Source organism: Amycolatopsis sp. NPDC114478 (genome assembly GCF_055633805.1).
On sequence record NZ_JBVKDO010000002.1, the window covers coordinates 727,047 to 784,717 of the forward strand.

Here is a 57,671-nt window from a genome sequence, read left to right on the forward strand (position 1 = left end):
TTTTGAAAACAGGACACCGGACCCCGGGGTGGCGCAGCGGCCGCGGGGTGCCGTCACGTGGTCGCTGGGGGTGGCCACGCGCCCCACCCTGTTCCCGTCGCGCCACCCCGCCTCAGCCGGCGCCCATGGCCGTGGCCAGCTTCGCGAGGTCGTCGCGCAGTCCCGGCACGGCGTCGTCGGCGACGCAGCCGGTGGAGAACTCGATGTAGAGGTCGTCGTCCTCGGGGATGTCGACCTCGAAGTCGACGTCGTCCGGGCCGAGCCGTTGGAGGTACTGGTCCGGGTCCATTCCCGCCGCCTGCCGCAGCCGCGCTTCCACGGCGCCCGCCTGCGCGAACCGGCCTTGCAGCTTGAGGTGCAGGTCGGCGGCGCCGGGGTCCGGGCCGAGGATGAGGTCGTTGGCGCGGTCGCAGGGCCATTCGCTGAAGTCGCGGGCGACGCCGGGGAGCGGCGCGAAGCCGGACAGGCCGGCGGTGAGTTGCTTGATCGCCGCCGACGTCGGCCCGGGTGGGTAGGGGCCGCGGTCGAGGGACTGGTCGAGCAGCTGAAGGCCGAACCAGGTGCCGAAGAACAGCCAGATCCCGAGCCCGAAGGCGAGGAATCCGCCGCCGGCGCCGAGGCGGGGCGAGTGGTCGCGCGCGTAGGCGGCGGGATCGACGCCGTGCCGGACTTCGAGGTCGGGTCGCCTGTCGCGCAGGGCGGCGAGGAAGGTTTCGGCGGTTCGGTAGTCGCGCCAGCGGGCGCGCACCCGGTCTTGGCCGGCGCGGAATTCGACGACCTCGCGATCGAAGTCGCCGGACGGCCGCAGCGCGACGATCAGCCCACCGATCAGCGAGGTCGGCAGCCAGAAGGCGAGCCAGAACGGCTTGGCCGACACAGCCCCGCGCCGGACGTCGGTGATCGCGGCGTACGGGACCGGGGTCCGGTCGAAGGCGAGGCCATCGGGGCCGAAGGTCGCCTCGGATGGCCAGGTGCGCCCGAGCAGCCAGGCGACGACGGCGACGAGGAGGTCGAGCGCCACCCCGATCCAGAAGAAGGGCCGTTGGGGTGCGACGGTGATGCCGTAACCGTGCCAGGCGGCGAAGCCGAGCGCGAGTGCGACGAGGACCCAGGTCCAACGGCGGGCGCGGGAGAGCGGGACCACTCGGGTCGTCGTGTCCGCCATGGCCGGGAGCGTAGGGGGCCGCGAAGGTGGGGTGGACCGGTAAAAGTACCGCCGTGGCAAGGAACTTCGGCCGACGGCGGCTGGACGCGGGAGAGGGAATCGGGCCGAGCCCCTCGCGCGGCTGGAGAGCCATTGCGCGCGAGCTGCCGGGCGACCTGCGCGACTCGCGTGCCCTCGCACCTGCGGCGCGGGCACCTCGCGTGAGCAGGCGGGCCATCAGGCCGGCTGGGCATCTCCTTTCCGCTCCCACGCCAGCAACCGCCACAGGGCGGCTGGTGTCGCTCCTGTGTGCTCGCGGACCGTCCTTGTCAAATGGGCCTCGTCCGCGAAACCCAGCTCCGCCGCCAACCTGGCCAGCTCCCCCTCCCCCGTCCCCTGCCTCCAAGCGATCGAGCGCCCGGCCGACGCGGACCCGATTCCGGTAGCGCGTCAGCGAAACCCCGATCTCACGCGGGAAAGCTCGGCTCAACCGATACGGCGAAACTCCCAGCAATTCGGCCAGCGGAAACAATCCCACCGCGGAAGGATCATCGGAAGCGATCGCTTCTCGGGCGCGCGATACCAACGCGCCGTCGTCACCCCGGCCGCCGGAGGCGGGGGTCGGCGCCGACGCCTTCTGGGTGATCGCGCGGCCCACCAGTTCCAGCAGGCCCTCCGCCAGCGCGTAGTCCGGGTCCGCCGTCGACGTCACCACCCGGCGGTGGGCCAGGTCGAGCCGCGCGTCGACGCCGAGACCGCGGCCCGGCGCACCCGGAAGGGTGACCACCGAACGAAAGGAGTCGGGAAACGCCCGCGGAACTCACCACCGCCGTCCTCCCGGCCGCCCTCGCCGCCTTCTACGCCAAAGCCCTCGGCCTGGAGGTGACCTACGAGGACGACGACACCGTCCAGCCCGGCGCCACCAAGCCCGGCTTGGTGGCGCCGGCTGGGTGGTGCTCGCCGACCCCGAAGGTCACCTCTTCTGTCTGATCCCCGCGTGACTCACCGGCGGTAGACGCCGAACTCGTACAGCGAATAGCCGTACGCGCTGCCGCGCTGGGTTGCGGACATCCGGACGTACCGGGCGGTGTCGGCGATCGCGAGGTCGTCGGCGCCGCCGTCGCCGGACGTCGTCGCGTAGACCGTCCGCCAGTTCGCCGCGTCGTCGCTGACCTGGATCTCGTAGGCCTTCCCGAAGGCGGCTTCCCAGATCAGCTGGACGTGGTCGAACGCCTGCCGGCTGCCCAGGTCCACCTGCAGCCACTGCGGATCGGCCCACGCGCTCGCCCAGCGCGTCGCGGTGTCGCCGTCCGTGGCGGCCTGCGGCGGATAGGGCGCGCCGGGGCCGTCGGCCTGGTAGGTCGACGCCGTGGTCGCCTTGCCGCGGGCCAGGTTCGTGCCCGGCACCGGCGGGGCGACCACGCGCAGCGACCGCGTCTCGATGCCGACGTTGCCGTGGCCGTCCCGGGCGTAGAGGTAGATCTTCCAGACGCCCAGCTGCTGCGGCGCGGTGACGGTGAACGGGCCGCTCCCGGTGAACTGCGCCGGGATCAGGCCGGCGGCGCCGTTGATGTACTTGCTGTTGTAGCCCATGGTGTAGGTGATCGGGTCACCGTCCGGATCGGACACGTTCGCCGTAACGGTGAACGTCGAGCCGGCCGGGACGTCGGTGACGCGGCTGAGGTTCATCGACGAGATCACCGGCGGCGTGTTCCCGCCCGTCTGTCCACTGTAGAGCTTCCGGACGGCGTACCACGAGAGCCGCTTCTCGTTGCCCGTGGTGATGTTGAACCAGACGCCGCCGAAGTCGCCCTCGGTGCCGTAGTGGAACAGCGTCGCGCCGAGCGCCACGCCCGGGTGCGCCAGCACGCAGTTCCAGGCGTTGACGTAGCCGTCGCGCTTCTGCTGGTCGGTCGGTTCCGTGGGCACGCCGTTGACGTCGTTCGGGACTTCCCACTCGCCGGCCGGGCCGGTTTCGGTGATGATGTACGGCTTGGTGTAGCCGCCCGCGAGCCAGTCCTGCTTAACCTGGCAGACCTGGGCGTAGGAGTTCACGGAGTAGAGGTCGAGGTTCGGCGCGTACGCCTTGTAGTACGGCCACGCGCCGGTCCAGGCGTCGGTCGAGGTGACCGGGTGGTTCGCGTCGATCGCGTGGATCGCCTGCGCGGCCTGGTCGACGAAGCGCGTGTAGGCGATCCGGTTCTGCTCCAGCAGCGTGCCGGAGTAGCAGTTCTGCATCCCGAGGATCGACTCGTTGCCGACGTTCCACATCAGCACGCCGGGGTTCGCTTTGTACGCGGTGACCCACTTCTGGATCTCGGCGAGCATCGTGTTCTTGTAGTTCGTGTCGGTGGTGTAGTCGATGCAGCCGCCGCTGCCCGGGCCGCCGCCGGGTTGCAGCCAGAAGCCGGCGACCACCTTGATCCCGTTGGCTGCGGCGGCGTCGAACAGCGGCTGGCTGCTGCCGTCGGTGCCCCAGGTGCGGACGGTGTTGACGCCGATCGAGTGCAGCTCCGGCATCCGCGCCGACGCTTCGCTCACCGGCGGACCCCAAGTGAGGCCCTTCACGATCCACGGCTGGCCGTCGACGCTCAGCTGCCAGTTGCCCTGGCTGCCGGTTACCTTCGTGACGCCGGGGCCGCCCGGGGACGACGTGCCCGGGGTGCCGCTGACCTGGAATTCCCACAGCGAGTAGCCGTAGCCGCCGACGCGGTGGGTGCCGTAGAAGCGGACGTAACGGCCGTGGCCGGTGACGGCGAGGTTCTCGACGCCGCCGGTCGCGGTCGTCGTACTGTATACAGTCTGCCAAGTCGCGGCGTTGTCCGAAACCTGGATTTCGTATGCGGTCGCGTAGGCGGCTTCCCAGTTCAGGGTCACCTGGCTGATGTCGGCGGGCGCGCCGAGGTCGACCTCCAGCCACTGCGGGTCGCTCCAGGCGCTGGCCCAGCGGGTGCCGGCGTCGCCGTCGACGGCCGCCGACGCGGGGGTTCCCGCGCCTTCGCTGCTCGACGCCGTCGCGGGTCTGCCCTGGGAAAGGAGCGTGGCGGCGTGCGCCGGGGCGGGGCCGGCGAGCAGCCCCAGCAAGAGCAGGGCCACCAGCGCCGGGACGGCACGGAGGAACGACGGTCGGTCCACGATGACTCCCGTACGACAGGGGAACAGAGATTGGAGAGCGCTCTCCGCCGCGCTCGATGGTTCGGCACGCGCCCCCGCGTTGTCAAGATTCGCCCGCGAACCCGACCATGACTGTCCGACGGCCGATCCGGGTGCTCCTTGACAGGGCCGCGGCCGGGTGCGCATGCTGTGGGAGAGCGCTCTCCCATCCTTGGCACCTCACCGTGGAGGACCCTTGGCACCGAAAATCGCGCTCCTCGCCTGCACCGCCGCCACCGTGCTGGCAGGCGCCTTCCTGACCACGGCCACCTGGTCGCCCGCCGGAGCGGACGACCTGGTGACCCACCACGAGTTCCAGGTCAACTGCTCCCCCAGCCACCACCAGCCGGACGACCCGATCGTCTTCCCCGGGCTGCCCGGCGCGTCGCACGACCACACGTTCCTCGGCAACAAGACCACCAACGCGGCGACCACCCTGCAGTCGCTGCAGGGCGCGGGCGTCGGCAACACGACATGCCTGGCGCCGGACGACCTTTCGGCGTACTGGTTCCCGACGGTCTACAACGGGAACCAGGTGGTGCTGCCGAACTTCGCGCAGGTCGTCTACTACAAGTCCGGCATCCTCGACTACACGAAGGTCGTGCCGTTCCCGCCCGGCCTGCGGTACGTCGCCGGGAGCGTCACGGCGACGCAGGACGACTTCCAGCACGCGCCCGGCGCGATCGAGGGCTGGGAGTGCGGGGACAGCTTCCACAACTGGGACATCCCCGTGCAGTGCGTGGCCGGCAGCCAGCTCAACATCCGCTACCAGGCGCCGAGCTGCTGGGACGGCGTCCACCTGGACTCGGCCGACCACAAGAGCCACATGGCGTACCCGGACCGGACGACGCTGACGTGCCCGGCCGACCACCCGGTGCCGGTGCCGATGCTCGAGTTCAAGATGGCGTTCCCGGTCAGCGGGGACATGTCCGGCGTGCACCTGGCCAGCGGGCGCGGGTACTCGTGGCACTACGACTTCTTCAACGCGTGGGACCCCGAGACGCTGGCGGCGCTGGTGACGCACTGCATCAACGGCGGCCTGCAGTGCGACCCGCGCGGGTTCGACCTCTACAAGCCGGACCGCGGCTCGGTGCTCGGGCCGAACTACCGGCTGCCCGGCCGTCCGTGAGACGGCCGTTCCTGGGGGCGGCGGTGGTGGCGCTGATCATGGGCGGTTGCGCCACCACCGGCCCCGCCCCCACCCCCGCCGCCTCGCCCTTCAACCCGACCGATGTGGCGTGGCTGCAGCTGGTGGTGCCGATGACCGAGAACGCGCTGGCGGCCGCCCGGCTGGCGCCGTCGCACGCGGCCAGCCCGGCGGTGCGCGCGGCCGCGGACGCGGTCGCGGCACCGTCGGAACGGCTGTTGACGCGGCTGAGGTCGGCCCGCGACCGGGCCAGGCTGCCCGCCGCTGACGTCCATAGTGGACACAAGATGCCGGGCATGGTCACCGAGGCGGACCTGGTGGCGTTGCGCACCGGAAGCGGTGCGGACTTCGACCAGCGGCTCGTCGCGTTGCTGCGGGCTCACGCGGCGCAACTGGTGGTGCTGGCCAAGGGCGAACAGACCTCCGGCGCGGACGCCGAAACGAGGCGGCTCGCGGGCGAGGTCGGCGCCGACGGCGCGCGACAGGAGCAAGTACTGGCGACGACAGCCTGACCGATGCTGAACGCGAATGGCCCGCCGAGGACTTCGGCGGGCCATTCGGTCGGGAGAAAGCGACGACCTGGCCCGGCGGACCGGGTCGTGGAGGCCACCCCCACAGGTGGCCGAGCCGGCGCCGTCGGGGTCACCACCCCACGTGGTGACCCCGACGGCATTCACCGGCTCCGCCCGCCGGCAGCTCTCAGTACGTGACCGTCACCGGGCCCTTCCCGCCGTGGGCCGTGACCGTCAAGGTGTGCGTCGCCGCGTCCCACTTCCAGCTCTGCGAAGGCGCCCAGCCCTCGCCGACCCGGACCCGCGACGGCGCCGACGTCACGCCGAGGAACTTCACCGTCCACTCACGCGAAGCGAACTGGGACCGGCCCCGGGACGGCTCGACCGTCACCGTGTGGGCGCCGCGCCGCTCCGTGTACGTGATGCAGGTCGTCGAGCTGTGCTTCGACGAACTCCCGTCGTCCTCGTACAGCGAGAACGAACCCGACGCCCCGGGCGCCACCGTGACCGTCGCGCGGTCCAGCGGGTTCTGGACGTCGTTGGTCACGTCCGCCGTGCGGGTCACCGTGATGCCGCCCGCGCGGACGAACACCGGCATCGTCCCGAGGTCGGAGGTCACCTGCTGGGTGCTCCCGCCCTGGTAGACCTGGCCACTGAAGTAGTCCGTCCACTGCCCCGGCGGGAACCAGACCGACGTCGTCGCCGACGTGCCCGGGGACGTCACCGGCGCCACCAGCATGTCCGGCCCGTAGAAGTACTCGCTCGACGCCGCCGCGTACGCCGCCGGGTCGTCCGGGTACTCCACGTACGTCGGCCGCACGACCGGGACGCCCGTCGTCGCCGCCTGCTGGGCCAGCGTGTAGGTGTAGGGCACCAGGTTCTCGCGCAGGTTCAGGAACTTCGTCGCCGACGCCTTCGCCGCGTCGCCGTACTGCCACGGCAGCCGGTCGCTGTGGTTGCTGTGCAGCCGGTCGATCGGCTGGAACGTGCCGAGCTGGACCCAGCGCGCGTACAGGTCGTCGGGCAGCTTGTGCGTCTGGTACTGCTGTCCGCCCGAGGTGTAGGTCTCGCTGCCGGGCAACCCGGTCGTGTCGTTGTGGCCGCCGATGTCGTGGCTGATCGGCGACAGGCCCGTCGCCGCCGACTCGGCCGGGGTGATCCCGACCTCCATCCGCAGCGTGCCCCACGTCGAGGAGGTGTCCCCGGTGAAGTGGACGGTGCTGCGCTTGTCGGCCCACGGGCCCGTCGACAGCCCGACCGGGCCGCCGTAGCCGCCGGCCTGGAGCGAGCCGTACGCCCGCGAAGTCGCGAAGCCCCGCCCGATCGCCGGCGCGGACAGGTCGGCGTACTTCTGGTTGATGAACGAGTCCGGCGTGACGCCCTGCAGGCTGGACTTCGAGCCGTCGCAGCACCAGTCGAGCCACCAGAAGTCGTTGCCCTGGCTCGTCATCTGGCCGTGCAGGTCCAGGTACGCCTTCAGCTGGTCGGGGTCGCCCCAGTCGAAGGTGTAGCAGTCCGTGCCGCAGTTGGACTTCGCCAGCTTGCCCTTCGCCGTCGCCTGCGCGCGGGCGAACTGCGGGTCCGAACCCATGATGCTCGGGTGGATGTTCAGCGTGTTGTGCAGGCCCTGCGAGTGCGACCAGGCGAAGAACGCCGTCGGGTCCGGGAACTTGTTCGTGTCGAACTGCCAGCCGTTCCACGTGTCCGGCGCCTTGAAGTCGGTGTCGGTCACCAGGACGTCCAGCGGGACGCCCTCGCTGCGGAAGCGCGGCAGGATCTTGTCGCGGTAGTCGGCCGCGGTGCGGTCGATGTACTCGGAGTACCAGATGCCGTATGCCCAGCGCGGCAGCAGCTCCGACGGCCCGGTCAGGGTCGCCAGGTCCCGCAGCCCGGCCTTGTAGTCGTGGCCGAAGGTGAAGGCGTAGCCGTCCTGGTAGGGGTTCCCGCCGTGCGACGGCCGCGGCGTCACCTTCTCGGTGGCGGTGTCGTACAGCGCGGACGGGCTGTCGTCGAGCAGGTACCAGCCGTCGGTGTGCAGGAGGCCTTCGGTGAGCGACGGCGTGCCGTTGTCGCCGTTGACGCCGTCGAGGCCGCGCCGGTAGCCGCCGAGGGTGAGGTGCGGCTGCGGGATGGCGGCTCCGGTGCGCGTCACCGCGACGGTGTCGAGGTTGACGTGGCAGCTCGTGTCGTCCGGGCAGCCGAGGACGACGTCGTTCGTGCCCGCGCGCAGGTCGACCGGGACCGACGCGGTCCCCCAGGTGTCCCAGTTCGCGGTGGCCGGCATCGACAGCGTGCGCGTCACGCCGGCCGAGCCGACGGTCGCGGTCCGCGTCTGGTGCAGGCCGTCGCCGCCGGTGCCGTTGGCGTACCGGACGTCCAGCTGGTAAGTGCCGGCGGCGGGGACCTCGACGACGCGGTGGGTCAGCGACGAGCCGCGGTTCAGCTCGGCGACGAACCCGCGTCCGGCGTACCCGGCGTGGTCGGTCGCGACGACGGCCGAGCCGGTGCGGAGGCCGGATTCGGCTTCACAGCTGACGTCCAGGGCGCAGCCGGTGAAGGCGCGGGCCGACGACGGCGGGAAGGGCGCCCCGGCGGACAGCACCGCGAGGGCGTCGAGGTTGACGTTGCCGGAGTCGGTCGCGGTGCGCTCGAGGCGGACGCTGTGGCGTCCGGCGCTGAGGGTCAGCGGCACCGAAGCGGTGGCCCAGCTGTCCCAGTCGGCCGTGGTGGGAAGGGTGAGCTTCTGCGCCGCCCCGCCGTCGACGGATACGCTCAGCGTGCGCGTGACGTGCTGGCCGTCCCCGCCGGTGCCGTTGGCGTAGCGGGCGGTGAGGTTGTACGTCCCGGCCGCGGCGGCCGAGACGTCGGCGGTGGCCGAGGTCCCGGTGCTTTCGAAGCCCGCCAGGAAGCCCTCGCCGGTGTAGCCGGTGTGGTCGGTGGCGACGCCCAGGCCGTCGGCCGTCAGGTCTTCGGCCTCGCAGAGCGCGCCGGTCGCGCAGGTCAGGTGGTGCCAGGGCGCCGCGGTCACCGCCGCGCCGGCCGTGGTGCGGATCTGGAGGTTGCCGGAGTCGAACGGGCCGGAGTCCAGCTTGTAGGTCAGGGTCGTCGCGCTCGTGCGGATGGTCAGCACGCCGTTCGACGTCGTGGAGGTGAACGGCGGCGGCGTGAACGAGCCGCGGCCGACCGCGTTGAAGGTGGCGGCGTCGGTGAACCGGCCGTCGCCCGCGTACTCCGTGCGGATCAGGGTCGGGGACAGCACCTGGAAGCGCGCGTTCCCGGCGGTGACGGTCTGGCGCGCGGCCGGCCCGGCATCGGCGGGTGCCGCGACGGTGACGACCGCCGCCGCCACCGCCAGCGCGCTCGCTAGGTGGAGGATTTGCACTGCTCTCGTCCGCACGGCGGAACTCCGTTCCGGTCAGAGGGACCCAGCCAGTTTTACAACGTTGGAAAAGGCGGTTCGATCTGAGCACAACGAGTGGTCGCGTGTCCAGACCGGTGAGCGGAACTGTCCGGACAGGCCGGAGTCGGTGCCCGGCAGGCCACGCGGGCGGAGCATCGGAGCGAACCGGTAGTGAGGGTGGTACGGGGTGGATCACGTTGGCTCAAGCCGAGTCGCGGATCACCAGCTCCGGGTCGAAGATCACCGACTCCGCGCGCCGCGCCGGGTCGGCCATGCGCTCCAGGACCATCCGGGCCATCGCCGCGCCCATCTCCTCGACCGGCTGGCGGACCGTCGTCAGCCTCGGCCGGCAGCTCAGCGCCACCCGGCTGTCGTCGAAGCCGATCACCGCCACGTCGTCCGGTACTCGCCGGCCCGCTTCGCGCAGCACCGTCAACGCGCCGTACGCCATCAGGTCGTTGGCCACGAACAGCCCGTCCAGCCCCGGTTCCTCGGCCAGCAGCCGCTCCATGGCGCGCTCGCCGCCGTGCTCGGTGAAGTCGCCCTCGGCGACCGCCACGTACGCGTGGCCGTGGCGGGCCATCGCGTCGCGGAACCCGGCCAGCCGGTCCTGGCCGGCCGGTGTCCCCGCCGGGCCCGCGATCGTGGCGACGCGGTGGCACCCGCGGGACACCAGCCGGTCCGCGGCCAAGCGGGCGCCGTCCTGGTGGGCGACGTCGACGTAGCTCACCGGCGCCGGCCGGCCCGGGCGCGCGAACAACGCCGTCGGGACCCCCGCGTCGGTCAGCATCCGCGGCAGCGGGTCCTCCGCCGGGTGCAGCGAGATGAGCAGCACCCCGCTCACCTGCTCCTGCCGCAGCTTCGGGACGAGCTTCTCCCGCTCTTCGTCGCTGTCGACGAGCATCAGCAGCGGGTGCAGCCCCTGCGGGCGCAGGTGCGCGACCACCCCTTCGACCACCCGGCCGAAGAACGGGTCGCCGAACACCCCGCCGAAGGCTTCGATGTGCCGTTCCGGCTCGGACACCACCAGCGCGACCCCGCCCGTGCGGCGCGTGACCAGCGACCTGGCCGCGCGGTTGGGCACGTACCCGGTGGCGGCGATCGCGCGCTCGACGGTCTCCCGCAGCTTCGGATCGACGTTGCGCACGCTGTTGACCACGCGGGACACCGTGGCCCGCGAGACGCCGGCGACCCGCGCGACGTCCTCCAGGGTCGGCGGCGCCGAGGGCGGGTGCGTCGTCACCCCTTCTTTGTAGCACGCTGTGAGAGCGCTCTCCCAGTCCCGCGCCGATGACAAATGTCATGGACGGCCGGTGTGGGACGGCACTGCCCCCGAATACCCCCGCGAGACGAGCATTTCCGGCATGACCACCACCTCTCGAACCGAGACCGGCTTCCGGCCCGTCCTCCTGCTCACCGGCGGCTACGCCGCGCTCAGCGTCCTCACGCTCGTCGTGATCGTGCTCTTCCGGAACGACCACGCGATGGTGACCGACGCGGTCTGGGTGCGCGCCACCCTCGTCGTCGCCAGTTCGCTGCTGACGTTCGCCTTCGCCCGCAGCGCGGCCCGCGGGTCGCGGAAGGGACTGCTGAGACTGCGGATCGTCGCCGCGGTGATGCTCGTGGCGATCGTCGTGATCGTCGCCCTGCCGGGGTTGTTCCCGGTCTGGCTGCGGATCGAGCAGGCCGTCTGCGGGCTGCTGCTGCTCGGTGTCACGGTGCTCGTCAACGGCCGGCGCGCGCGGGCGCGGTAGCGTGCCGGTCGTGGACAGGACGGAACCGGCCGACGTGCAGCGCTGGGTGCGCGGCTGGCGGGTGATGGTGCTCGACGCGGGCATGCTCGTCTACCCGGCCGTGACCGTGCCCGGCGTGCTGGAGCACTCGAGGGGCCGCGCCGCGGTCGCCGGCTGCGCGGTCGTCCTGGTCTTCGCCGGCTGCTACGTCCTCGCGGCGCGTGCCGCGGCGCAGCGGGCGGCGCGCCGGTTCTGGCCACTGCTGGGGGTATTGGCCGTCCTGTTCGCCGCCGCGCTCCCCTTCGCCCACGCCGAAGCCTTCTTCCTCGCGACCGTCGTCGTGTCGCTGGCCGTGCCGCGGCTGCCGCGCTACTCCGGCGCGCTCGTCGTCGTCGCCGCGGTCGCGGCGCTGGTGGTCCCGTGGGTGCTGTGGGACGGCCCGGGGTGGACGCAGGCCGTCGCGCTCGTCTTCACCGTGCTGGTCGTCTACGCCTTCGCCGAGGCAGTGCGCGCCAACGCCGCCCTCGTCGAGGCACGCGCCGAGGTCGCGCGGCTGGCGTCGGAAGCCGAACGCACCCGCATCGCCCGCGACCTGCACGACCTGCTGGGCCACTCGCTGACCGCGATCACCGTCAAGAGCACCCTGGCCCGCCGGCTCGTGGACGCCGACACCGCCCGCGCGGGCGAGGAGATGACCGCCGTCGAAACCCTTGCCCGCCAGGCGCTGACCGACGTCCGCGCGGCGGTGTCCGGCTACCGCGAGGTCACCCTTGCCGGCGAGCTCGCCCGCGGCCGCGAGCTGCTGCGCGCGTGCGGCGTCGCCGCCGACCTGCCGACCGCGACCGACGTCGTGGGCCCGGCGCACCAGGAGTTGTTCGGCTGGGTCGTGCGGGAGGGCCTGACCAACGTCGCCCGGCACGCGCGCGCGACCCGCTGCACGGTCACCCTCTCGGAGTCCACTGTGGAGGTCGTGGACGACGGCGTGGGCGGCTCCCCCGACGAAGGCTCGGGGCTGGCCGGGCTCCGCGAACGCGTCCGCGCCGCCGGCGGGCAGTTCCGGGCCGGGCCGGTGCGGCCGCGCGGCTGGCGGCTGCGGGTGACGGTGTGACCATCCGCCTGCTGCTCGCCGACGACCAGGAGCTGGTCCGCCAGGCACTGTGCGCCCTGCTCGCGCTCGAGGACGACTTCGAGGTGGTCGCCTCCGTGGGCCGCGGCGACGAAGTCGTCGACGCGGCGCGCGAGCACCGGCCCGACGTCGCCCTGCTGGACATCGAAATGCCGGGCCTGGACGGGCTCGCCGCCGCGGCGGTGCTCGCCGCGCAGGTGCCGGACTGCCGCGTCGTCATGCTCACGACGTTCGGCCGCGCGGGGTACCTGCGCCGGGCGATGGACGCGGGCGCGGCCGGGTTCGTGGTCAAGGACGCCCCGGCCGACGTCCTCGCCGACGCGATCCGCCGCGTTCGGGCCGGTGAGCGCGTGGTGGACCCGGCACTCGCGGTCGCCACGCTCGCCGCGGGCGAGTCGCCGCTGACCGCGCGGGAACGGGACGTGCTCATCACCGCTCGCACCGGCGCCACGGTCGCCGAGATCGCGTCGCGGCTCTACCTGTCCGAAGGCACGGTGCGCAACTACGTCTCGGCGGCAATCACCAAGACCGGCGCGCGCAACCGCGTCGAGGCGGTGCGGATCGCCGACGAGCGCGGCTGGCTCTGATTGGCCCGGTCCGGTCTCCCGGAATTGGATCTTCTGCCGGGCCGTTCCTCGCCCTAGGTTGGCTCTGTGAAAACCGTTGACCTGTGGTTCGACCCGGTGTGCCCGTGGGCGTGGATCGCCTCCCGGTGGCTGCTGGAGGTGGAGGGCGTCCGCGAGGTGCGGACGCGGTTCCACGTGTTCAGCCTGTCGCTGCACAACGAAGGGCGGGAGGTGGACGACTGGTACCGCGGCTGGCTCGACGAGCGCTGGGGCCCCGCGCGCGTGGCGCTGGCCGCCGAGCGCGCGCACGGGAACGAGGTGCTGCGCGACCTCTACACCGCGCTCGGCACGCGCTTCCACCGCGACAAGGAGCCGGTCTCGCGCGAAACGATCGTCGCCGCGCTGACGTCGGTGGACCTGCCGACGTCGCTGGCGGACGCCGCCGAGTCGCCCGACCTCGACGCGGACCTGCGCGCCGGCAACCGCGCGGCGCTCGACCCGATCGGCGAGGACCTCGGCGTCCCGGCGCTGCACGTGGACGGCAACGCGTTCTTCGGCCCGGTCGTCAGCCCGGTCCCGCGCGGCGAGGAGGCCGGGCGGCTGTGGGACGGGGTGCTGCTCGTGACCGGCACGCCCGGGTTCTTCGAGCTGAAGCGGGGCCGCGGCCGTCCAGTGACGAGCTAGGCGTTGCGGAGGATCAGCACCGCAGCCGGGCTTCCGCCGCGGCCCAGTCACCGGTGCCGGCCGGCTCGTAGCGGCGGACTTCCTGGGTCTCGCGGACCAGGGCCCGCATCGACGCCAGGTCCGGCAGGTCCTCCCCCAGTGCGCGGGCCTGGACCAGCACGTTGCCCAGCGCCGCCGCCTCGACCGGGCCCGCCAGGACCGGGACCTCGCACGCGTCCGCCGTCACCCGGCACAGCAGTTCGTTGCGCGCGCCGCCGCCCACGATGTGGACCACGTCGATCGGGCGGCCCGTGATCGAAGCCGCCGTCCGGAGCGTGCGCCGGTACGCCAGTGCCAGGCTGTCCAGGATGCACCGGACCACCGCGCCTCGCGAAGAGGGCGGCTGCTGGCCGGTCGCCGCGCAGGCGGCCGCGATCCGGGACGGCATGTCGCCCGGTGGCAGGAACTCCGGCGCGTCGATGTCCACCACCGCCGCCAGCGCGGGCGCGGCGGCCGCCGCCGTGAGCAGGCCCGGCAGGTCCGAAGTGGACCAAGTCCGCAGCGTCTCCGACAGCACCCACAGGCCCATCACGTTGCGCAGGAAGCGAATGGTGCCATCGACGCCGCCCTCGTTCGTGAAGTTCGCGGCCAGCGCCGCGTCGCTCAGCTCCGGCGCCGGCAGCTCCAGGCCCGCCAGGGACCACGTGCCTGACGAGATGTACGCGAAGTTCGTCCCGGGCGACGCCGGCACGGCGACCACCGCGGACGCCGTGTCGTGCGAGCCGACGGCGACCACAGGTACGCCGGCCAGTTCGCGCGCCTTCCCCACGACCGTGCCCGGGTCCCGCAACGGCGGCAGCAGCCGCGGCGGGATCCCGACCTGCGACGCCAGCGAAAGAGCCCAGGTCCGCGCGCGCACGTCGTAGAGCTGCGTGGTCGACGCGTTCGTGCGTTCCGCCCCGATCTCCCCCGTCAGCCAGTAGTTCAGCAGGTCCGGGATGAGCAGCATGGTCGCGGCGGCGTCGAGCCGGTCGCCTTCGGCCACCAGCTGGTACAGCGTGTTGAACGGCAGTCGCTGCAGCCCGGTGACGTCGTAGAGCTCCCGGTCGGGTACCGGCACGGTGATCCCGTCGGTGCGCGGATCGCGGTAGTGGACGGGGTTGCCGAGCAACGCGCCCCGCTCGTCGAGCAGCCCGTAGTCGACGGCCCACGAGTCGATGCCGACACCATCGAGAGCGCCGGCTTCCCGGATCCCGGCGAGGGTTTCGCGGTACAGGCCCAGGACGTCCCAGTACAGCACCGGACCCGCCTGGATCCCGCCGTTCGGGAACCGCCGCACCTCCTCGACGGCCAGGACCGACGGCCCCACCGTGCCGGCCATCACGCGCCCGCTGGACGCGCCCAGGTCGACGGCCGCCACCCGCGTCACGGGTTCACCACGGTCAGCTCCAGGCCGAGCAGGTCCGCGACGGCCGCCAGCTCGCCGGTGCGGTGGCCGGTGCCGAGGGCCCAGTGGTGCGCGATGCCGCTGGCCGACCACGCGTCGGTCCACTCCCCCGGGTCGCAGCCGAAGTCGACGCGCGAGGTCGTGTTGCCGATCCGCAGCAGCGGCCCGGGCACGACCGTGCCCTCGGACGCGATGAGCGTGAACGTCCCATCGCGGCGCTGCCCGAGCCCGCACAGCGTCACCGGGCCGTGCTTGACGTCGAACTCCACCGACACACCCCAGCCGCGCTTGCCGTGGTAGACGCCGAGGCCGCGCAGCAGCGGCTTGCGCGCGCTGATGCCGAGGTGCGCCGGGCCGTCGTGGCCCATCTCGACCACGTTGTCGCGGAAGTTCAGCGCCTGCAGCTCGGTGAAGGAGCCGCCCGCGCCGAGCCGGTCCATGACCAGCATGGCCAGGGACGTCCGCAGCTCGTACTCGCCCACGGCCGGGATGCCGCGCGCGGTGAGCAGGGACGCGCCGAGGATGAACCCGGCGCCGACGCGCTCGTGCGTCTCGCCGTCGAGGCCGCGGTGGTAGTAGGCCAGCGAGTCGAGCGAAAAGTCTTCTACCAGCCGGTCGAGGGCCACCGAAACCCGGGCGCCCCAGGCGAAGTCTTCGTCCACTACGGACTCGTCCACAGTGAACACTTCACGGGCGAGGGCGACCCGCGCTGCGGTCTCGTCGTCGGTGACCTTCTCGACGCGCACCCGCAGGTCGTCGATCTCCAGGATCTCGACGTGGCCGCCGAGCTGGCCGGACACCAGCGTCGGGTCCGTGGAGACGTCCATCATGCCCGGGTAGAGGTTTCCGAGCAGGCCGTGGCGGCCGTGCCGCAGCGCCGCCCGGACACCGGCCGCCTTGATCCAGCGTTCGATCCGCGTCCACGCCCGCGGGTCCTCGAGGTACCCGGACACCGAGCGGAACTCGACCCCGACGCGGCGGAACGCGTTGGCCATCTCCGGCAGCGGGCAGGCCCCGCAGTAGGCCAGCCACGCGCCGGTGTCGAAGGACTCGTGGTCCATCGCCTCGGTCGGCTGCAGGTTGAGCAGCAGCACCGGCGCGCCCGAGCGCTGCGCGACCGGCGCCAGCATGCTGGACGTCAGGTACGTCGTGAGGAACCCGATGATCAGGTCGCAGCCGGCCACCCGCAGCTTCTCCGCCGCGGCCGCCCCTTCGCCAGCGTCGGAGACGAACCCGGCGTCGACGACCTCGCAGTCCATTCCGGACAGTCGTTCGGCGACGCGCCGGGCGGAGGCCTCCAGCTGCGGCAACAACGAAGGGAACTGCGGCCAGTACGCACCGAGGCCGCCGGAGACGAGCCCGACGCGGGTCTTGCGCGGCGTGATGCGGTCGAGGGTCATCGGAGCTCCTAACGCAGGAACGCGGCGGCCACCCCGGCGTCCACCGGCACGTGCAGGCCGGTGGTGTGGGTGAGGTCGCCGCCGGTGAGGGCGAACACCGCGGCCGCGACGTGCTCGGGCAGCACCTCGCGCTTGAGGATGGTCCGCTGGGCGTAGAACTCGCCGAGCTTCGACTCCTCGACGCCGTAGACCGCGGCGCGCTGGGCGCCCCAGCCGCCGGCGAAGATGCCCGAGCCCTGGACGACGCCGTCCGGGTTGACGCCGTTGACGCGGATGCCGTGCCCGCCCAGCTCGGCGGCCAGGAGACGGACCTGGTGGGCCTGGTCGGCCTTCGCGGCCCCGTAAGCGACGTTGTTCGGGCCGGCGAACACCGAGTTCTTCGACGAGATGTAGACGATGTCCCCGCCGATGCCCTGCGCGACCATGGCCTTCGCCGCGGCTTGCGCGACCAGGAACGAGCCCTTCGCCATCACGTCGTGCTGCAGGTCCCAGTCGCGTTCGGTGGTCTCCAGCAGCGGCTTCGAGATGGACAGCCCGGCGTTGTTGACCACCAGGTCGATGCCGCCGTACGCCAGTACGGTCGCGTCGACCGCGGCCTGGACCGCGGCGGCGTCGGTGACATCGGCGGTGACGGCGGTGCCGCCGATCTCCGCGGCGACTTCGGCGGCCGCATCGCCGTTGAGGTCGGCGATCGTCACGCAGGCACCCTCGGCCGCGAGCCGCTGGGCGATGGCTTTGCCGATGCCCGAACCCGCGCCCGTGACCAGGGCGATCCGCCCGGCCAGGGGTTTGGGCTTCGGCATCCGCTGCAGCTTGGCCTCTTCGAGCGCCCAGTACTCGATCCGGAACTTCTCGCTCTCCGGAATCGGCGCGTAGGTCGAGACGGCTTCCGCGCCGCGCATGACGTTGATGGCGTTGACGTAGAACTCGCCCGCCACCCGAGCGGTCTGCTTGTCCTTGCCGAAGGAGAACATCCCGACTCCCGGCACCAGCACGATCGCCGGGTCCGCGCCGCGCATCGCGGGCGAATCCGGGGTCGCATGCCGGTCGTAGTAGGCGACATACTCCGCACGGTATTCGGTATGCAGTTCCTTGAGCCGGGCGAGGACATCGTCGACCGGGGCCGTCGCGGGCAGGTCGACCACCAGGGGACGGACCTTGGTGCGCAGGAAGTGGTCCGGGCACGACGTGCCGAGCGCGGCCAGCGGCGCGAGCTTCTCCCGCGAGAGGAACTCGAGCACGACGTCGCTGTCGGTGTAGTGGCCGACCTGCCGCTGGTCGGTCGAAGCCAGCCCGCGGACCACCGGCGCCAAAGCCGCCGCACGTGCGTGGCGCTCGGTTTCGGGAAGCGCTTCGAACCCGGGCACGACCGGGCCGAACGGCTCGGCGACGCCGCGCGAGGCGAGGAACTCCTCGGCGGTCCGGATGATGTCGAGGGAGTTCCGCTCGCACTCTTCCGAGGTCGCGCCCCACGCCGTGATGCCGTGGCCGCCGAGGATGACGCCGATGGCCTGCGGGTTCGCGGCCTTGACCGCGGCGATGTCCAAGCCGAGCTGGAACCCGGGCCGCCGCCAGTCCACCCACGCGACGCGGTCGCCGAAGCACTCCTTCGTCAGCGCAGCGCCGTCGGCCGCGGTGGCCAGCGCGATGCCGGAGTCCGGGTGCAGGTGGTCGACGTGCGGGGCCTCCACGAGACCGTGCATCGCCGTGTCGATCGACGGCGCCGCACCACCCCTGCCATGCAGGCAGTAGTCGAACGCGGCGACCATCTCGTCCTCGCGCTCGACGCCCGGGTAGACGTCCACCAGCGACCGCAGCCGGTCCAGCCGCAGCACGGCGAGCCCGGACTCCTTCAGCGTGCCGAGGTCGCCGCCGGATCCCTTGACCCACAGCACCTCCGTCGGCGCGCCGGTCACCGGGTCGGTGACGGCGCCCTTGGCGGAGGTGTTGCCGCCGGCGTAGTTGGTGTTGCGCGGGTCGGCCCCGAGCGCGTTGCTGCGCGCGATGAGCTGCTCCGGCACCGTCATGCTCATGCTCCCCATCCGGCCTGCGTGCCGCCGGCGCGCTCGGCCACGATCTTCTCCTGGTACCCGCTGCGGTGGTAGGCCGCGACCGGGTCCGGGTCGAGCCCGGCGTCCTCGCGCAGCTCGGCCAGCAGCGGCCGGACGTCGGTGTTGTAGGCGTCCATCAGCACGGCGTTCGCGGCGAGCACGTCGCCCGCCTGCTGGGCGGTGCGCAACGCGGGCCGGTCGACGAGCAGGGCCTTGGCCGTGGCCTCCTGGACGTTCATCACCGACCGGATGATCGCCGGGATCTTGGCCTCGATGTTGTGGCACTGGTCGAGCATGAACGCAATACCGTATGCAGGATCCAACGCATCCCCGCGAACGATCTCGTACATGATCCGGAACAGCTGGAACGGGTCCGCCGCGCCGACCATCAGGTCGTCGTCGGCGTAGAAGCGCGAGTTGAAGTCGAACGCGCCGAGCTTCCCCGCGCGCAGCAGGAACGCCACGATGAACTCGATGTTCGTGCCGGGCGCGTGGTGGCCGGTGTCGATGCACACCGTCGCCCGCTCCCCCAGCTCGACGCAGTGCGCGTAGGACGTGCCCCAGTCCGGGACGTCGGTGGCGTAGAACGCGGGCTCGAAGAGCTTGTACTCCAGCAGCATCCGCTGGTTCCCGCCGAGCCGGTCGTAGGTCTCCTTCAGTGCCTCGGCCAGCCGGTCCTGCCGGTCGCGGATGTCGTCCTGGCCCGGGTAGTTGATGCCGTCGGAGAACCAGAGCTTGAGGTCGCGCGAGCCCGTGGCGTCCATGATGGAGATGGCTTCGAGGAGGTGGTCGGTGGCCTTGCGCCGGATGCCGGCGTCGGGGTTGGTGACCGAGCCGAGCTTGTAGTCCTCGTCCTGGAACACGTTGGTGTTGATCGCGCCGATCTCGGCGCCTTGGTCGCGCGCGAACGCCGTCAGGGCGCCGTAGTCGTCGACCTTGTCCCACGGGATGTGCAGCGCCACGCTCGGCGCGACCCCGGTGAACCGGTGCACGGTCGCCGCGTCGGCGATCTTCTCTTCGGGCGTCCGCGGGACGCCGGGCTGGGGGAACACCTTGAACCGGGTGCCCGAGTTCGCGTACGCCCACGACGGCGTTTCGATGCGCTGGGCCCGCAGGGCCTGTTTCACGGCCGTCAAGTCGCCCACGGCGATCACTGTCCTTCCGCGACGGTGGGGGGTTCGAGGTGGAAGACCTCTTCGAGCAGCTGGAAACCTTCGTCGGGCGCACGGGAGCCGAGGCCGGTGAAGAACTCCGCCATCTCCGCCTGCCAGCGCGCGTTGACGGCGGTCTTCGCCATCGCGGCCTGGGCGGCCTCGAGGTCGTCGGCTTCGACGTAGCCGACGAGGAGACCGTCGTCGCGCAGGAAGAGCGAGTAGTTGCGCCAGCCGGTGTCGTGCAGGGCCCGGCGCATCTCCGGCCAGACCGCGCGGTGCCGCTGCGCGTACTCGGCCTTCCGCTCGGGTTTCACCTGCAGGCAGAAGCAGTAACGGGGCATCGCTTTCGAAGTCCTTTGTGGGCTCCGCGGCCGGACCGGGGCGGCGATCCGGTCCGGCCGCGGAAAACCGTCAGAAGTTGAACTTGTCGATGTTGTTCGCGTCGAACGTCGTCGGCGGGCCGAGGACGATCTCCCCGCTCGCGCCGATCTTGTAGTCGCCGAGCTTGCCCGCCTTGAACGTCTCGCCCTCCTTGCCGGTGATCCGGCCGGACTTGAGCGCGACGCCCGCGTAGGCGGCGAGGTAGCCGATGTCGGCCGGGTTCCACAGCGCGAACTGCTTGACCGTGCCGTCCTTGACGAAGGCGCGCATCTGGTTCGGCGTGCCCAGGCCGGTCACCGCGACCTTGCCCTTGTAGCTGGACGAGCTGACGTACCGCGCGGCGGCCGCGATGCCGACCGTGGTCGGCGAGACGATCACCTTGAGGTTCGGGAACGACTGCAGCAGGCCCTGGGCCTCCTGGAACGACTTCTGGTCGTCGTCGTTGCCGTACGCGATCTTGTCCAGCTTGAGGTTCGCGTACTCCGGCTTGGCCAGCTCCTTCTTCAGGACCTCGATCCAGGCGTTCTGGTTGGTGGCGTTCGGCGTCGCGGACAGCACCGCGATCTCGCCCGAGCCGCCGGAGAGGTCCTTGGCCTGCTTGGCCAGCGCCTCGCCGATGCCCTGGGTGGTGGCCTGGTTGATGAAGACGTCGCGGCAGTCCTTCGCTGCGTCGGAGTCGAACGCGACGACCTTGATGCCGGCGCTGCGGGCCTGGTTCAGCGACGGGCACACGGCGTTCGGGTCGTTCGCGGCGATGCCGATGACGTCCTGCTGCTGCTGGATCAGCGTGTTGATGTAGCTGACCTGCGAGGACGCGCTGGCGTCGTTCGGCCCGACCAGCTTGTACTCGCCCTTCAACTCGGCCAGGGCGTCCTTGCCGCCGCTGACCTCGATGTCGCTGTAGGGGTTGTTGAGCTGCTTGGGCAGGAAGGCCATCTTGACGCCGGTCGCCGCCGCGGCGTTCGGGTTCGCCGTGGCCGTGGACTGCTGGGCGCCGGAGCCGCCGCTGTCGTTCTTCGTGGTGCCGCCGCAGGCGGCCAGCACGAGCACCAGCCCGGCCGACACTGCGCCGGTGAGGAACCGTCGGGACATCTTCGTCACCTTTCTGGGGATACCGGAGCAGTCGCCCGGCTCCGGCGGCGCAGGGCCGTCCGGGCCGAGGAGACGATGTTGGGCAGCAGGACCGACACGATGAGCAGCACGCCGGTCACGATGTTGAGCGCCTCGTTCGAGACGTCCTGCAGGCGCAGCGCGTTCTGCAGGGTCGCCAGCAGGACCACCCCGGCGAGCACGCCGGGCAGCGTGCCCTTGCCGCCGAAGATGGACACGCCGCCGAGGAGCACGGCGGCCACGACGGCCAGTTCGAGGCCGAAGCCGTTGTCGGCGCGGGCGCTGGAGTAGCGCAGGGTCCATAGGACCCCGGCGAGCCCGGCGACCGCGCCGGCCACGACGTACAGCCAGAACTTGAGCCGTCCGGTGCGGATCCCGGCGAACCGGGCCGCCTGCTCGCCCGCGCCGGCCGCGAACACGCCGCGGCCGATCGGCGTCGCGTGCAGCACGACGCCGAAGATCAGGGCCACCACGGCCAGCGGGACCAGGACGTTCGGGATCGGGCCGTCGCCGATGGTCCCGGTGACCCAGCTCGTGTAGTCGCGCGGGAAGTCGGCCACGGCACCGTCTCCCAGCACAACGAAGGCCAGCCCGCGGTACAGGGCCAGTGTGCCGATCGTGACGGCCAGCGACGGCAGCTTCAGCACGGTGACGAAGAAGCCGTTCAATGCGCCGAGGACCGCGCCTAGGACGATGCAGAGCGGGATGATCGTCTCGATCGACAGGCCCGCGTCCCACAGCGAGCCCATCACCGCGGACGTCAGCCCGAGCGTGCTCGCCACGGAGAGGTCGATCTCGCCGGTGACGATGATGAACGTCATCGGCAGCGCGACCAGCGCGATCGGGAGCAGGTCGAGCAGCAGGAAGGTGAAGTTGCGGCTGGTGCCGAAGTTCTCGACGGCGCCCGAAGCGACGATCAGCACGATCACCGTCACGAGCACGACGGCGGCGTCCCAGCTGAGCAGCCGGCCGAGCGGGTTCGGTCGGTCAGACATGGGCGTCCCTCTTCTTCAGTGCCTTGGCGACCCGGACCGCGACGAGCCGGTCGGCGCCGATGGCCAGCAGGATCAGCGCGCCGACGATCGCCTGCTGCCAGAACTGGTTGATGTCGAGCACCGCCAGAGCGCTGCCGATGACGGTGAGCAGCAGCGCGCCGAGGCCGGCGCCCCACACCGAGCCGCTGCCGCCGAACACCGCGACGCCGCCGACGACGGCCGCCGCGACGACGTTCAGCTCGTAGCCGGTGCCGGCGGCCGCGTCCACGGTGCCGAACCGGGCGGCGAACAGGACCCCGGCGAGTCCGGCGAGTGCGCCGCTGACCAGGAACGCGGCGGTCGTGTTGCGGCCGACGCGGATGCCGGCGAGCTGCGCGGCCTGGGGGCTCGACCCCATCGCGTACAGCTCGCGGCCGGCCGGGTAGCTGCGGAGCACGATCCCGGCGACGACCAGGACGAGCAGCGCGATGAGCACGAGCCACGGCACGCCGAGCACCGACGCCGTCCCGAAGTCCAGGAAGGACGCGGGCAGCTTGTCGGCGTTGATCTGCTGGCCGCCCGCCCAGAAGTAGCTGACGCCGCGGTAGGCGTAGAGCGTGCCGAGGGTGACGACCAGCGCGGGCACCTGGCCGAACCGGACGAGCGCGCCGTTGAGCAGCCCGCAGGCCGCGCCGACGCCGAGTCCGGCCAGCACGGCGACGATCACCGGCAGGCCGGGGTTGTCGCGCATCAGCGAGCCGACGGCGAAGGCGGCGAGGCCGAGCACCGAGCCGACCGAGAGATCGATGTTGCGGGTGATCATCACGATCGCCTGGCCGACGGCGAGCACCGCCAGGATCGCCGTGCCGAGCAGGATGTCGCGGATGCTCTGCCCGGACAGGAACCGGGAGTTCTGCGTCGCGGTGAACGCGACCAGGACGATCAGGGCGAGGACGATGCCGGATTCGCGGGCCTTGAACACGTTCGCGGTCCACGAGCGTCCGGCGTGGACGGCCGGATCGCCGGTCACGGGCGCCTCCTTCGTGACGGTCATGCGGCGGCTCCCTGCCCCATCGCGGCGTACATGACGGCGTCTTCGGTCGCGTCGGCGCGCGAAAGCTCGGCGACGAGCCGGCCCTCGCGCATCACGAGCACGCGGTCGGCCATGCCGAGCACCTCCGGCAGCTCCGAGGACACCATGACGATCGCGACGCCTTCGGCGGCCAGGGCCGACATCAGCCGGTGCACCTCGGCCTTCGTGCCGACGTCGATGCCGCGCGTCGGCTCGTCCACGATCAGCACCTTCGGCGCCATGGCGAGCCACTTGGCCAGCACGACCTTCTGCTGGTTGCCGCCCGAAAGCGTGCCGACGGGGTCGGCGAGGCGGCGGTACTTGGTGCGCAGGCGCTCGGTCCAGTGCCGGGCTTCCTGCCGTTCGCTGGCGCCGGTGAGGAACCCGAGCTTGGAGAGCGCGCGGGACCGCGGCAGCGTCACGTTCCGTTCGATCGAGAGGTCCATGATCAGGCCCTGCTGACGCCGGTCTTCCGGAACCAGCGCCATCCCGGCGGCCATCGCGGCCCGCGACGAGTGCGCCTTCAGCTTCTTGCCGCTGATCTTCACGACCCCGGCGTCCCGTTCGTCCACTCCGAACACGGCTTGGACCACTTCGGAGCGCCCGGAGCCGACGAGCCCGGCGAACGCGACGATCTCCCCCGCGCGCACCGAGAAGGAGATGTCGCGGAAGACGCCTTCGCGCGCCAGGCCTTCGACTTCGAGCACGACCGCGCCCGGCTCGACTTCCAGCTTCGGGAACAGGGCGTCGAGGTCGCGGCCGACCATCCGCTTGACCATGTCGTCGACCGTGACGTCTTCCAGGAGGTCGGTGGAGACGTGCTTGCCGTCGCGCATGATCGTGACGCGCTGGCAGAGCTCGGTGATCTCCTCGAAGCGGTGCGAGATGAACATGATCGCCGCGCCTTCCTCGCGCAGCGTCCGGGCGACGGTGAAGAGCCGGTCGACCTCGACGCGGCTCAGCGCGGCGGTCGGCTCGTCCATCACGAGCACGCGGGCGTCGGCGCTGAGCGCCTTCGCGATCTCCACGATCTGCTGGTCGGCGATCGACAGCCCGCGTGCCGGGCGGCCGGGGTCGATGCGGACGCCGAGGCGGGCGAAGAGCCGTTCGGCCTCTTCGCGGATCGCCGTCCGGTCGATCCGGCCCATGCTCTTGCGCGGGTGCCGGCCCATCACGATGTTCTCCGCGACCGAAAGGTCCGGGAACAGCGTGGGTTCCTGGTAGATCACGGCGATACCGGCGGCCTTGGCGTCGGCGGGCGAGCCGAACTCCACCGGCCGGCCGTCCAGCAGCAGCGTGCCGTCGTCGGGCTTGTGCACCCCGGCGAGCATCTTCACGATCGTGGACTTGCCGGCGCCGTTCTCCCCGACCAGCGCGTGGGCCTCCCCGGCGTGCAGGCCGAAGCTCACGCCGGCGACGGCGGCGACCGCGCCGAACGACTTCGTCACGCCGCGCACCTCCAGCAGAGGGGCCCGGCCCGGTTCCTGCCGCGTCATCGCGACCTCCGGATTGAAAGGTTTCACAAACCTGGCGCGGTGACGCTACTATGCGGTTGGAGAGCAAGTCAATGAATCCGCCGAACCGTGGCCAAACGGCTTCTGGACCGGGCAGTTCGTGATGATGTTACGTTTCAAAGGGGAGGGCGCATGACGGTCCAGGAGTCCGGTGCCGAGCCGAGAGCGGCGGGCATGAAGGACGTCGCCGCGGCCGCCGGCGTCTCCCTCGGCACGGTGTCCAACGTGCTCAACCGGCCCGACCGGGTCAGCCCCGCGACGCGCGCGAAGGTCGAAGCCGCGATGACCGAGCTCCGGTTCGTGCGCAACGAGTCCGCGCGGCAGCTGCGGGCCGGGCGCAGCCGCGTGCTGGCCTACGTGATGCTCGACGGCAGCAACCCGTTCTTCACCGACGTCGCGGCCGGGATGGAAGACGCTGCCGACGCCAGCGACCTCTCGCTGTTCCTCTGCAACAGCGCGCACCAGCCGTCGCGTGAGGCGGCCTACCTCGGCCGCCTCGAACAGCAGCGCGTGCAGGGCATCCTCATCACGCCGGTCGACCCGGACGCCCCGCTGCTGGGCGAGATCGCGCACCGCGGCACCCCGGTGGTGATCGTCGACCGCACGCCGGGCGGCACGACGCACTGCTCGGTCGCCGTCGACGACGTCTACGGCGGCGAGATCGCCGTGCGCCACCTCGTCGAGCAGGGCCATGACCGGATCGCGTTCATCGGCAACCACACGACGGTCGGGCAGGTCCGCGACCGGCGCCTGGGCGCGCTGCGCGCGTTGAAGGCGGCCGGGCTCGGTCCCGAGCACTTGGTCGACCTGACGACGACGGCCCTGACCGTCGCCGACGGCCGCGGCGCGGGCGAGCGGCTGGCCGGGCTGCCGGCGTCCATCCGCCCGACCGCCGCGTTCTGCGCCAACGACCTGGTCGCCCTCGGCCTGCTCCAGACGTGCGCGAACTTGCGCATGCGCGTCCCGCAGGACTTGGCGATCGTCGGCTACGACGACATCGAGTTCGCCGCCGCGGCCGCCGTGCCGCTGACGTCGGTCCGCCAGCCCCGGCGCCGCCTCGGCCGCACGGCCGCCGAGTTGCTGCTGGCGGAGACCGAACCGGGCCACGAGCACCGGCAGGTCGTGTTCACCCCCGAACTGGTGGTCCGCGCTTCGACCCTTCGCTGAGCCAACCGTTCTATCGTCTGTGACGTCTTGGGACTCGGGAGCGATTCCCGGGTAGGACGCCGAGCACGGAGGTCGACGATGGCCGAGGACAAGCCGCGCCTGACGCGGCGCGGGTTCCTCGCCGCGAGCGGGGCCGCGCTGCTCGGGGTGGCCGCCGTCGGCACCGTCGCCGGGTCGGCCGCGCTCGGCGAGCCGGACCCGGATGCCGTGCGGCTGGGCGATTTCTGGCTGTTCGGGCGGTACGAGGACGGCTGCGCCGACCTCGACTTCGAGGAGATCGACCTCTCGCCCGTGCAGCTCCCCCACTGCGTGACGCCGCTGTCGTGGACCGGCTGGCAGCCGTCGTCCTGGCAGGACCGGTGGATCTACCGCAAGCACTTCACCGTCACCGCGGCGATGACGGCCGGACGCCAGCGCGCCCGCTTCGACGGCGTCATGACGAACGCGGCGGTGTACCTCAACGGCGCGCTCGTGGCCACCCACGCCGGCGGCTACCTGCCGTTCGAGGTCGAGCTGCCGCAGGTCACGGTGGGCGACAACGTCCTCGCCGTGGTCGTCGACGGCCGCTGGCAGCTCGACGTCCCGCCCAACCTGCCGAGCTCCGCGGGCCCGTCGGCGATCGACTTCTACCAGCCGGCCGGCATCTACCGCCCGGCCGGGATCGGCACGGTGCCGCGGACCCGGCTGGCCGACGTCTTCGCCCGGCCCGTCGACGTCCTGGGGCCGGGCCGGTCGCTGCACCTGACGTGCGAAGTGGACACGACGGTCGCGCTCGGCGAACCGCTGCAGGTGACCGCGTCGGTCCGGCAGGCCGGACGCGAGCTGGCCCGCGGCAGCACCGACGTCGCGCCCATGCCGGTCGGCACCCGGACCGTCGAATTCGACGTGGGCGGGCTCGGCGCGGTCCGGCTCTGGGACGTCGAGGACCCCGCGCTCTGCGACGTCGAGGTCACCGTCCGATCCGGACCGCGGGCGCTGGACCAGCAGGTGGTGCGGATCGGGTTCCGCGAAGCGGAGTTCACCCCGGACGGCTTCTTCCTCAACGGCCGCCGCCTCAAGCTGGTCGGCCTCAACCGGCACCAGTGGTACCCGTTCGCGGGCGGCGCGATGCCCGACCGCGTCCAGCGGCGCGACGCCGAGATCCTGCGCCGCGAGCTGAACTGCACCATGGTCCGCTGCTCGCACTACCCGCAGTCGAGCGCGTTCCTCGACGCCTGCGACGAGCTGGGCCTGCTGGTCTGGGAGGAGATCCCCGGCTGGGGCCGGATCGGCGACGCGGCCTGGCAGCAGCAGAACTTCCGGGACGTCTCGGGCATGATCACCCGGGACCGCAACCACCCCAGCATCGTCGTCTGGGGCACCCGCGTGAACGAGGCCAACGGCACGACGGCGATGTACGGCCGGACCGGGCGGCTCGCCCACCAGCTCGACCCGTCCCGGCCGACGAGCGGCGCGCTGGCCTCCTGGACGGGCGCGCGGTTCGCCGGCAGCGACGTCGAGGTGCTCGCCTACAACGACTACACGGCCCGCCGCGGCGCGCCCTTTCAGCTGCGTCCGCCGCGCACGGGAGTTCCCTACCTGGTCACCGAGACGATCGGCACCCTCGCCGGCGCTCGCGCCTACCGCCGGACCGACCCGGCCGCGGCCCAGCAGCTGCAGGCCGAGCTGCACGCGAAGGCCCACGACCTGGCCGCCGCGGACGACCGGTACTGCGGCCTGCTCGCGTGGTGCGCGTTCGACTACCCGTCGGGCTGGCAGCGCTCCATGGGCGGGTCGAAGTTCGCCGGGGTGTCGGACTTCTTCCGCATCCCCAAGGCCGCCGCGGCGTTCTACGCCTCGCAGGGCGATCCGCTGGCGCGGGCGGTCGTCGAGCCGGGGTTCGCGTGGGACTTCACGGCGTCCCCTGGTGGCCCGGGGCGGGGCGTGACGATCTGGTCCAACTGCGACCGGCTCCTGCTGTTCCTCGACGACCGCGCGATCGGTGAGGCGCGCAGCCGCCGGGCGGACTTCCCGCACCTGCGGTACCCGCCGTTCGCCGCGGACCTCGTCGTACTGCGCGGGAAGCGGCCCGAGCTGCGGATCGACGGCTACCTGGGCGACCGGCTCGTGGTGTCCCGCCGGTTCAGCGGCGACCGGAGCCGGGACGTGCTGGGCTGCGTCCCGGACGACACGCAGCTGCGCGCGGACGGCGCGGACGCCACCCGGGTGGTCGTGTCCGCGATGGACCGGTTCGGGACGCTGCGCGCGGGCGCGACCGGCCAGGTGACGCTGGCGCTGACCGGGCCGGGCGAGCTGGTCGGCGACCCGACGCTGGACCTCGGGGCGACCGGCGGGGCGGCGGCGGTGTGGCTGCGGCCCTTCGCGGGACCGCCGGGCGTGCTGACGCTGACCTCGAAGCACGACTCCCTGGGCACGGCCACCGCGACGGTCACGACGAGCGCCAGTGGCTCGGAAAGCGGGTCACGCTCGTGACGGGGGCACCCGGCTCAGGCTTCGGCCGCCAGGACCTCCGCCAGCACCGCGGCCTGGCTGATCTTCGGCGACCCGCTCGCCGTCAGCAGCGTCAGCGGACCGCCCGCCGCCAGCTCGCGCAACCGCTCCAGCGCCGCCAGCCGATCGGGCTCCCGCAGCTCCGCGCGGTAGCGCTCGGCGAACTCCGCGAACCGCTCGGGATCGTGGCCGTACCAGGTGCGCAGCTCGTCGGACGGGGCCAGCCCGCGGTACCAGCCGTCCAGGACGACGGCCGCGCGGGCCGTGCCGCGCGGCCACAGCCGTTCCACGAGCACGCGGACGCCGTCGGCGGGCCCGGCCGGGTCGGCCAGGCGCGCCACCCGGACGACCGTCGGCTGCATGCGCGCATTCTGCGGTGCGCCCGCGCGCCCCGCCACCGGAGGACGCGGGGGCCCCGGTGCGCAACCGCGTGACGCCGGCCGGCGAGATCGTCGACATCCCGCTGCGCGGCGCGTGGACCGGCAACCGCGGCGTGCTGCACCGCGGCCACGAGATCGTCCGGTTCCACGGCGGCGACCTCTGGATCACCTGCGCGCTCGCCTTCAAGGACCGGTGGCGCGAGCAGTGGCTGCCCCACCGCTACACCCACCTGTACTTCCACGACGAGGCCGTCTCGTTCGCCGCCGGGCACCGGCCGTGCGGCGAGTGCCGCCGTCCCGCGTACACCGCCTATCGCGACGCGTGGCCTGGCCGCCCGTCGGCCGGCGCGATGAACCGGCGGCTGCACGCCGAACGCCTGGTCCGCGGCACCCACACCCGACGCCTGCACCACCTGAGCTGGGCCGAGCTCCCGGACGGCGTCTTCGTGCTCCGCGGGGACCACCCCGAGCTCAAGGTCGACGGCCACCTCATCGAGTGGACGACCGCGGGCTACGGCCGGAAGCAGAAGCTGCCTCGCGCAGGGACCGTCCCGGTCCTCACGCCACCGGCCACGATCGCCGTGCTGCGCGCCGGATACCCCGTGCAAATCGACGACAGCGGCCGCTGAGGGCCCGTCGAACCGGGCGGGCCGGGCACACTTGCGGCATCGCCCATCGCGACCGAGACTGCCGGGATGGATCAGCACCTCGTCGACCGCGCCCGGCAGCACTCCCTCGGCGACCTGCTGCGCCGCACCGCGCTGCGGCTGCCGGACAAGCTCGCCGTCGTCGACGGGACCACGAAGCTCACCTTCGCCGAGTTCGAGGCCGCCGCCAACCGCTGCGCCCACGCCCTCGCCGCCCGCGGCCTGGCCAAGGGCGACCGGCTCGCGCTGCTGAGCCACAACTGCTTCCAGTACGGCGTCCTCGCCTTCGCCACCGCGAAGCTCGGCGTGCTGCTCGTGCCGGTCAACTTCATGCTCGGCGCCGACGAAGTCGCCTACATCCTGCGGCACGCCGAAGTCAAAGCGTTCATCGCCGAAGACGCCCTGGAGCCGACCGCCGCGAAAGCCCTCGAGCTGGCCGCACTCGGCGACGTCGTCCGCGGCCGCATCCCGAAGAGCGGGGGCGGCGAATGGGAAGACGTGACCGGCTGGCTGTCCGAAGGGGACGCCGAAGCTCCCGACGTCCTCGTCGCCGACGACGACCCGCTGCGGATCATGTACACCTCCGGCACCGAGTCGCGGCCGAAGGGCGTGCTGCTGTCGAGCCGGTCGCTCATCGCGCAGTACGTCTCGTGCGTGATCGACGGCGGCATGAGCGCCGACGACGTCGAGGTGCACTCGCTGCCGCTGTACCACTGCGCCCAGCTGGACTGCTTCTTCTCCGTCGACGTCTACCTCGGCGCGACGAGCGTGCTCCTGCCCGGCCCGGACCCGGCCGCGCTGCTCGCCGCCGTCGAGCGGGAGCGCGCGACGAAGCTCTTCGCGCCGCCGACGGTGTGGATCTCCTTGCTGCGCCACGAAAACTTCGACCGGACCGACCTGTCGAGTCTGCGGAAGGGTTACTACGGCGCGTCGGCGATGCCGGTCGAGGTGCTGCGCGAGCTGCGGCGGCGCCTGCCCGACGTCGAGCTGTGGAACTTCTACGGCCAGACGGAGATGGCGCCGCTCGCGACGATCCTGCGCCCGCACGAACAGCTGGAGCGGGCCGGGTCAGCCGGGCGGGCGTCGCTGAACGTCCAGACGCGGATCGTCGACGACGAGGACAACCCCGTGGCGCCGGGCGAGATCGGCGAGATCGTGCACCGGAGCCCGCACGCCACCCTCGGCTACTACCGCGACGAAGAGAAAACCGCCGAAGCGTTCCGCGCCGGCTGGTTCCACTCCGGCGACCTCGGCGTCGTCGACGAGGACGGCTATCTGTCCGTCGTGGACCGCAAGAAGGACATGATCAAGACCGGCGGCGAGAACGTCGCCAGCCGAGAGGTCGAAGAGGCGCTGTACCTGCTCGACGGCGTCGCCGAAGTCGCCGTGTTCGGGATCGGACATCCACACTGGATCGAAGCGGTGACGGCCGTCGTCGTGCCGCGGGAAGGCGTGACTCTCGACGCTGTGCAAGTGATCGACCACGCAAAGGCACACCTCGCCGGTTACAAATGCCCCAAGTACGTCGTGTTCGCGGACCGCCTTCCCAAGAACCCCAGCGGAAAGATCGTCAAGCGGGAACTGCGGGAACGACACAAAGGACTCGCGACCGAGGGCTGAGCCACCGAAAACTCCTTGCGCGGCACGGAAGACCGCGGATACCGTCGACTGCCCGCCGCTGCTTTCCGAGGAACGCGGGCCGGGTGTCCCACCAGGGCCGACCGGCCCGGAAACGAGATGTCCGAAAGCCATGGCGCGCGGCGTCCGTCGGGTCTAGTAATGAGGCCGTTCCTCGTTCCCGAACCGCGAAAGGATCTTCCAGTGTCCGTTTTTCTCGCCGTCCTGCTCGCCCTGGGCGCCGGGCTGTTCGTCGGCGGCCGCGTCCACAGCGCCCGCGAGGCCCGCGCCAACTACTCCGCCTACCGGGCCCGGACCGCGAAGGGCTTCGGGGAGATGATCCGCTCCGGCGTGTCGGCCGTGCTCGCGGTCGCCGGCGCCCTCGTCCTGCTCTTCATCCTGCTGAACGTGCTCCAGCAGGCCTGAACGCGGAACCCGACTCATGGCGGGTTGTTGCCGCCCCGGCGGCAGCGCACGCTTTCCCCTGGCCCCGACGGGCGGGGCCGGGAAAGGACTCCCCCCATGAGATCGAGGGTGCTTTCTGCTGCGCTCAGTCTGGCCGCGGGCCTGCTGGGCACAGTCGTCGTCGCCGCGCCGGCCGAGGCCGCCGCGGTCTGCGGTGACCAGGTCGTCGGCAACGGCGGGTTCGAGAGCGGGACCACGCCGTGGACCCAGACCAGTGGCGTGATCTCCGCCGCCACCTCGGCGGAGCCCGCGCACGGCGGGACGATGGACGCCTGGCTGGACGGCTACGGCAGCACGCACACCGACACCCTGTCCCAGTCACTGACGCTCCCCGCCGGCTGCGCGTCCGCGTCGCTGTCCTGGTGGGCGCACGTCGACACCCAAGAGACGACGACCAGTACCGCCTACGACAAGCTGGTGGTGCAGGCGGGTACCGACACCCTCGCGAGCTACTCGAACCTCGACAAGAACACCGGGTACGTCCAGCGCACGGTCGACGTGTCGCGCTACCTGGGCCAGACCGTCACGCTCAAGATCACCGGCACTGAGGACTCGAGCCTCGCGACCAACTTCCTCCTCGACGACTTCTCGCTGACCACGACGGGCACGAGCAACCCGCAGTCGCCGGTCGTGACCTCGCCGGGCGCCCAGTCCGGCGCCGTCGGCCAGGCCGTGTCCCTGCAGGTGCAGGCGAGCGACCCGCAGGGTGACGCGCTCACCTACAGCGCGACCGGGCTGCCCGCCGGGCTCACCATCGGCGCGAGCACGGGCAAGATCACCGGCACGCCGACGACCGCCGGGACTTCGTCGGTGACCGTCACCGCCAAGGACCCGGCCGGCAACAGCGGCAGCGCCACCTTCACCTGGACGATCACCGCCGCGCCCGCGGACTCCACGCGCACGCCGATCAACCCCGCCTACACGGTCAACCTGACGTCCAACACCGCGGGCGACACGTGGACCGGCCACCAGAGCGTCAGCTTCACCAACGGCTCGGCGACCGCGCTGCCCGAGGTCTACCTGCGGCTTTGGGACAACTACCACGGCAGCTGCCCGTCGACGCCGATCACCGTCACGAACGTCACCGGCGGCACGCCCTCGGCGCTGACTGTCGGCTGCACCGCCATGAAGATCACGCTGCCGAGCCCGCTGGCCCAGGGCCAGTCCGCGACCATCGGGTTCGACCTGAGCATCGTGGTGCCCAGCGGCGCCGACCGGTTCGGCCACGACGGCGCGTTCAACATGATCGGCAACGCGCTGCCGGTGCTCGCGGTCCGCGACGGCAGCGGCTGGCACCTGGACCCCTACACCAACAACGGCGAGTCGTTCTACACGGTGATCAGCGACTTCGACGTCACGCTCGTGCACCCGTCGTCGCTGCTGACCCCGGCCACCGGCACGTCGACCGAGACGACCAGCGGCAGCACGACGACCACGCACGCGACCGCGGCGAAGGTCCGGGACTTCGCTTGGGCCGCGGGGCCGTTCGCGAAGATCAGCACGACCTCCGGCAAGGGCGTGCGGGTCAACGTCTACTCGGTCAGCGGGATCTCGACCAGCAGCGCCAACCAGATGCTGAGCCTGGCCGCCGACTCGATCGACGTCCACGCGGGCCGCTTCGGCGACTACCCGTACGGCGAGGTCGACGTGGTGCTGGACAACAACTTCTGGTTCGGCGGCATGGAGTACCCGGGCTTCGTGATGGACCTCGTGTCGACCACGGCGCTCCCCCACGAGCTGGCGCACCAGTGGTGGTACGGCATCGTCGGCGACGACGAGTACAACTCGCCGTGGCTGGACGAGAGCTTCACCGACTACGCCACCGACCTCTACCGCGGGATCGACGGCAGCGGCTGCGGCATCACGTGGCAGTCGAGCGCGGAGAAGCTGACCAACTCGATGGCCTACTGGGACGCGCATTCGTCCCGGTACTCGACGGTGGTCTACGGCTACGGCAAGTGCACCCTGCATGATCTGCGGCGGCTGATCGGCGACACGGCGATGACGAACCTGCTGAAGTCGTACGCCCAGTCCCACTGGTACGGCGTGTCCACGACGGCCGAGTTCAAGGCCGCGGCGCAGGCGGCGGCCGGGTCCACCGACCTGACGTCGTTCTGGACCTCGCACCGCGTCGAGGGCTGAGAAACCGCTTGGAGTTCCCCGTCCACGTCCGCCAGTCTGGGGATGTGGACGGGGAACGGCTCTTCTGCGACACCGCGCTCGCCGCGCGCATCGAGCGCGCCGAAGTGCGGTTGATCGCCGAAAGCAGTGACGCCGCCCGAGCGCGGCGCGGGGACTCGGTCGGGTTCGCGCGTCCGCTCGCCGGCGGCGTCGCGAGTTTCGCGGAAGCGGAATCGCCGTTCACCAAGATCGCCGGACTCGGCTTCGACGGCCTGCCCGACGAGCTGGACGACGTCGAGCAGGCCTTCGCCGCGCTCGGCGCGCCGGTGCAGGTGGAGCTTTCGCAGCTCGCCGATCCCGCCGTGGGCGCGTTCCTCACCCGGCGCGGCTACCACCTGGAGTCGTTCGAGAACGTGCTCGGGCGGCGGGTCGGCGAGGCGGCCGCCCCCGACGGCGTGCGGCTCGCCCGCGACGACGAACTCGACCACTGGCTGGCCGAGGTCGCCGACGCGTTCGCCGTTGCCGACACCGAGGGCGTGCCGTCGCACGAGGACTTCCCGCGGCAGACCGTGCTCGACGCCATGCGGGACATGGCCGGGGTGCGGCGCTACCTCGCGGAGCGCGACGGCGAGTTCGCGGGCGGCGCGAGTTTCCGCGTCACCGACGGGATCGCGCAGTTCACCGGCGCCGCGACCGTGCCGCGGTTCCGGCGCCGCGGGGTGCAGACGGCGTTGCTGCGGGCGCGGCTCGCGGCGGCCGCCGAGGCGGGGTGCGAGGTCGCCGTCGTCACGACGCAGCCGGGGTCGAAGTCGCAGCAGAACGCGCAGCGGCAGGGGTTCGACCTGCTCTACGCGCGGGCGATCCTGGTGAAGGGCGTCTCCTCGACGAGCTCTTCGGGCGCCGAGAGCCGCCACGCCTCGTAGAGCAGTTCGGCCAGCTCGTCGGCGTCGATCTTGGCGAGGTACACGACGACCCAGCCGAAGCCGCCGGCGGTGAACTGGACCTCGAAGACGTCCGGCCGCTCCGCGACCAGCGCGAGCTGTTCGGAGATCTCCTGCTTGAGACCGACGGTCCGGGTGCGTGGCCAGAGGTAGCCGAACCGCTTGCCGCGCACGCTGAACGAAGAGTAGTCGCGTGCCTCCGACCGCTGGACCTCCACCAGCCGGCCGAGCAGCAGTTCGAGTTTCCGGACCGTGACCGTCACCTGTCGCTCCCCCTGTCTCCGGCGACCACCGTAGCGCGCCGGTACCGTGCGGGACATGAGCGATCCGCGTGACGTCGTGGTCAAGCGGGGGCACGCCCCCGGCGCGACCGCCGCGGAGGCGGCCGGTCTGCGGTGGCTCGCCTCGGCGGGCACGGTTCCGGTGCCGGTCGTCCGCAGCCAGGACGAAGACACGCTGGTCATCGACCGCGTTCCCTCCGGTCGTCCGTCGGCCCCGGCGGCGGAGCGCTTCGGCCGCGGCCTGGCGGGCCTGCACGCGGCCGGGGCGCCGGCGTTCGGCTCACCTCCGCCGGACGGGGCCGCCGACGCGTGGATCGGGCGCGCGCCGATGGCGAACGTCCCGGCCGACGACTGGGCGTCGTGGTACGCCTCGGACCGCGTGCTGCCGTACGTCCGCCGGGCCGTCGACGCGGGGACGTTCGACCCGGCGGAGGCGGCGCTGTTCGAGCGCGCCTGCGCCCGGATCCCGGCGTCGGCCGAGCCGCCCGCGCGGCTGCACGGCGACCTGTGGACCGGCAACGTCCTGTGGGACGGCCGCGAGGCGTGGCTGATCGACCCGGCCGCGCACGGCGGGCACCGCGAGACGGACCTGGCGATGCTGCACCTGTTCGGCTGCCCGCACCTCGACCGCATCCTGGCCGCGTACGACGAGGCCGCACCCCTGGCCGACGGCTGGCGCGACCGGATCGGGCTGCACCAGCTGTTCCCGCTGCTGGTCCACACGGTCCTGTTCGGACAGTCCTACGCCGGCCAGGCGCTCGCGGCGGCGCGCTCGTTCTAGCAGTGCTGCAACATCGTTTCGAGAGCCGTCTTCTCCGGGACGGTGATCGTCAGGCCGTAGTTGCTCTTGACCACGATCCAGTCCGTGGCGTAGGTGCACCAGTACGAGACGAGCGGCGGTTTCCACTGGTCGGGGGCCTTGTCGCTCTTCTGCTCGTTGAGGTTGTCGGTGACCGCGTGCAGCTGCGGGCGGGTCAGGTCGTTCGCGAACTGCTCGCGGCGCTCCTGCGTCCACTTCTTCGCGCCGCTGATCCAGGCCTGCCCGAGCGGCACCATGTGGTCGATGTCCACATCGGACGCCTTGTGCCAGGTCGCGCCGTCGTACGCGCTGACCCAGGTGCCGGACTTCGGGGCGCAGTCGGCGTTCGTGGTGACGTCCTTGCCGTCGCGCTTGAGGACCTCTTCGCGGGTGTCGCAGGCGCCGTCGACCTTGTCCCAGTGCGGGAACTTGTCGCGGCTGTAGCCGTCCATGGTGCCGCGCACGGCGATCTGGAGCTTCGCCAGCTGGGCCCGCGCCTCGCTGGGCGCGATCGGCGGAGCCTGCTGCGTGCCGCCGGGCTGGCTCCCGGCCGCCAGGTCGTTCGGCACTTTGCAGCCGGTGAGGGAGGCGCCGGTCAGGACTGCGAGCAGAAGGAGCACTCGGGTGCGCGGCATCGTGAACCCCTTTCACGTCTGCCGGGAGTGCCCAAGCGACGACGCGGGGAAACGGTGCAGATGGCGTAGTTGGCGCGATCTTTACGAGCCGTGGAAGACCTGCGCGACGAAAACCGCGGCGACGATCCCCGCGGTGACGAGCAGGGTGAGCACGACGAGCAGCCCCCACGGCACGAGCCGAATGGGCCGTTGCCGCGGGAAGACGGCCTGGCTGCGCTGGACCGGGATCCGCAGGGCGGGCCGAGCCTCGGCCGCGGGCAGCGGCGATCGGGCGTGGATGCGCGCGGGGAAGCCGTCGGCGAGCAGGGCGGATCGGGGCGGCGCGAGGTGGGCGAGGGAGAGGGCGTAGCAGGCGTCGAGGACGTCGTCGGCCGACCAGACGGTCCGCCAGCGGTTGTGCTGTCCGATGATGCGGCGAAGGCCGCGCGGATCGGCGAGGACGACGGCCACGCCGGGGATGGACTCGGGGACGCGCGGGTGGGGAAGGGTCTCTGGTCCGGTCGGCTCGGCTGCCTGAAGGTCCAGTTCGGGGCCCGGCGCGGACTCGGGTGAAATCGGGTCGCCCGCCCAGCGAGGCTCCGGCAGCCCAGCTGCCAGCTCTTCGCTCCCACCCAACCCGGGCGCCCCGGCATCCCCTGCCTCCGCCGCACGACCGCTCGCATCCGGCGCATCCGGCCCGGCCGCGAACCGATGCGACTCCTCCGCCGGCTCGGCCAGCCGCCCACCTCGGTCCGACTCCGCGACCGGCGGCACGACCGCCACCAGCCCCGTCACGTACCGGCCGCCGTAGTGCGCGGCCAATGCCCCCTTCGCCGCCGCCACCCCGGCGCCGGCTCGCTCCTCCGGGCCCGGCGACGCCTCCGCTCCCGGCTCGTGCGCCGCGATCACCACCACCCCCGACCGGGTGAACACCAGCGCGTCCACCACCCGGGGGCCTCCGCGGCTCGGGACCGTGATCCCCGCCAGCGCCAACCCCGTCAGGTGGTCCGGGCCCGGGCCCCACGAACGCAGCAACCCGACGAGGTGCTCCGCCGCGGCGGGCAGGCGACGCTCGTCACCGGTGCGCTGGAAGGCCACGAGCACCGCCGGTCACTCCTCCCACGAGTAGAGCTCCCTCGACGGTAAGAGCGGACCGGCCCCGACCCCAGCAGCCGAACGAGTGATCGAACACCACCGTGCGTGACCGAGGCATGCTGGACCCGCATCCACACCGCACGAGGGAGACCCCGATGCCCCCAGCCGCCTACCAGGGCCGCGCGCTCGACGTCGACCAGGACTTCTACCGGCGGCTCGCCGGGTACGACGGCCGGGAGCTCGTCGACGCCTTCGAGGTCCCCATCCGCTCCGGTCGCGCCTGGCGCGTGCCCGCGGGCCACCTCTGCCGCCTCAAGACCGTCGACGGCCCGCAGGTCGGCGACCTCAACCTGTGGAACGCCCACGACCCCCGCGAACGCTTCTGGGCCGCGCGCACCCGCCAGCTCCAGCGCGCCCACGTCAGCACGTTCGACCGGCTCTGGTCGACGCTCCCCTTCCTCCGCCCGCTCGCCACGATCACCGCCGACACGCTCGAGAACTACGGCGAAGACACCGAAGGCGGCCGGGTGCACGACCTGCTCGGCACCCGCTGCGACCCCTACGTCAACCGGATGCTCACCGGCGAGGACTTCGACTTCCACTGCCACTCGAACCTCGTGCGCGCGGTCGCGCCGTTCGGGCTGACCGAGTTCGACGTGCACGACGTCCTGAACGTCTTCCAGTGCACCGGCCTCAACGACGAAGACCGGTACTTCATGAAGGCCTGCCCCGCCCGCCCCGGCGACCACTTCGAGTTCTTCGCCGAGCTGGACCTGCTGTGCGCGCTGTCCACCTGCCCGGGCGGCGACCTGTCCATCCCGCTCTGGGGACCGGACGCCCGCGACCCGATCGACGTCTGCCACCCGATCGGCGTCGAGGTGTTCAAGCCACGTGACGCCCTGCTCGACGGCCGGCGCGAACCGGCGCGCGCGGCCTACCGCGGCCTGCACGGCGTCCGGCTGCCGGAGTGGGGCGCGTAACCCCTTGCGCCACAACGGATTCCGCGAAGACGGTGCACCGCCCTTGCGCCGCGTGTGATGATGGCAGTCCGGGGACACCGATCGGCTCGACGAGGAGTGCGAGTGGACCTGCGGACCGAGATCGCGCAGTCGTGGCGGCGGGCGGAGCTTTCCGGGCTCTCGCCGGCCTCGTCCGTCGAGCGCCTGGACTTCGCCGACGTCGACAGCCGCAGCCGGCTCCTGCGGGCCGCCTCGCCGGTGCTCGACGAGCTGGCCCGGCAGCTGGCCGGCACGCGCTTCTGCGTCGTGCTGGCCGACGACGAGTGCCGGATCGTCGCCCGCCGGTTCAGCGAGCGGTCGGTCGAGGTGGCGCTCGAGACCATCAGCGCGGTGCCCGGCTGCCAGTTCCTGGAGGAGCGGACCGGGACGAACTCCCTCGCGACGCCGTTCGAGACCCGCCGCGGCGTCTCCGTCGACGGCGACGAGCACTTCCTCGAAGCCATGAAGCAGTTCACCTGCTACGGCCACCCGGTGGTGCACCCGGCGACGCGGCGGCTCGCCGGCGTCCTCGACATCACCGGCCCGGCCGGCGACGCGAACCCGCTGCTCGGGCCGTTCCTGCGGCGCGCGGTCGCCGACATCGAACGGCGGCTGCTCGACGGCGCGAAGCTCGCCGAGCAGCAGCTGCTGGCCGCGTTCCAGTCGGTGCAGCACCGGGCGTGCGCGGTGCTCGCGCTCGGCCAGGACGTCGTGCTCGCGAACACCGCGGCGACCGAGCTGGTCGACACGGCCGACCACCGGCTGCTGCGGGAGCTGGGCCGCACCCGGCGCGGGCTCCGGCGGCTGCTGCTGACGTCGGGCACGCCGGTCGAGGTGCGCGTCGAGGCGGTGTCGGCGAACGCCGGGCTGCTGTTCGAGCTGGCTCCGGTCCGGACGTCGAGCCCGGTCGTGTCCCGTCCACGGGCGGAGCGCGCGCTCTTCCCGGCGCAGGTCGACGAGCGGTTGCGCGGCGCGGGCCGCGCCCGGCGGCGGGTGCTGATCTCCGGCGAGCCGGGCGCGGGCCGGACGACGGCGGCGCGGGTCGTCGCCGGGGACGAGCCGGTGCACGAGTTCGACGCGTCCGACGTCGTCGCGGGCGAGGCGGAGTGGTGCGCGCGGGTGGAGGTGGCGGCGTCGCTGCGCGGTCTGCTCGTGGTCGACGGCGTCCAGCTGCTGCCCCCGCTGGCGGCGGTCCGCCTGGCCCGGCTGCTGGACACGACGACGGCGTGGTTCGCCTTGCTCAGCGGCCCGCCGGCGGAGCTGCGCGGCGAGCAGGCGACCCTGGCGGCGCGCATGCACCGGCGGATCGAGCTGCCCCCGCTGCGCGAGCGCCGCGACGAGATCCCGGCGATCGCCCGCGCGCTGCTGCGCGGCTTCAGCGACACCCTCCGGCTGACCCCGGGCGCGCTGGAGCTGCTGGGTTCCCAGCAGTGGCCGGGGAACCTACGCGAGCTGGCAGGAGTTTTGGCGGGCGCGGCGGACCGCCGTTCGGCGGGCGACCTGACGGCGGAGGACGTGGCACCGGGCTGCGCGGAGACGGCCCCGGGCGGCGCGCTGAGCGGCTGGGAGCAGGCGGAGTACGACGTGATCGTCCGGACGCTGCGGGCGTGCGACGGCAACAAGGTCCGCGCGGCCAAGCAGCTGGGCATCAGCCGCTCGACGCTCTACAACCGGATGCGCGCCCTGCGGGTCCGCTGAGCGCCGGTGTCCGGGATTCGGACACTTCACGGAACCGGCGGCTGCACACAATCGAGGTCACCACCGCCGCACGTGGAGGAGATGGCCGTGAAGACCAAGGCAGCCGTACTGTTCGATGCCGGGAAACCGTTCGAGATCATGGAGCTGGACCTCGACGGCCCGGGCCCCGGCGAGGTGCTCATCAAGTACACCGCCGCCGGCTTGTGCCACTCGGACCTGCACCTGATCGACAACGACCTCGTGCCGCGCTTCCCGATCATCGGCGGCCACGAGGGCGCCGGGATCGTCGAGGAGGTCGGCGCCGGCGTGACCAAGGTGCAGCCGGGCGACCACGTCGTCTGCAGCTTCATCCCGAACTGCGGCACCTGCCGCTACTGCTCGACCGGGCGCCAGAACCTCTGCGACATGGGCGCCACCATCCTCGACGGCCACATGCCGGACGGCACCTTCCGCTTCCACGGCGGCGGGCAGGACTTCGGCGCGATGTGCATGCTCGGCACGTTCTCCGAGCGCGCCACCATCTCGCAGCACTCGGTGGTGAAGGTCGACGACTGGCTGCCGCTGGAGACCGCCGTCCTGGTCGGCTGCGGCGTCCCGACCGGCTGGGCCACCGCCAACTACGCCGGCGGCGTCCGGGCCGGCGACACCACCGTCGTCTACGGCATCGGCGGCATCGGCATCAACGCCGTGCAGGGCGCCAAGCACGCCGGCGCGAAGTACGTCGTCGCGGTCGACCCGATCGAGTTCAAGCGGGAGACCGCGCTCAAGTTCGGCGCCACCCACGCGTTCGCGACCGCGGCCGAAGCCGCCGAGAAGGTCACCGAGCTCACCTGGGGCCAGCTGGCCGACCAGGCGCTGATCACCGTCGGCACGGTCGACGAGGACGTCGTCAGCGAGGCGTTCAACGTCGTCGGCAAGGGCGGCACCGTCGTCATCACCGGCCTCGCCAACCCCGAAAAACTCACCGTGCACGTCTCCGGCGGCGTCCTGACGCTGTTCGAGAAGACGATCAAGGGCACGCTGTTCGGCTCGGCGAACCCGCAGTACGACATCGTCCGGCTGCTGCGCCTCTACGACGCCGGGCAGCTCAAGCTCGACGAGCTGGTGACCCGCAAGTACACCCTCGAGCAGGTGAACGAGGGCTACCAGGACCTGCGCGACGGCAAGAACATCCGCGGCGTCATCGTCCACGGGTGACCCGACGGAGTCCACAGTGGACCTCGACGCGCCGTACCGGCTGAACCCATTGGTTCCCCTCGACGAGCTCGTCCACGAGCGCCGGGAAGGGTGCCTGCTCGACGCTCCGGACGTGGTCCGCTTCGCCCGGGCCCTGGCGATGCACGCGACGGCCCGCGACGCGCTCGACGCCGCGGAACTCGCCGAAACCAGCCGGGCCCGGGTGGTGGCGGCGCTGGAACTGCTCGCCGCCGCCGGGATCATCGTCACGGACCCGTGAACCGGCGGGTGGCCACCCCAACGGCGTGGTGGCCACCCCCGGCTCACGGCCGCGGCGCGTTGCGCAGGTTGGTGCGGGCCAGCTCGACCATCTTGCCGACGCCGCCGTTGAGCACCGTCTTCGTCGCGCCCAAGGCGAACCCGCGCACCATCTCGCCGGTGATGCGCGGCGGGATCGACAGCGCGTTCGGGTCGGTCACCACCTCGACCACCGCCGGGCCCGGGTGGGCGAACGCCCGCTCCAGCGCGCCGCGGACGTCCGCCGGGTCCTCGACGCGGACCGAGAACACCCCGCACGCCGCCGCGATCGCCGCGAAGTTGACCGGCGCGTGGTCGGTGCCGAAGGCCGGGAGGCCGTCGACGAGCATCTCCAGCTTCACCATGCCCAGCGTGGCGTTGTTGAACACCACGACCTTCACCGGGACGTCGTAGGCGGGCAGCGTCAGCAGGTCGCCCATCAGCATCGCGAGCCCGCCGTCGCCCGAGAGGGACACGACCTGGCGGCCCGGCTGGGACAGCTGCGCGCCGATCGCGTGCGGCAGCGCGTTCGCCATGCTGCCGTGCCGGAACGACCCGAGCACGCGGCGGCGGCCGTTCGGCGTCAGGTAGCGCGCCGCCCAGACGTTGCCCATGCCCGTGTCGACGGTGAACACCGCATCGTCGGCGGCGACGTCGTCGAGCACCGAGGCGACGTACTCCGGGTGGATCGGGCGCCGCTGCTCGATCTTCGTCGTGTACGCGCCGACGACCTTCTCCAGCTTCCGCACGTGTTCGCGCAGCATCCGGTCGAGGAACGCGCGGTCGGTGCGGGGGCGCAGCAGCGGGAGCAGCGCCCGCAGCGTCTCGCGCACGTCGCCGTGCACCGCCAGGTCCAGCGGCGTGCGCCGGCCGAGGCGCGAGGCGTCGTGGTCGATTTGGATCGTGCGGGCCTGCGGGAGGAACTTGTCGTACGGGAAGTCCGTGCCCAGCAACACGATCCGGTCGGCCTCGTGCATCGCGTCGTAGCAGGCGCCGTAGCCGAGCAGGCCGCTCATGCCGACGTCGAACGGGTTGTCGAACTGGATCCACTCCTTGCCGCCGAGCGAGTGCCCGACCGGCGCCGCGAGCTTCTCCGCCAGCGCCATGACCTCGTCGTGCGCGCCGCGGACGCCCGCGCCGGCGAACAACATCACCTTCTCGCCCGAGTTCAGCAGGTCCGCCAGCTCCTGGACGGTCTCCGCGGACGGCACCGCGGGCGACGGCGTGACGAGCGGGAGGCGCTCGGTCAGCGGGCCGGTCGCCTTGCGGTCGGCCAGGTCACCCGGGATGGTCAGCACGGCGACGCCGCCCTTGCCGACGGCGGCCTGCGTGGCGATGCGCAGCAGCCGCGGCAGCTGCGCGGGGTCGGCCACGATCTCGCTGAAGTGGCTGCACTCGGCGAAGAGCCGGTCCGGGTGGGTCTCCTGGAAGAAGCCGGTGCCGATCTGGTTCGACGGGATGTGCGACGCGATCGCGAGCACCGGCGCGCCGGAGCGGTGGGCGTCGAACAGGCCGTTGATGAGGTGCAGGTTGCCCGGCCCGCAGCTGCCCGCGCACACGGCGAGCTTGCCGGTGACCTGCGCTTCGGCCGCCGCGGCGAAGGCGGCGGTCTCCTCGTGCCGGACGTGCACCCACTCGATGCCGTCGGTGCGGCGGACCGCGTCGACGATCGGGTTGAGGCTGTCGCCGACGATGCCGTAGATGCGCTCGACACCCGCGTCCCGCAGGGTCCTGACCAGTTGTTCTGCGACGGTTGCCATACGTCCAGCGTGGCCTGTCACGACCGATGCGTCCAATGCCTGATTGGCTGAATATCCATACACTTGAGGCATGGACGTCCAGACGCTGCGCCTGTTCCGCGAGGTCGCCGGCGGCGCCACGGTCACGGAGACCGCCGCGCGGGCGCACCTCACCCAGCCCGCGCTGTCGCGGGCCCTGCGGCGGCTCGAGCACGACGCCGGCGCCGAGCTGTTCCGCCGGTCCGGGCGGGTGCTGCGGCTGACCCCGGCCGGGCACGCGTTCCGCCGCCACGTCGACCTGGTGCTCGACCAGCTGGACCAGGGCCTGCGCGAGGTCGCCGAGATCGTCGACCCCGGTACCGGCGTGGTGCCGCTGGCCTTCCTGCACACGTTCGGCACGTGGCTGGTGCCGTCGGTGCTGAGCGGCTTCCTGCGCGAGCACGCGGGCGCCCGCTTCGAACTGCGGCAGCACGGCGAGGCCGGCCTGGAGGCGGAGCTCCTCGACGGCACCGCGGACCTCGTCATCACCAGCGGCGACCCGGGGCACGCGCAGCTGCACTGGGAACGCCTGCTCGTCGAGCCGCTGCGGCTGGCGGTCCCACCGCACCACCGGCTCGCCGGCCGCCGGCGTGTCCGCCTCGCCGACCTCGCGGACGAGACGTTCATCCTCCTGCGGCCCGGTTACGCCCTGCGCGAGACGACCGAGCGGCTGTGCGCCGAAGCCGGGTTCGCGCCGCGGATCGGGTTCGAGGGCGACGAAGTCGAGACGCTGCGGGGGCTCGTCACCGCCGGGCTCGGCGTGTCCGTGCTGCCGCTGCCGCGCTCCGCGACGTTCCCGGCGCCGCACCTCGCACTGACCGATGTGGACGCTGCCCGCGACATCGGCCTCGCCTGGGCGGCCGGGCGGACTCTGCCGCCGCTCAGCGAAACCTTCCGGCGGTACGTCCTCGCCGCCGGCCTCGACCGTCCACAAGGGACTATGTGAGAACCGCCGTAGGACCAGGCGGTTTTCCCATGGGTGTGACAGGGTGGGGACATGGCCGCGCTGAGATCCTTCCTGACGTCCTGGACCTCCGTCACGCCGGTGCTCGGCCTCGTCGTACTGGCGCTGGCTTGGGGCCGCGACCTCGGCCCGGTGTTCGTGGCGGTCGTCGCGATCGCGCTGGGCGCGACCGTGCTGGCGGCGGTGCACCACGCGGAGGTCGTCGCGCACCGGGTCGGCGAGCCGTTCGGGTCGCTGGTGCTCGCGGTCGCGGTCACCGTCATCGAGGTCGCGCTGATCGTCACGATGATGGTGTCCGGCGGGCCGGAGGCCGGGTCGCTCGCGCGGGACACGGTGTTCGCCGCGGTGATGATCACGACGAACGGGATCGTCGGCATCTCCCTGCTCGTCGGCGCGCGGCGCTACGGCTCGACGCTGTTCAACCCCGAGGGCAGCGGGGCCGCGCTGGCCACGGTCGCGACGCTCGCCTCGCTGAGCCTGGTGCTGCCGACGTTCACCTCCAGCACGCCGGGCCCGGCGTTCTCCCCGGCGCAGCTGACGTTCGCCGCGCTCGCGTCCCTGGTGCTGTACGGCACGTTCGTGCTGACCCAGACCGTGCGCCACCGCGACTTCTTCCTCCCGGTGGCGGCCGACGGCGAGGTCAAGGAGGACGACCACGCGGAACCGCCGTCGAACCGGGCGGCGCTCGGCAGCCTCGCGCTGCTGCTGGTGGCGCTGGTCGCGGTGGTCGGGCTGGCGAAGGTGGAGTCCCCGGCGATCGAGGCGGGTGTGCGCGCGGCCGGGTTCCCGCAGTCGTTCGTCGGCGTGGTGATCGCGTTGCTGGTCCTGCTGCCGGAGACGCTCGCCGCCACGCGCGCGGCCCAGCGCGACCGGATGCAGATCAGCCTCAACCTGGCCTACGGCTCGGCGATCGCGAGCATCGGCCTGACGATCCCGGCGATCGCGCTGGCATCGGTGTGGCTGCCGGTCCAGCTGCTGCTGGGGCTGGGATCGACGCAGATCGTCCTGCTGGCGCTGACGGTGGTGGTGAGCGTGCTGACGGTGGTCCCCGGCCGGGCAACCCGTCTGCAGGGCGGCGTGCACCTGGTGCTGCTGGCCGGGTTCCTGGTGCTGGCCGTCAACCCCTGAGCCGCGCCTCGTCGCGGTACCACCGGAGATGCGCGAACGAGGTGGTGGCGTAACACGCGAGGTCATCCACGCGACCGTTGGGCCATGAACCGCATGATCGCAACGATGGCTGCTTTCGGTGCGATCGCAGTTGCGCTCACCGCCTGCTCCCGCCAGACGCCTGCCGAGCCAGGACCGACCCGAAGTGACCAGACCACCGCGAGTCCCACCACGACCACGTCGGCACCGACGTTCACCATGAAGGGTGCCTTCGATATCCCCGCGAGCGGGGAAGAAACGATCGCTCAGGGCGCAGCCTGCAAGGGAACCGGTACCTACTCGGATGCGGCTGCCGGAACCCCGGTTCGCGTCTACAACGGCAATGGCGACCTAGTCGCCCAGGGCACATTGCCGAACGGGACCTTCCATTCCACTCCCATCGGCAGTGCGTGCGTCTTCTCCCTCACGGTGTCCGCGGTCCCGGACGGGCTGCTGCAGTACGGAGTCCAGATCGGCGAGCACGGCGTCCGGCCCGTGAAGTCGGACGAGATGCACTCCTGGGTGTTCCTCTACGCCGGCTAGGTCACCGAAGGCGGCCAAGCCCACCCGGCTCAGGGGGTCGTCCGGACCTCGATGCCCACCACGCACGTGTCGTCGTCCGTGTCCGCCGTGCTGTACGTCAGCAGCGTGTCCAGCTGGTTCTCCAGCCCCCCGTCGTGCCCCTTCACCAGCGTCACCAACCGGGCCACCGTCTCCTGCACCGGGCGATCCCGCCGCTCGATCAACCCGTCCGTGTAGATCAGCAGGATGTCGCCCTCGTCGAGCTGCAGCTCCTCCTCCTGGTACACCACGTCCCGCACCGCTCCCAGCAGCGACCCGCGGATCAGCGGCAACGTCGTCGCGCCGCCGTCGCGGTGGCGGACGATCGGGGGCAGGTGGCCGGCGCGGGCCCAGCGGAGCTTGCGGTTCGCCGGGTCGTACACCGCCGCCACCGCCGTCGCCGTCACGTGGTCGGTCAGGTGGTAGGCCACCAGGTTCAGCCACGTCAGCAGCTGGGCCGGCCCCGCGCCCGTCGCCGCCAGCCCGCGCAGCGCGTTGCGCAGGCTCACCATGCCGGTCGCCGCGTCGATGCCGTGCCCGGCGACGTCGCCGACGCACAGCAGGACCTCGCCCGTCGGCAACGCCACCGCGTCGTACCAGTCGCCGCCGACCAGGTGCTCCTTCTCGGCCGGCCGGTAGCGGACCGCCGCGCGCAGGCCCGGCATCTCGATCGGGCCCTTGGCCGGCGGCATGATCGCGTGCTGCAGCTGCAACGCGAGCCGGTTGCGCTCGATCGCCTCCTGCTCGGTCTCGGCGAGCCGGTCCCGCGTCGCGGCCAGCGCCACCTCGGTCCAGTGCTGCGCCGAGACATCCTGGTAGGCACCGCGCACCGCGACCAGCTCGCCGCGGCCGTCCACGACCGGCTCGGCCACCACCCGGATGTGCCGGGCGACGCCGTCGGAGCGCTGCAGCCGGAACGCCGTCGACGACGGGCGCCGGTGGTGCAGCACCGCGCGGAGGAACCGGCCGATCGCCTCCGCGTCGTCCTGGTGGGCGTGCGCGGCGAGGTCGTGCAGGGACAGCGGGGTCGCCGTCGGCGGGAGGCCGTACAGCGCGAACAGCTCGGTGTTCCAGGTGATCGCGCCGGTCACGACGTTCTCTTCGAAGCCGCCGATGCGGCCGAGGCGCTGAGCGTGCTGCAGCAGCACGGCGAGCTTCGCCGCGTCGTCCTGGATGCGCAGGATCAGCAGCACGTTGCCGGCGAACCGGGTCAGGCTGACGTCGGTCAGCACGGTCAGCGGCACCTGGTCGACGAGCGTGGTGACGGCCATGCTGTCGGCCCGGAAGGGCTCCCCGGTGGCGTAGACGCGCTGGACCTTATCGAGCAGGCCGCTCTCCTCCGCGGCCAGCGGATAGGTCTCCAGCAGCCGCGTGCCCACGATCCGGCTGCGCGGGCGCCCACCCGGGTCGGCGAACCGGACGTTGGCGTGGTGGATGCGGAAGTCGCTCAGCCGGCCGCCTTCCACGCACGGCGACAGCAGCACCGCCGGGTCGTGCAGGCCGTCGACGAAGTCCACCAGCTCGCCGAGGAAGTCCCCGGACCCGTCGGCGGCCACCGGGGCGACCACGCCGTCCCACGTGTCGAGCGTGTGCGCGCACAGCTCGGCCAGCGCCTCCAGCTGACGCAGCTGCCGCCCGGGTTCCGGCGGCAGGGGGTCCGGCCAGCACATCTCGACGACGCCGATGATCCGGCCGCCGGTGCCGGTGGGCACCGCGACGCGGCCGCCTTCGCCCAGGGTGTGCTGCCCGATCGACGGCAGCCCGCCGCCGGACAGGGTCGGGAACCAGACCGTGTCGCGCTCGATCAGCGCGCTGCGGGCCGGAGTCGCGACACCGGGCGGGACGTACCGCCAGCGCGCGGCTTCCTCGGCGGAGAACCCGGCCGAACCGGCGAGGGTCATCGACCCGTCGGGCCCGGCGAGCCACACCGCGACCGCCGTCGCGCCGAGCGGCCGCAGCGCGTGCTCCAAAATGGACTCCGCGACGCGCTGGGTGTCTCCCGCCGCGAGGACGCCGCTTTCGGCCGTGCGCAGCCGGACGGCGACGGAGTCTTCGCCTTCGGCGCGGGCCAGGAACTCCTGCGTCACCTCGCTGATCCGGTCCTCGGCGGCCTCGCCGACGACGTCCGCGGCGAACTGCAGCGGCGTCATCCCGGCGCGCTCGGCGAGGGTTTCCAGCTGCCGGGCGGCGTCGGACGGCGTGCAGTGCAGGCGTTCCATCAGCACGCCCTTGGCGAGCTCGATCAGCGCGCGGCCGTCGGCGACGGCGTGCGCGTGGTCGACCTCGCCGCGCAGGCGGGCGACGGTGTCGGCGAGCCGGGCCAGGTTGGCGGACACCTCGGCCGGCGGGGCGAGCACCGGGAGCGTCTCTTCGTCGGCGGTCACCCGATCACGCCGTCACGTGCCGCTTGATGCGGGCGATCAGGTCGTCCGCGTCGACCGGCTTGGTCACGTAGTCGGTGGCGCCCGAGGCGAGGCTCTTCTCGCGGTCGCCCGGCATCGCCTTCGCCGTGACCGCGACGATCGGGATGCCGGCGTGCTCCGGCATCGCGCGGATCTTCGCGGTCGCGGTGTAGCCGTCCATCTCCGGCATCATCACGTCCATCAGGATCAGGTCGATGCCGGGGTGCGCGGCGACGGTCTCGACACCCTTGCGGCCGTCTTCGGCGTGCAGCACCTGCATCCCGTGCAGCTCCAGGATCCCGGTCAGCGCGTAGACGTTGCGCGGGTCGTCGTCGACGATCAGCACCGTGCGCCCGGACAGCGTCGTGTCGACGTCGGCCGCGCGCACCGGCGCGGCCGGCTCGTCCGGCCGGACCAGCGGCAGCACCGCGCCCGGCTCCTCGGCCGAGAGGTGCAGCGCGATCCGCTCGCGCAGTTCGTCCAATCCGGACAGCACTTCCAGCGACTGGACGTCCGCGCGGGACTGCACCAGCTGTTCCAGCTCGCCGTCGAGGCGGCGGCTGTTGTGCGCGAGCACCGGGACCAGCCGCAGCGCGCTGTCGCCCTGCATCGCGTCGAGGAAACCGAACGCGGTGCGGTCGGGCAGGTCGAGGTCGAGCACGACGCAGTGGTAGGCGTCGGTGGCGAGCGCGGCCGCGGCTTCCTGCGTGCCGACCGCGGTGACGACCTCGACCTCGGCCGGCGAGATGCCGATGTCCCGGCTGTCGGCCAGGTCCGCGGCGGCGCTCTCGGCGACGAGCGTCAGCAGGCCGTGCTGGCGCTCCTCCACGACCAGCAGCCGCCGGTGGGACCGCGGCGCCGACGGGGTGACGCCGTTGCCGTTGTCGCCGGCCGCGACGGCGGTGCCGGGGTGCTCGCCCGCCGGCACCGGCGCGAAGTCCGGGCGCGCGACCGGCAGCGAGAACGTGAACGAGCTGCCCTCGCCGGGCGTGCTCTCCGCGGTGATGAAGCCGCCGAGCAGCTGGGCGATCTCGCGGCTGATCGACAGGCCCAGGCCGGTGCCGCCGTACTTGCGGCTGGTCGTGCCGTCCGCCTGCTGGAACGCGCCGAAGATCGACTCCAGCTGGTGCTCGGCGATCCCGATCCCGGTGTCGGTGACCCGGAAGGCGACGGCAGGCCCGTGCGCGCGCAGCGGCCGCGGCAGGCTCTCCGGGTCGACCGGCGCGATGTGCAGCTCGATCCCGCCGACCTCGGTGAACTTGACCGCGTTGGACAGCAGGTTGCGCAGCACCTGCCGCAGCCGCGAGTCGTCGGTGAGCAGCTCGGTGGGCGAGCCGGGGGCGACGCTGATCCGGAAGTCGAGGTTGCGCTGGGAGGTCATCGGCCGGAACGTCGCCTCGACGTAGTCCAGCAGCCCGCGCAGCGACACCTGCTCCGGGGTGACGTCCATCTTCCCGGCCTCGACCTTCGACAGGTCGAGGATGTCGTTGATCAGCTGCAGCAGGTCCGACCCGGCGGAGTGGATGATCCCCGCGTACTCGACCTGCTTGGCGGTGAGGTTGCGGGTCGGGTTCTGCGCGAGCAGCTGGGCGAGGATCAGCAGGCTGTTGAGCGGGGTGCGCAGCTCGTGGCTCATGTTGGCCAGGAACTCCGACTTGTACTTCGACGCCAGCGTCAGCTGCTGGGCGCGGGCCTCCAGCTCCTGGCGGGCCTGCTCGATCTCCAGGTTCTTCGTCTCGATGTCGCGGTTCTGCGTGACCAGCAGCGCCGCCTTCTCCTCCAGCTCGGCGTTGGACGACTGGAGCTCCTCCTGGCGGGCCTGGAGTTCTTCGGACCGGGCCTGCAGCTCCGCGGTCAGCCGCTGCGACTCGCCGAGCAGCTCGTCGGTGCGGGCGTTGGCGACGATGCTGTTGACGTTGACGCCGATCTGCTCCATCAACAGCTCGAGGAACGCCCGGTGCACCGGGGTGAAGCCGTGCACGGACGCCAGCTCGAGCACGCCGAGCACCTGGTCCTCGACGACGATCGGCAGCACGATCAGGCCGGCCGGCGCGGTGCTGCCGAGCCCGGAGGAGATGGTGGCGTAGCCGGGCGGGACGTCGTCGACCGCGATCGGGCGGCGGCTGCGCGCGGCCTGCCCGACCAGCGACTGGCCGACCCGGAACCGCACGACCGGGCCGTCGCCGTCGTCGGGGTGGCCGTACGCGCCGACCAGCCGCAGCTCGGGTACCTCGGTCGTGTCGTCGGCCAGGTAGAACGCGCCGTACTGGGCGTTGACCAGCGGGACCAGCTCGTCCATCACCGCGGCCGCGACCACGGCGAGGTCGCGGCGGCCCTGCATCAGCCCGGTGATGGTGGCCAGGTTGGACTTCAGCCAGTCCTGTTCCTGGTTCGCCCGCGTCGTCTCGCGCAGCGACTCCACCATCGAGTTGATGTTGTCCTTCAGCTCGGCGACCTCGCCGGAGGCGTCGACGGTGATCGAGCGGGTCAGGTCGCCCTCGGCGACGGCGCTGGTGACCTCGGCGATCGCGCGCACCTGGCGGGTGAGGTTCCCGGCCAGCTCGTTGACGTTCTCCGTGAGCCGCTTCCAGGTGCCCGAAACGCCTTCGACCTCGGCCTGGCCGCCGAGGCGGCCCTCGCTGCCGACCTCGCGCGCCACGCGCGTGACCTCCGCGGCGAACGCGGAGAGCTGGTCGACCATCGTGTTGATCGTGGTCTTGAGCTCGAGGATCTCGCCGCGGGCGTCGACATCGATCTTGCGGGTCAGGTCGCCCTGCGCGACCGCGGTGGTCACCTGGGCGATGTTGCGGACCTGCCCGGTGAGGTTGTTCGCCATCGAGTTGACGTTGTCGGTGAGGTCCTTCCACGTGCCGGCGACGTTCGGCACGCGGGCCTGGCCGCCGAGCATGCCTTCGGTGCCCACCTCGCGCGCCACGCGGGTGACCTCGTCCGCGAACGCGGACAGCGTGTCCACCATCGTGTTGATGACGTCGGCCAGCGCCGCGACCTCGCCCTTGGCCTCGACGGTGATCTTCCGCGACAGGTCACCGCGGGCGACCGCCGTCGCGACCTGGGCGATCGAGCGGACCTGGCCGGTCAGGTTGGACGCCATGACGTTGACGTTGTCGGTCAGGTTCTTCCAGGTCCCGGACACGCCGCGGACCGTGGCCTGGCCGCCGAGGTTGCCCTCGGTGCCCACCTCGCGCGCCACGCGGGTGACCTCGTCCGCGAACGCGGACAGCTGGTCGACCATCGTGTTGATGGTCTCCTTCAGCTCCAGGATCTCGCCGCGGGCGTCGACCCGGATCTTCTGCGAGAGGTCACCGCGCGCGACCGCGGTGGTGACCTGGGCGATCGAGCGGACCTGCGCGGTGAGGTTGTCGGCCATGACGTTGACCGACTCGGTGAGGTCCTTCCAGGTTCCGGAGACGCCCTTGACGTCGGCCTGGCCCCCCAGCCGACCCTCGGTACCCACCTCGCGCGCCACCCGGGTGACCTCGTCCGCGAACGCGGACAGCTGGTCCACCATCGTGTTCAGCGTGTCCTTGAGCTCCAGGACCTCACCGCGGGCGGTCACGTTGATCTTCTGGGACAGGTCGCCCTTCGCCACCGCGGTGGCAACCTGGGCGATGTTGCGGACCTGGTCGGTCAGGTTGCCCGCCATGAAGTTCACCGAGTCGGTGAGGTCGCGCCAGGTGCCCGAGACGCCCTTGACGTCGGCCTGGCCGCCCAGCCGGCCCTCGGTACCCACCTCGCGGGCGACGCGGGTGACCTCGTCCGCGAAGGAGGACAGCTGGTCCACCATCGTGTTGATCGTGCTCTTGAGCTCGAGGATCTCGCCCCGGGCGTCGACCGTGATCTTCTGGGAGAGGTCGCCCTTCGCGACCGCGGTCGTCACCTGCGCGACGTTGCGGACCTGGTCGGTGAGGTTCCCGGCCATGAAGTTCACCGAGTCGGTGAGGTCGCGCCAGACACCGCCGACGCCGGGCACCTGGGCCTGGCCGCCGAGCCGGCCTTCGCTGCCCACCTCGCGGGCCACGCGGGTGACCTCGTCCGCGAACGACGACAGCTGGTCCACCATCGTGTTGACGGTGTCCTTGAGCTCGAGGATCTCGCCGCGGGCGTCGACGTCGATCTTCTGCGACAGGTCGCCCTTCGCCACCGCGGTCGCCACCTGGGCGATGTCACGGACCTGGGTGGTCAGGTTGCCGGCCATGGCGTTCACCGAGTCGGTGAGGTCCTTCCACGTGCCGGACACGCCGGGGACCTTCGCCTGGCCGCCCAGCTGCCCCTCGCTGCCGACCTCTCGGGCGACGCGGGTGACTTCGGAGGTGAACAGCGACAGCTGGTCGGCCATGCCGTTGAAGACGGTCGCGATCTCGCCGAGCAGGCCGTCGGCCCCGCCGGGCAGCCGGATGCCGAAGTCGCCGTCGCGGACCGCGGTCAGCCCGGCCAGCAGGCGGCGCAGTTCCTGCTCCCCCGCCTCGCCGACGCCCGCGACCGCGCCTTTGGCACCCGGGCGCGTCCCCTCGACCATTGCCCCACCCATCCGCCACCTGTTTCTCCGCTAGTCGGCGCCGGAGCGCCGTCCCGGTGAGCACACCGGATGGCCCAGCATAGTGCAGCTGCACTATGCTGACGGGCAACGGTTGAGCAACCAGCCGCGCCCGTGTCCGCGCGCGCTCCCCAGGCGGTGCTCGAAAGCCTTTCCTTTCCCCCCAGGCCATCCGGCCACGTTGACCCATTCGGCTGAACGCGCTCCCAGACAGCGGTACCCCGCACCCGGCGGGGGCACCGCCGGTTTTCGCGCGCGCTTTTGGCGTCCACTGTGGACGCTCCACTGTGGACGAGGTGTACCGCCGCGCACCCGGGGTACCCCGTCGACATGGATGCCGAGAACCTGGTCGTCATCGGAAGCGGACCGGCGGGCGTGTCGGCGGCCCGCGCCTACCGGGAAGCCGGCGGTGCCGGGGGAGTCCGCCTGCTCACCGCGGACACCGATCCGCCCTACGAGCGCCCGCCGCTGTCGAAGGAGTTCCTGCGCGGCGAGGCCGAACTGACGCCGCTGGACGAAGACTTCGAGCGGAAGCACGACATCAGCGTCACGCTGGGCGACCCGGTCACCGAACTGGGCGACCGCGAAGTCCGCACCGCCGCCGGCGCGGTTCACCCGTTCACCACCTGCGTGCTCGCCACCGGCGCGGAACCCGTCCGGCCGGACATCCCCGGCGCCGACCACCCGGAGGTCCGGACTCTCCGTTCGGCCGCGGACTCCCGCGAGCTGCGCGCGGCCGCGTCCGGGGTGCGCAGCGCGATCGTCGTGGGCGCCGGGTTCATCGGCTGCGAAGCCGCGGTCTCGCTGTCGCGCCTCGGGTTGCAGGTGACCGTCGTCTGCCCCGACGACGTCCCGCAGGAGAAGCGGCTCGGCCGCGAAGCGGGCGAATTCCTGTTGCGGTGGCTCAAAACCGAGGGTGTGAGCGTGCTCCGCGGCGCGAAGCTGCTGTCGGTCGAGGGCGGCTACCGCGTCCGCACCGACCTGGTGCCGGTCCTCGACGCCGGGCTCGTCGTGCTCGCCACCGGCGTCCGGCCGCGGATCGGGCTGGCCGAGGCGGTTGGGCTCGCCGTCGAGAACGGCCGGATCCGCACCGACGAGCACCTGCGCACGAGCCGGGCCGACATCCTCGCCGCGGGCGACGTCGCGCTGGCGCACAACCCGGCGGCGGGCCGCGCGCTGGCCGTCGAGCACTGGGGCGAAGGCCTGGCGATGGGCGAGGTGGCCGGGCGGACCGCGGCCGGCGAAGACGCCGCGTGGGACGAGGTCCCCGGCTTCTGGTCGGTGATCGGCGACCGCGTGCTGAAGTACGCCGCCTGGGGCGACGGCTTCGACCGTGCCCGCCCGCTGCCGCGCGACGACGGCGGCTTCACCGTCTGGTACGAACGCGACGGCAAGGCGGTCGGCGTGCTCACCCACGAAGCCGACGAGGACTACGAGCGGGGCCAGGACCTGGTCCGGCGCGGCGCGCCGGTACCCGGGTCATAGCCAGTCCCGCTTCTTGAAGAGCACGTACAGCCCGAACGACAGCACCAGCATGACGACTGTCGAAACCCAGAACCCGCCCGTCGTGCCGTTGCCCGGGTACGGGACGTTCTGGCCGTAGAACCCGGTCACCGCGGTGGGCACCGCGATCACCGCGGCCCACCCGGTGACCTTCTTCATGATCAGGTTCAGCCGGTCGCTCTGCAGGTTCAGCTGGGTCTCCCGGACCGTCGTGAGGCGTTCGCGCAGCGCTTCGGCCTGCTCGGCGGCCTGCCGCGCGTGGTCGCGGACGTCTTCGAAGTACGGGCGGGTGGTGTCGTCGGCCAGCTTCAGGTCCGGCCGCATCAACGAGCCGATGACCTCGGGCACCGGTGCCACGAGCCGGCGCAGCGCGGTCAGGTTCTTGCGCGACCGGAACGAGCGCTGCTGCAGCTCGGCGGTGTCCGGGCGCTCGTCGAACACCATGTCCTCCAGCTTCTCGACCTCGTCGTCGAGCGCCTGGACGGCGTCGAAGTGGCCGTCGACGATGAGGTCGAGCAGGCCGTGCAGCAGGAAGGGCACCCCGGACTTCGCCAGGTCCGCCGCCTGGTCCCAGCGGCGCGTGACGGCCCCGATGTCGAAGCCGTCGTCCTTGCGGACGGTCACCAGCGCGCGGGGCGTGATGAACACGGCGAGCTCGGACGTCTTCGTGCGCTCGCTCGCGGCGTCGAACCGGACCGCGTAGACGGTGAGGAACAAGTGGCCGTCGTAGCGGTCCAGCTTGGGCCGCTGGTGCTCCTGGACGGCGTCCTCCACGGCGAGCCGGTGCAGGCCCAGCTCTTCGGCCAGCTCGGCGAGGTCCGCTTCGGACGGTTCACAGAGGTCGGCCCAGACGACGGTGTCCGGTTCGGCCAGGAAGTCCGAGACGTCAGCCATCGGGAAGTCTTCCTTGAGCAGTGCGCCCTCGCGGTAGGCCCGATTTTTCGTCATACCCCCTCGGGTGCCCGGCCCGCGCCCGCGTAACCCGCCGAAATCGGGGTACTCGTCGATCTTGTGAACGCCCTGCTCGCGGAGACCCCGCCGAAACCCCTGCCGTCGCCGCGCACCACCGCCGCGGTCGGCGCGGAACTGCGCTCGCTGCACGCCGCGGGCGCGCTCGACCTTCCTCTCCCCGGTGGCGGGCGCAACGCGGCGCGGTGGGCGGCCCTCGCCGCGTTCGGCCGCCGTGACCTGGCGCTGGCCCGGCTCGCCGAGGGCCACACCGACGCCGTCGCGATCCTCGCCGAGGCGGACCGGTCCCCCGCGCCCGGCGCGCTCTACGGCGTGTGGGCCGCAAAGTCCGGCGGCACCGGCGCGGCCCTGGAGGACGGCGCGCTCACCGGGACGGTCCGGTTCTGCTCCGGGCTGTCCCTGCTGGAGCGGGCCCTGGTCGCGGCGGGCGACCGGCTGGTCGAAGTGGATCTCGCCGATCCGCGCGTCCGGCGGCACCCGGACGCGTGGCAGGCCGTCGGGATGGACGCTTCCGACAGCGGCGACGTCGTGTTCGACGGCGTGCCCGGCACGCTCGTCGGGCCGCCCGGCTGGTACGTGACCCGGGCCGGGTTCGCCCTCGGCGGGGCCGGCGTCGCGGCCGTCTGGCTCGGCGGCGCCGCGGGCGTCCTCGACGGCGTCCTCGCCTACCTGCGCGACCGCGGCGACGCCGACGAACACCAGCTGGCGCACGTCGGCGCGATGCACACCGCGCTGAGCTGCGCGGAAGCGGTGCTGCTGCGAGCGGCCACGGCCGAGGTCGACGCCCTGGTCGCGGGCACCTGCCGGGCCGCGGCGGAACGGACCGCCGTCGAAGTCCTGGAACGGGCGCTGAAGGTGACCGGGCCGACGCCGGCGTGCCGGGACCGGCGCTTCGCCCAGCGCGTCGCCGACCTGCCGGTGTACGTCCGCCAGCACCACGCCGAACGCGATCTCGCCGCGCTCGGCCGCACCGTCCTGGGCGCGGCGTGATCCCGGACTGGCCGGGCGAGCCGTTCGACCGCGCCCTCGTCGTGGCCGCGCACCCGGACGACGAGACGCTCGGGGCGAGCGGTCTCCTGCAGCGCCTGCACGCCGCCGGCACCGCGGTGACGCTCGTCGTCGCGACCGACGGCGAAGCGGCCTTCCCCGCGGCGGGGGCGGACGAACGGCGGGCGCTGGGCCGCACCCGCCGCCGGGAGCTGCGGGATTCCCTGCGGGCGCAAGGACTGTCCGATGTGGAACCGGTCTGGCTCGGGCTGCCGGACTCCGATCTGTCGTCCCGCGGCGACGAACTGACGGCGGCGATGCGCTCGCACGCGGACGGGCACGACCTGTGCCTCCTGCCGTGGCCGGCCGACCCGCACCCCGACCACCAGGCGGCCGCCCGGGCCGCGCTCGCCGCGGCCCCGGTGTCCGCGCAGTGCTGGTCGTACCCGATCTGGCTCTGGCACCGGCTGCGTCGCGACGACCCGGCGATCCCGTGGCCCCGGGCGCGGTCGTTGCGGCTGACGGAAGCGGAACGCGAGGCGAAGGCGGCCGCGATCGCGACGTTCACCTCGCAGCTCAAGCCCGGGCCCCGGGGCGAAGAGCCGATCCTGCCGGAGGAGGTGCTGGCCCACTTCTCCGGCGGGAGCGAGGTGTTCTTCCGCGAGCCGCCGAGGACGTCGGCGCCGGTGAGCCGGTTCGCGTCGCTGTACGCGGCCGCGGACGACCCGTGGTCGGTCGCGACGAAGTGGTACGAGCGGCGGAAGCGGGCGATGGTGCTGGCGTGCCTGCCCGACGAGCACTACGGGACCGTCGTCGAGCCCGCCTGCGGCGTCGGGGCACTGACCCGGGATCTCGCGGCGCGCGCCGATCGCGTGGTGGCGTTCGACCCGGTGCCCGCGGCGGTGGACCGCACGCGGGCCGCCGTCGCCGATCTGTCCCAGGTGGACGTCCACATCGGAGCGGTACCGGCCGCGATCCCCGCCGGCCCGATCGACCTGCTGGTCTACAGCGAACTCTTGTACTACCTGGACGACGATGAGCTCACCGCCACGATCGAGGCGTCGGCGGCGGCGCTGCGTCCCGGCGGGCACCTGCTGGCCGCGCATTGGCTCCCGTGGGCACCCGAAGCCCCACGCGACGGCCGGGACGCGCACGCGCGGCTCCTCGCGCATCCCGCGTTCGAGCCGCTGGTCGAGCACACGGACGAGGAGTTCCTGCTGCACGTGCTGAGGCGCCGGTGATCGAGGCGGTCGGGGTCGTCGTGCCGGCGCGGGACGAAGCTTCACTGGTCGGCGCGTGCGTGCGCGCGGTGGATCTCGCGCTGCGTCGGCTGCCCGCCGGAATCGCGCGCGCGGTCTGCGTCGTCGCGGACCGGTGCGGTGACGCGACGGCCGCCGTGGCGCGCACGGCGTTCGGCGAGGTGCCCGGCGTGGTCGTGGTCTCCCGGGCGGCAGGGACGGTCGGTGAGGTCCG

Annotated in this window: 46 protein-coding genes (1 of these 46 only partly in view); 25 read left to right on the forward strand and 21 right to left on the reverse strand. The window is 72.3% G+C overall.

The genetic code is table 11. The features are described 5' to 3' along the window. Positions 1 to 112: 112 nt before the first annotated feature. On the reverse strand, positions 113 to 1,165 hold the full coding sequence (locus ACZ7OH_RS08050) for a hypothetical protein (protein WP_470280180.1): 1,053 nt from the start codon (positions 1,163 to 1,165) through the stop codon (positions 113 to 115). Positions 1,166 to 2,146: 981 nt separating this feature from the next. Beyond that, the gene (locus tag ACZ7OH_RS08055; protein ID WP_470280181.1) at positions 2,147 to 4,279 is read right to left on the reverse strand and encodes a discoidin domain-containing protein; all 2,133 of its coding nucleotides are present in this window, start codon (positions 4,277 to 4,279) and stop codon (positions 2,147 to 2,149) included. 214 nt (positions 4,280 to 4,493) lie between these two features. On the opposite strand from ACZ7OH_RS08055, the gene ACZ7OH_RS08060 reads away from it, so the two are divergent. Together ACZ7OH_RS08060 and ACZ7OH_RS08065 are read left to right on the forward strand one after the other, a co-directional pair. Further along, entirely contained in the window at positions 4,494 to 5,426 is a 933-nt protein-coding gene (locus tag ACZ7OH_RS08060; protein WP_470280182.1) for a DUF1996 domain-containing protein, read from the forward strand. Continuing rightward, on the forward strand, positions 5,423 to 5,956 hold the full coding sequence (locus ACZ7OH_RS08065; protein ID WP_470280183.1) for a DUF305 domain-containing protein: 534 nt from the start codon (positions 5,423 to 5,425) through the stop codon (positions 5,954 to 5,956). Before ACZ7OH_RS08060 ends, ACZ7OH_RS08065 begins: the two co-directional genes overlap by 4 nt. Positions 5,957 to 6,143: 187 nt before the next feature. Here ACZ7OH_RS08065 and ACZ7OH_RS08070 read toward each other — a convergent pair whose 3' ends face one another. Continuing rightward, a complete protein-coding gene (locus ACZ7OH_RS08070; RefSeq protein ID WP_470280184.1) occupies positions 6,144 to 9,353 on the reverse strand; it encodes a TIM-barrel domain-containing protein in 3,210 nt (1,069 codons plus the stop codon). Positions 9,354 to 9,558: 205 nt separating this feature from the next. After that, positions 9,559 to 10,599 carry a LacI family DNA-binding transcriptional regulator gene (locus ACZ7OH_RS08075; RefSeq protein WP_400906685.1) on the reverse strand — a complete coding sequence of 347 codons (1,041 nt, stop codon included), beginning with the start codon at positions 10,597 to 10,599 and terminating at the stop codon, positions 9,559 to 9,561. Between the two features lie 121 nt (positions 10,600 to 10,720). Between ACZ7OH_RS08075 and ACZ7OH_RS08080 the strand changes: the two genes are divergently transcribed. From ACZ7OH_RS08080 to ACZ7OH_RS08095, 4 genes are all read left to right on the forward strand, one after another. After that, positions 10,721 to 11,110, forward strand: a complete 390-nt coding sequence (locus ACZ7OH_RS08080; protein ID WP_400906683.1) for a hypothetical protein — start codon at positions 10,721 to 10,723, stop codon at positions 11,108 to 11,110. Positions 11,111 to 11,120: 10 nt separating this feature from the next. Beyond that, complete coding sequence (locus ACZ7OH_RS08085) at positions 11,121 to 12,197, forward strand: sensor histidine kinase (protein WP_470280185.1); 1,077 nt, start codon at positions 11,121 to 11,123, stop codon at positions 12,195 to 12,197. Further along, positions 12,194 to 12,802 (forward strand): response regulator transcription factor, encoded by a 609-nt coding sequence (locus ACZ7OH_RS08090; protein ID WP_400906679.1) that lies wholly within the window; start codon positions 12,194 to 12,196, stop codon positions 12,800 to 12,802. Before ACZ7OH_RS08085 ends, ACZ7OH_RS08090 begins: the two co-directional genes overlap by 4 nt. 66 nt (positions 12,803 to 12,868) lie before the next feature. Next, the gene (locus tag ACZ7OH_RS08095; RefSeq protein ID WP_470280186.1) at positions 12,869 to 13,465 is read left to right on the forward strand and encodes a mycothiol-dependent nitroreductase Rv2466c family protein; all 597 of its coding nucleotides are present in this window, start codon (positions 12,869 to 12,871) and stop codon (positions 13,463 to 13,465) included. Positions 13,466 to 13,478: 13 nt separating this feature from the next. On the opposite strand, the gene ACZ7OH_RS08100 is transcribed toward ACZ7OH_RS08095, so the two are convergent. The 9 genes from ACZ7OH_RS08100 to ACZ7OH_RS08140 form a co-directional block, all read right to left on the reverse strand. Beyond that, positions 13,479 to 14,864, reverse strand: coding sequence for a rhamnulokinase (locus ACZ7OH_RS08100; RefSeq protein ID WP_470280322.1), 1,386 nt, complete (start codon positions 14,862 to 14,864; stop codon positions 13,479 to 13,481). A 5-nt stretch (positions 14,865 to 14,869) separates the two neighbouring features. Continuing rightward, complete coding sequence (locus tag ACZ7OH_RS08105) at positions 14,870 to 16,291, reverse strand: arabinose isomerase (RefSeq protein ID WP_470280187.1); 1,422 nt, start codon at positions 16,289 to 16,291, stop codon at positions 14,870 to 14,872. Positions 16,292 to 16,299: 8 nt separating this feature from the next. Beyond that, positions 16,300 to 18,318: a bifunctional aldolase/short-chain dehydrogenase gene (locus ACZ7OH_RS08110; RefSeq protein WP_470280188.1), complete on the reverse strand. Its 2,019-nt coding sequence runs from the start codon at positions 18,316 to 18,318 to the stop codon at positions 16,300 to 16,302. 2 nt (positions 18,319 to 18,320) lie between these two features. Next, the gene (rhaI, locus tag ACZ7OH_RS08115; RefSeq protein ID WP_470280189.1) at positions 18,321 to 19,496 is read right to left on the reverse strand and encodes an L-rhamnose isomerase; all 1,176 of its coding nucleotides are present in this window, start codon (positions 19,494 to 19,496) and stop codon (positions 18,321 to 18,323) included. Continuing rightward, on the reverse strand, positions 19,493 to 19,837 hold the full coding sequence (locus ACZ7OH_RS08120) for an L-rhamnose mutarotase (RefSeq protein WP_470280190.1): 345 nt from the start codon (positions 19,835 to 19,837) through the stop codon (positions 19,493 to 19,495). The genes rhaI and ACZ7OH_RS08120 overlap by 4 nt, the downstream gene beginning before the upstream one ends. Positions 19,838 to 19,907: 70 nt before the next feature. Continuing rightward, positions 19,908 to 20,969, reverse strand: coding sequence for a rhamnose ABC transporter substrate-binding protein (rhaS, locus tag ACZ7OH_RS08125; RefSeq protein WP_470280191.1), 1,062 nt, complete (start codon positions 20,967 to 20,969; stop codon positions 19,908 to 19,910). 5 nt (positions 20,970 to 20,974) lie between these two features. Then, complete coding sequence (locus ACZ7OH_RS08130; RefSeq protein WP_470280192.1) at positions 20,975 to 21,982, reverse strand: ABC transporter permease; 1,008 nt, start codon at positions 21,980 to 21,982, stop codon at positions 20,975 to 20,977. Next, positions 21,975 to 23,015 (reverse strand): ABC transporter permease, encoded by a 1,041-nt coding sequence (locus ACZ7OH_RS08135; RefSeq protein ID WP_470280193.1) that lies wholly within the window; start codon positions 23,013 to 23,015, stop codon positions 21,975 to 21,977. Before ACZ7OH_RS08135 ends, ACZ7OH_RS08130 begins: the two co-directional genes overlap by 8 nt. Then, complete coding sequence (locus ACZ7OH_RS08140) at positions 23,012 to 24,529, reverse strand: sugar ABC transporter ATP-binding protein (RefSeq protein WP_470280194.1); 1,518 nt, start codon at positions 24,527 to 24,529, stop codon at positions 23,012 to 23,014. The genes ACZ7OH_RS08135 and ACZ7OH_RS08140 overlap by 4 nt, the downstream gene beginning before the upstream one ends. Positions 24,530 to 24,679: 150 nt before the next feature. Here ACZ7OH_RS08140 and ACZ7OH_RS08145 point away from each other — a divergent pair, with 150 nt between their 5' ends. Next, complete coding sequence (locus ACZ7OH_RS08145) at positions 24,680 to 25,714, forward strand: LacI family DNA-binding transcriptional regulator (protein WP_470280195.1); 1,035 nt, start codon at positions 24,680 to 24,682, stop codon at positions 25,712 to 25,714. A 78-nt stretch (positions 25,715 to 25,792) separates the two neighbouring features. After that, positions 25,793 to 28,186: a glycoside hydrolase family 2 protein gene (locus tag ACZ7OH_RS08150; RefSeq protein ID WP_470280196.1), complete on the forward strand. Its 2,394-nt coding sequence runs from the start codon at positions 25,793 to 25,795 to the stop codon at positions 28,184 to 28,186. A 14-nt stretch (positions 28,187 to 28,200) separates the two neighbouring features. Here the strand turns inward: ACZ7OH_RS08150 and ACZ7OH_RS08155 are convergent, their stop codons facing one another. Then, complete coding sequence (locus ACZ7OH_RS08155; protein ID WP_470280197.1) at positions 28,201 to 28,566, reverse strand: DUF488 domain-containing protein; 366 nt, start codon at positions 28,564 to 28,566, stop codon at positions 28,201 to 28,203. A gap of 56 nt (positions 28,567 to 28,622) precedes the next feature. Here ACZ7OH_RS08155 and ACZ7OH_RS08160 point away from each other — a divergent pair, with 56 nt between their 5' ends. The 5 genes from ACZ7OH_RS08160 (at position 28,623) to ACZ7OH_RS08180 (ending at position 34,357) form a co-directional block, all read left to right on the forward strand. Further along, positions 28,623 to 29,213: a hypothetical protein gene (locus tag ACZ7OH_RS08160; RefSeq protein WP_470280198.1), complete on the forward strand. Its 591-nt coding sequence runs from the start codon at positions 28,623 to 28,625 to the stop codon at positions 29,211 to 29,213. Positions 29,214 to 29,279: 66 nt separating this feature from the next. Beyond that, positions 29,280 to 30,851: an acyl-CoA synthetase gene (locus ACZ7OH_RS08165; RefSeq protein ID WP_470280199.1), complete on the forward strand. Its 1,572-nt coding sequence runs from the start codon at positions 29,280 to 29,282 to the stop codon at positions 30,849 to 30,851. Positions 30,852 to 31,052: 201 nt separating this feature from the next. Next, entirely contained in the window at positions 31,053 to 31,274 is a 222-nt protein-coding gene (locus tag ACZ7OH_RS08170) for a hypothetical protein (RefSeq protein WP_400906644.1), read from the forward strand. A 108-nt stretch (positions 31,275 to 31,382) separates the two neighbouring features. Beyond that, on the forward strand, positions 31,383 to 33,455 hold the full coding sequence (locus ACZ7OH_RS08175) for a putative Ig domain-containing protein (protein WP_470280323.1): 2,073 nt from the start codon (positions 31,383 to 31,385) through the stop codon (positions 33,453 to 33,455). 44 nt (positions 33,456 to 33,499) lie between these two features. Continuing rightward, positions 33,500 to 34,357: a GNAT family N-acetyltransferase gene (locus ACZ7OH_RS08180; protein ID WP_470280200.1), complete on the forward strand. Its 858-nt coding sequence runs from the start codon at positions 33,500 to 33,502 to the stop codon at positions 34,355 to 34,357. On the opposite strand, the gene ACZ7OH_RS08185 is transcribed toward ACZ7OH_RS08180, so the two are convergent. Continuing rightward, a complete protein-coding gene (locus ACZ7OH_RS08185) occupies positions 34,282 to 34,638 on the reverse strand; it encodes an MmcQ/YjbR family DNA-binding protein (RefSeq protein ID WP_470280201.1) in 357 nt (118 codons plus the stop codon). The two genes, ACZ7OH_RS08180 and ACZ7OH_RS08185, sit on opposite strands and share 76 nt — an antisense overlap. A 55-nt stretch (positions 34,639 to 34,693) precedes the next feature. Here ACZ7OH_RS08185 and ACZ7OH_RS08190 point away from each other — a divergent pair, with 55 nt between their 5' ends. Further along, positions 34,694 to 35,437: a fructosamine kinase family protein gene (locus ACZ7OH_RS08190; protein WP_470280202.1), complete on the forward strand. Its 744-nt coding sequence runs from the start codon at positions 34,694 to 34,696 to the stop codon at positions 35,435 to 35,437. Here ACZ7OH_RS08190 and ACZ7OH_RS08195 read toward each other — a convergent pair. Together ACZ7OH_RS08195 and ACZ7OH_RS08200 are read right to left on the reverse strand one after the other, a co-directional pair. Next, positions 35,434 to 36,090, reverse strand: a complete 657-nt coding sequence (locus tag ACZ7OH_RS08195; protein ID WP_470280203.1) for an HNH endonuclease family protein — start codon at positions 36,088 to 36,090, stop codon at positions 35,434 to 35,436. The genes ACZ7OH_RS08190 and ACZ7OH_RS08195 overlap by 4 nt on opposite strands. An 81-nt stretch (positions 36,091 to 36,171) precedes the next feature. Further along, complete coding sequence (locus tag ACZ7OH_RS08200) at positions 36,172 to 37,173, reverse strand: hypothetical protein (protein WP_470280204.1); 1,002 nt, start codon at positions 37,171 to 37,173, stop codon at positions 36,172 to 36,174. Positions 37,174 to 37,319: 146 nt separating this feature from the next. Between ACZ7OH_RS08200 and ACZ7OH_RS08205 the strand changes: the two genes are divergently transcribed. From ACZ7OH_RS08205 to ACZ7OH_RS08220, 4 genes are all read left to right on the forward strand, one after another. After that, positions 37,320 to 38,144 (forward strand): urea carboxylase-associated family protein, encoded by an 825-nt coding sequence (locus ACZ7OH_RS08205; protein ID WP_470280205.1) that lies wholly within the window; start codon positions 37,320 to 37,322, stop codon positions 38,142 to 38,144. Positions 38,145 to 38,246: 102 nt separating this feature from the next. Continuing rightward, entirely contained in the window at positions 38,247 to 39,860 is a 1,614-nt protein-coding gene (locus ACZ7OH_RS08210) for a sigma-54-dependent Fis family transcriptional regulator (RefSeq protein WP_470280206.1), read from the forward strand. Positions 39,861 to 39,947: 87 nt separating this feature from the next. Continuing rightward, on the forward strand, positions 39,948 to 41,057 hold the full coding sequence (locus ACZ7OH_RS08215) for an NDMA-dependent alcohol dehydrogenase (protein WP_470280207.1): 1,110 nt from the start codon (positions 39,948 to 39,950) through the stop codon (positions 41,055 to 41,057). A gap of 16 nt (positions 41,058 to 41,073) precedes the next feature. Then, complete coding sequence (locus tag ACZ7OH_RS08220) at positions 41,074 to 41,316, forward strand: hypothetical protein (protein WP_470280208.1); 243 nt, start codon at positions 41,074 to 41,076, stop codon at positions 41,314 to 41,316. Between the two features lie 43 nt (positions 41,317 to 41,359). On the opposite strand, the gene ACZ7OH_RS08225 is transcribed toward ACZ7OH_RS08220, so the two are convergent. After that, positions 41,360 to 43,093 (reverse strand): pyruvate dehydrogenase, encoded by a 1,734-nt coding sequence (locus tag ACZ7OH_RS08225; RefSeq protein ID WP_470280209.1) that lies wholly within the window; start codon positions 43,091 to 43,093, stop codon positions 41,360 to 41,362. Positions 43,094 to 43,163: 70 nt separating this feature from the next. Here ACZ7OH_RS08225 and ACZ7OH_RS08230 point away from each other — a divergent pair, with 70 nt between their 5' ends. The 3 genes from ACZ7OH_RS08230 (at position 43,164) to ACZ7OH_RS08240 (ending at position 45,764) form a co-directional block, all read left to right on the forward strand. Further along, positions 43,164 to 44,057: a LysR family transcriptional regulator gene (locus ACZ7OH_RS08230; protein WP_470280210.1), complete on the forward strand. Its 894-nt coding sequence runs from the start codon at positions 43,164 to 43,166 to the stop codon at positions 44,055 to 44,057. A gap of 51 nt (positions 44,058 to 44,108) precedes the next feature. Next, entirely contained in the window at positions 44,109 to 45,203 is a 1,095-nt protein-coding gene (locus ACZ7OH_RS08235) for a calcium:cation antiporter (RefSeq protein ID WP_400906616.1), read from the forward strand. Positions 45,204 to 45,287: 84 nt separating this feature from the next. After that, the gene (locus ACZ7OH_RS08240; RefSeq protein WP_470280211.1) at positions 45,288 to 45,764 is read left to right on the forward strand and encodes a hypothetical protein; all 477 of its coding nucleotides are present in this window, start codon (positions 45,288 to 45,290) and stop codon (positions 45,762 to 45,764) included. Between the two features lie 29 nt (positions 45,765 to 45,793). Here ACZ7OH_RS08240 and ACZ7OH_RS08245 read toward each other — a convergent pair whose 3' ends face one another. Continuing rightward, positions 45,794 to 48,166: a SpoIIE family protein phosphatase gene (locus ACZ7OH_RS08245; protein ID WP_470280212.1), complete on the reverse strand. Its 2,373-nt coding sequence runs from the start codon at positions 48,164 to 48,166 to the stop codon at positions 45,794 to 45,796. Between the two features lie 4 nt (positions 48,167 to 48,170). After that, a complete protein-coding gene (locus ACZ7OH_RS08250; protein WP_470280213.1) occupies positions 48,171 to 52,721 on the reverse strand; it encodes a HAMP domain-containing protein in 4,551 nt (1,516 codons plus the stop codon). Between the two features lie 348 nt (positions 52,722 to 53,069). On the opposite strand from ACZ7OH_RS08250, the gene ACZ7OH_RS08255 reads away from it, so the two are divergent. After that, a complete protein-coding gene (locus ACZ7OH_RS08255) occupies positions 53,070 to 54,224 on the forward strand; it encodes an NAD(P)/FAD-dependent oxidoreductase (protein WP_470280214.1) in 1,155 nt (384 codons plus the stop codon). Here ACZ7OH_RS08255 and ACZ7OH_RS08260 read toward each other — a convergent pair. Beyond that, entirely contained in the window at positions 54,219 to 55,190 is a 972-nt protein-coding gene (locus ACZ7OH_RS08260) for a magnesium transporter CorA family protein (protein ID WP_470280215.1), read from the reverse strand. The genes ACZ7OH_RS08255 and ACZ7OH_RS08260 overlap by 6 nt on opposite strands. A 63-nt stretch (positions 55,191 to 55,253) precedes the next feature. On the opposite strand from ACZ7OH_RS08260, the gene ACZ7OH_RS08265 reads away from it, so the two are divergent. The 3 genes in view from ACZ7OH_RS08265 to ACZ7OH_RS08275 are tightly spaced (each overlapping or abutting the next) and all read left to right on the forward strand, a layout consistent with a single transcriptional unit that may run on beyond the window. Continuing rightward, complete coding sequence (locus ACZ7OH_RS08265; protein WP_470280216.1) at positions 55,254 to 56,201, forward strand: acyl-CoA dehydrogenase family protein; 948 nt, start codon at positions 55,254 to 55,256, stop codon at positions 56,199 to 56,201. Further along, positions 56,198 to 57,439, forward strand: coding sequence for a bifunctional PIG-L family deacetylase/class I SAM-dependent methyltransferase (locus ACZ7OH_RS08270; RefSeq protein WP_470280217.1), 1,242 nt, complete (start codon positions 56,198 to 56,200; stop codon positions 57,437 to 57,439). Before ACZ7OH_RS08265 ends, ACZ7OH_RS08270 begins: the two co-directional genes overlap by 4 nt. Then, positions 57,436 to 57,671: the 5' end (the start) of a glycosyltransferase family 2 protein gene (locus ACZ7OH_RS08275; protein WP_470280218.1), read on the forward strand. It continues 484 nt past the right edge of the window; only the first 236 of its 720 coding nucleotides appear in the window; its start codon is at positions 57,436 to 57,438; its stop codon lies off the right edge, out of view. The genes ACZ7OH_RS08270 and ACZ7OH_RS08275 overlap by 4 nt, the downstream gene beginning before the upstream one ends.

Excerpts from the sequence above, each read along its gene's own strand:
- ACZ7OH_RS08190 (WP_470280202.1), top strand. The coding sequence starts at position 34,694 with ATGAGCGATCCGCGTGACGTCGTGGTCAAGCGGGGGCACGCCCCCGGC.
- ACZ7OH_RS08225 (WP_470280209.1), bottom strand. The coding sequence starts at position 43,093 with ATGGCAACCGTCGCAGAACAACTGGTCAGGACCCTGCGGGACGCGGGT.
- ACZ7OH_RS08165 (WP_470280199.1), top strand. The coding sequence starts at position 29,280 with ATGGATCAGCACCTCGTCGACCGCGCCCGGCAGCACTCCCTCGGCGAC.
- ACZ7OH_RS08205 (WP_470280205.1), top strand. The coding sequence starts at position 37,320 with ATGCCCCCAGCCGCCTACCAGGGCCGCGCGCTCGACGTCGACCAGGAC.
- ACZ7OH_RS08260 (WP_470280215.1), bottom strand. The coding sequence starts at position 55,190 with ATGACGAAAAATCGGGCCTACCGCGAGGGCGCACTGCTCAAGGAAGAC.
- ACZ7OH_RS08105 (WP_470280187.1), bottom strand. The coding sequence starts at position 16,291 with ATGACCCTCGACCGCATCACGCCGCGCAAGACCCGCGTCGGGCTCGTC.
- ACZ7OH_RS08145 (WP_470280195.1), top strand. The coding sequence starts at position 24,680 with ATGACGGTCCAGGAGTCCGGTGCCGAGCCGAGAGCGGCGGGCATGAAG.
- ACZ7OH_RS08240 (WP_470280211.1), top strand. The coding sequence starts at position 45,288 with ATGAACCGCATGATCGCAACGATGGCTGCTTTCGGTGCGATCGCAGTT.
- rhaS (WP_470280191.1), bottom strand. The coding sequence starts at position 20,969 with ATGTCCCGACGGTTCCTCACCGGCGCAGTGTCGGCCGGGCTGGTGCTC.
- ACZ7OH_RS08135 (WP_470280193.1), bottom strand. The coding sequence starts at position 23,015 with ATGACCGTCACGAAGGAGGCGCCCGTGACCGGCGATCCGGCCGTCCAC.
- ACZ7OH_RS08150 (WP_470280196.1), top strand. The coding sequence starts at position 25,793 with ATGGCCGAGGACAAGCCGCGCCTGACGCGGCGCGGGTTCCTCGCCGCG.
- ACZ7OH_RS08110 (WP_470280188.1), bottom strand. The coding sequence starts at position 18,318 with ATGACGGTGCCGGAGCAGCTCATCGCGCGCAGCAACGCGCTCGGGGCC.
- ACZ7OH_RS08155 (WP_470280197.1), bottom strand. The coding sequence starts at position 28,566 with ATGCAGCCGACGGTCGTCCGGGTGGCGCGCCTGGCCGACCCGGCCGGG.
- ACZ7OH_RS08250 (WP_470280213.1), bottom strand. The coding sequence starts at position 52,721 with ATGGTCGAGGGGACGCGCCCGGGTGCCAAAGGCGCGGTCGCGGGCGTC.
- ACZ7OH_RS08255 (WP_470280214.1), top strand. The coding sequence starts at position 53,070 with ATGGATGCCGAGAACCTGGTCGTCATCGGAAGCGGACCGGCGGGCGTG.
- ACZ7OH_RS08195 (WP_470280203.1), bottom strand. The coding sequence starts at position 36,090 with ATGCCGCGCACCCGAGTGCTCCTTCTGCTCGCAGTCCTGACCGGCGCC.
- ACZ7OH_RS08235 (WP_400906616.1), top strand. The coding sequence starts at position 44,109 with ATGGCCGCGCTGAGATCCTTCCTGACGTCCTGGACCTCCGTCACGCCG.
- ACZ7OH_RS08140 (WP_470280194.1), bottom strand. The coding sequence starts at position 24,529 with ATGACGCGGCAGGAACCGGGCCGGGCCCCTCTGCTGGAGGTGCGCGGC.
- ACZ7OH_RS08120 (WP_470280190.1), bottom strand. The coding sequence starts at position 19,837 with ATGCCCCGTTACTGCTTCTGCCTGCAGGTGAAACCCGAGCGGAAGGCC.
- ACZ7OH_RS08130 (WP_470280192.1), bottom strand. The coding sequence starts at position 21,982 with ATGTCTGACCGACCGAACCCGCTCGGCCGGCTGCTCAGCTGGGACGCC.
- ACZ7OH_RS08050 (WP_470280180.1), bottom strand. The coding sequence starts at position 1,165 with ATGGCGGACACGACGACCCGAGTGGTCCCGCTCTCCCGCGCCCGCCGT.
- ACZ7OH_RS08080 (WP_400906683.1), top strand. The coding sequence starts at position 10,721 with ATGACCACCACCTCTCGAACCGAGACCGGCTTCCGGCCCGTCCTCCTG.
- ACZ7OH_RS08230 (WP_470280210.1), top strand. The coding sequence starts at position 43,164 with ATGGACGTCCAGACGCTGCGCCTGTTCCGCGAGGTCGCCGGCGGCGCC.